Raw genomic sequence first — 42,642 nt, 5'->3', positions numbered from 1 at the left:
TCCCAAGAACTCAACCAAGCTTTGTGGTTAATGAATAATCGACCTAGGAAATGCTTAGATTACCAAACACCTTTGGAAGTATTTTTACACGAACTCTTATTAATTGAGTAAATAAAAAATTGTCGCATTAATTATTGCAATTCAACAATTAATTATAACTTTTTATATTTTAATATGCTTTAAAGTTCATATAGAAAGCAATACATCAGATGTATTAACACACTTATTTGTTTTTAATTTTCAAAATATTTTACAGCATCTTGAACAACACCCACGCTTACAACTGTTCTTGCTTGGCGAATCGCATTAAATACTGCTTCGTCGTTGGAAGAGCCGTGTGCTTTAATTACTGGAGATTTTACGCCAAGTAAAACTGCCCCACCTTGCTTCGTATCATCTAGATTGTTAAGTGATTCTTTTAATGAGTCTTTAATTAAACCTGCACCAATTTTTGTTTTTAACCCAGAGTTTTTTAGCGTATCAAGTAACAATCCAACAACACTTTTAACAGTTCCTTCCAGAGTTTTTAAGACTGCATTACCTGTAAAGCCATCCGTTATGACGATATCAACTTCTCCAGTTAAGATTGATTTTGCCTCAACATTCCCAATAAAGTTAATATTATCTAATTGCTTCATTAAATCGAAAGCCTCTTTAGTAATTGAATTCCCTTTACCTTCTTCTGTTCCATTGTTTAATAAACCAATACGTGGATTTTCTACATTTAATACATTTTTAGCGTAAAAGTTAGCTAATACTGTAAATTGTTCTAGATTAACAGGTTTCACTTCAGCATTTGCTCCAGCATCCATTAAAATCACTTGAGGTGATTCTTTTGAAACTGTTGGAATAATTGGCATTAATCCTGGACGGTCAATATTCTTAATTCGTCCAACAACTAGTAAACCAGCTGTTAATAAAGCCCCTGTATTACCGGCAGATAATAAAGCATCTGCTTTACCTTCCTTGACATCACGTGCAGCAACAACCATAGACGAATCTTTTTTCCGTCGAATGGCTCTCACGGGTTCATCTTCTCCAGTGACAATCTCAGTTGTGTGAATGACTTTAATACGGTCATCTTTGACTAAGTATTGTTCAATACTTTCACTATCACCATATAAATTAATTTGGATATCGTTGAATGTTTTTATTGCTAAATTAGCGCCATCAACAATGGCTTTTGGTGCATTGTCGCCACCCATAGCATCGATTGCAATTGTAATCATTTTATCCCTCCACTATCTTTTTATTTCTATCTATACTAAATTTTTATTTGCTGGTTTGTCAACCAATTAATGATTGCATTAATTTCCTGATCTTCTAACTCTAAAGGGTGATTCAAATACCATGTAACTTCATCCTTGGCTACTTTGTGGATATGTTGATCTTCGAATAGATTGGCATACTTAAATTGAGGAATCCCGCTTTGGGCTAAGCCTAAGATATCACCCATCCCGCGTATCTTCATATCTTCTTGACTTATAATGAAGCCATCCGATTCTTGTTCCATAATTTCAAGTCGCTTTTTACCTTGTTCAGTTGTCGGCTTACCGATTAAGTAACAATAACTTTGTAGGTTACTACGTCCGACACGCCCTCTTAATTGATGCAACTGAGCTAAGCCAAAGCGTTCAGCTGAATGGATAACTATAATTGTCGCATTAGGTACATCGACTCCGACCTCTACCATCGTTGTTGCAACTAGAATTTGAAGTTCATTTTGTTCATAAGCATTCATCACTTGCTGTTGGTCATCTTTACTCAATTGACCATGTAAAGCTCCTACATTCCACTCTGGAAACTGTACGGATAATTTTTCTTTAATCGCATTTACATTTTCAATTTGTTCTAAATGTTCAGATTGATCAATGATGGGAAGAACATAGTATATTTGATGTCCTTCTTTTAATTCTTCCGCCATTTTATTATAAAGGAAATCAAGATTATCTTCATCGATTAATTTTGTTTCAATTGGTATTCTCCCTTTAGGTAATTGATCAATGGTTGATACTGTCATATCCCCATAGATTGTTTGGGCTAATGAACGTGGAATTGGAGTTGCTGTCATTTGTAAGATGTTTAAAGTTTCTTCTACTTCAACTTTCTCCATCAAAGCATGGCGTTGATCTACTCCAAACCGGTGTTGCTCATCAATAATTGCTATCCCTAATTGCTTATATGTCACAGCGGGTTGAATTAAGGCATGTGTTCCAATGACAATTCGAATTCTTCCACTTTCAAGTCCATCTAAGATGTCTTTCTTCTCTTTAGCTTTCATTGCACTGACTAAAATCTCGCTATGGTAACCCATGTCTTCAAAAATTCGATTAAAATTCACAACGTGTTGTTTAGCTAGGATTTCAGTTGGTACCATTAAGACAGCTTGATAACCAGCTAAAACAGCAGCCATCATGCCTAGAAATGCAACAAGTGTCTTACCACTCCCCACATCCCCTTGAAGCATGCGTCGCATAGGATAAGGCGCTAATAGGTCATAGCAAATCTCATTGACAGCCTTTTTTTGTGCTTCTGTTAATTGATAGGGTAATTGCGTAACGATTTCCTTTAAGTCATGATTATCATACAAGACTCGAATCCCCGTCTCTTTTTGAGATTGTTGCATGGTAGCTTGAAGTCGCCATTGGTATAAGAAAAACTCTTGAAAAATAATTTTTCGCTCAGCTTCTTTAAACTCTCGGGCATCTTTAGGAAAATGCATTTGATATAAAGCTTTATTTAACGGCAGCAATCGGTACTTATGATTAATATTATCAGGAATGACTTCAACTATTGAAGACGAGCTCGCTTCAAAGGCTGACTTTATCGCTTTAATGATTTGAGTCTGTTTTAAGCCTTTTGTCGTTGAATAGACTGGATTAAAATCACCATTATCTTCATTTAATTTAATAATCTTCATACCTAAGAGATTTTGTCGGTCACTTTGCCATTTTCCAAAGATTGCTTTCTCTTGACCGACTTCAACACTCTTTGCTAAATAAGGTTGGTTGAAGAAAGAAACACTAATAATATTATGCTCATCAAGACTCATTCTGAATGTCAATCGACTCTTACGTCCTCCAAAGTAATTTACAACTGCTGGAGTCACTACCGTCCCTTTAAGTGTTACCTTCTCTCCATCAAGAATTGACTCAAGCGGTCGTGCTTGTAAATCTTCATATCGAAAAGGAAAATGAAACATTAAATCTCGAATAGTATTGACACCTATGGAAGCAAATTTGTCCGTCGCAACTGGACCAACGCCATTTAGTTTATTAATTGTTTCATTCCAATTTAATTGATCCATAATTGACTCCTTTTTGTCATGGTTGATATGCAAAAAGGGAAAAGGAACAATATGCCCCTTTCCCCTTTGAATAGATTTATTCTACTGACATAATATACTCGTAAACAGGTTGGTCACCTTGAATCACTTCAAAATCTACCTCAGAGTATGTTGCTTCTAATTGTTCAATGACTTGTTCAACTAAATCTTCTTTTCCGCCTTCTCCAATGAAGATAGTTACAATTTCGCTCTCGTCATTAATCATATTATCTAAAGTATTGTATAAAGCATTCTCTACAAGAGGTTCAGATAAGATAATTTTCCCATCAACGATTCCCATAAATTCATCTTTCAGAATTTCAACGCCGTCTAGGTTTGTATCACGAATAGCATAAGTAATTTGACCAGTTGAAACCATTTCAATGTTTCCACTCATGGCAGCATGATTATCTTCAATCGTTCCTTCTGGATTAAATGCAAAAATGGCACTAATCGCTTCTGGAACAGTTCTTGTTGGTACAACCACTGCAGGTTTTTCAATCACTTCTGCTGCTTGTTCTGCAGCCATGATGATGTTTTTATTATTCGGTAATAGAATAAAACGTTCTGCTGGTATCGACTCCATCGCTTTAACAAAATCTTCTGTTGATGGGTTCATTGTCTGACCACCTGAAAGAACAACATCAATACCGATTGATTTCAGCATTTCAGTCATACCTTCACCTGCTGCAACAGCAATCACTGCATAATCTTTAGGAGCTACTGCAGTTGTCTGTTGTTGAGATAGAGCTTGATTGGCAGTTTCTAGATCACGCACTTGTTCACGCATATTATCTACTTTAATTTTGATTAACTCACCATACTCTTGACCTAATTGCATAATTTCGCCTGGGTCTTCAGTATGGATATGTACCTTCGCTATTTCATCGTCAGATACAACTAATAATGAGTCACCTTTTTCATTTAAGATATTACGGAACTCATCATAATCAAATTCTTTTTCAACGGTTGGACCATTACCGATACGAACCATGATTTCTGTACAATAGCCGAATGTAATATCATCCATTGACATTGGGTGTTCATTTGTTTCTTCGAATACCGCATGAGAATGCGCTTCTGACTTTTTAGAATGATCTTCAGAGATAATGACTTCACCAGTTAAACTTGATAGGAATCCCTCATAAAGGCAAAGTAAACCTTTTCCTCCACTATCCACTACGCCGACCTGTTTCAGAACTGGTAACATGTCAGTCGTTTTCTCAAGTGCAACACCTGCGCCTTTAACGATTGCTCGCATAATTTCAACGATGTCTGTTGTGTTTTTAGCTGCTTGTTCACCAGCTAAAGCCGATTCACGTGCAACTGTTAAGATTGTTCCTTCAACTGGCTTCATAACTGCTTTATATGCAGATTCTACTCCGCCAGCAAATGCTTTAACAAAGTATTCAGCATCAACATTCTCTTGATCTTCAATCGCTTTAGAAAAACCTCTAAAGATTTGTGATAGGATAACGCCTGAATTTCCTCGAGCTCCCATTAATAACCCTTTAGCTAAGGCTGTACTTGCTTCTCCAACGTGTCCTGAAGTATTTTCTTTTAATTTTTCAACACCAGAGATAAATGACATATTCATATTCGTTCCTGTATCTCCATCTGGAACTGGGAATACATTTAGTGAATTGATTAAATCAACGTTCTCTGTTAAACGATCTGCTCCAGCAATAATCATTGATTGAAATTCTGGTGCCGTTAACATAGTAAGTTCCAACTTTCGTCCTCCTTATAACTCATTGACTTTAGAATTTAGTCAACTTTTACTCCTTGAACGTGAACATTTACAAAATCTAGTGTGAATCCTAGTAAACGTTCGACATTATATTTTACTGTTTCTTGAATATTTTGACAGATGACAGATATTTTTGTTCCATAAGATACAAGAATATATACATCCACTGCCACTTTATTACCGTTTTGGGAAAGAACTACACCTTTGGCAAAATTCTCTCTACGTAAAATTTCTATTATATTATCACGAAAGAAACTTTTACTTACCATCCCTACGACACCGTAGTTATCAGTAACCGCTGCACCTACAACTGTTGCGATAACTTCATTACTTAATGTGATTTGTCCATTTGGGGTTGGAATATTTATTGCCATACAATCTCCTCCTATTGTTTATATCTTAGTTATTTTATCATAAACATCGTTATTATTCACTTAAATTGATATTACCAAACTACAACGGTTTGACAAAGGGAATTGTATTATATAAAAAATTCGTTCAAGTTTATGTTCGATTACAAATAAAAAAGCTAACTTGCTCAAAGCAAATTAGCTTATTTAAATAATATAACGAGATTAAACACGTTCAACTTTACCTGATTTTAATGCACGTGCAGAAACCCAAACTTTCTTAGGCTCGCCGTCTACCATAATGCGAACTTTTTGTAAGTTAGCACCAAAAGTACGTTTGTTTGCGTTCAATGCATGAGAACGAGTGTTACCAGATCTAGCTTTACGTCCTGTAAAGTAACATTCTTTAGCCATTAGTATTTCCTCCATTTCTTGCAGGAGCTTTGTCTCTGCTTTTTCATACCGTAATAATTTATCATATTTTTCATTCTTGTGCAAGAATTTTTTCAATATTTTCCATTTATAAAGCGGTTTTGTTTCTAAGAAGTAATATTAGTCTATCCAAGGTTATAAGTCAAGGTAGTTTTTGGATTGCACCCTATTTTTATGCTGTATGAATTAATAACCTTTTTTCTTATTGTACTCATTCTTAGCCAGTGTTCCGTAAGATAAATAACTATCAAGATTTTCTTTAAAAATCGGATAAATCGTATCTCTAAAATGTTCAACATTGCCAGAGATATGTGGCGTAATGACTAAGTTTTGTGTTTGCCATAATTTTGATGATTCTGGAAGTGGTTCCGGCGATGTGACGTCTAAATAAGCTCCCGCTAAAGTCCCTGCTTCCAATTCTTCAATCAGATGTTCATCTTTCACTGATTCACCTCGCCCGATATTCAAGAAGTAAGCAGTATCTTTCATATTAGCAAAGATTTCTTTATCAAAGAATAATTCACTTTCATCTGTTAAAGGCAATGCATTAATAACAAAGTCCATATCTGAAAGGATGTCTTGGCTACTTTCCATCGTGTATGAATGGTCAAAGGTTTGGATTGAACGGCCATTCGAATTCACGCCATATGTTGCCATTTCAAAAAACTTAGCTGTTCGAGCAATCTCTTGCCCAATTGAGCCTGTTCCATAAACTAATACCTTCTTGTCATTTAAAGAGAACATATTTGAAGCAATGCTTTTATCCCATTTACTTTCCAATTGATTTGTCATCGCTGGAATTATTCCTCTAGCAACTCCTAAAATATAACCAAATATATTCTCAGTAATTGGAACAGCATGGACACCACTCATGTTTGAAAGAAAAATATCTTTATCTTTTCTGAGACTTTCTGGAATTGCGTCAACACCTGCGGTATCTTTTTGAATCCATTTAAGTTGTTTTAAATCTGCTATGTTTTCACTTAATTCAGATCCCCAACCATAGACAATCTCAATATTTTTAATGTCTTCGGGTCTAATTTCATCTTTAACTCTTACATCATAGTCTTTAGCTGTTGCTTTGATTTCTTCTAATTGCCAATCTTTTGTAATGGCATAAACTGCAATGATTGGTTTTGACATATTATTCCTCCTACTTTCTTTCATTCACTCTAAGAACTAGAACGAGTCCTTGCTTGAATGATAGTTTCACCGGATGGTATTTATCGATAAACTCATTACTTATGAGTGCACGTGGATAGCCTATATCAGTAGTTCCAAGATTATACACAGCATTTTGGATACTTAATTGCTCTACAGCTGTTAAAGTGATGATGGATAAGTAATCTGGTAACATCTTTTCAGCGCTAATCTCATATTCTCCAGGGAAGAAAAATTGAAAGACATGATTCTTTTCAATAAACTTTATTCTTCCAACACTTTTTTTAAATCTTGGTTGATAAACCATCCAAATATTCGCTAGCATGTGATCCAAGCGGCCTTTCTTCTCTCCGATACCGCCTAGAATTAAACATTCTAACTCTGGAAACTCCTCTTGGACGATTTCTAAAGCTAATTCCATATCTGTATCATCTTTTTGAGCTGGATGTTTGATAATATGTGTCGCATTCTCTTTAATTAATTGGAATTCTTCTTCTGTCACTGAATCAAAATCACCGACAGCATAATCCAAGTAATAGCCAGCTTTAATAAGTTTTAAACTTCCACCATCCACACCAATATAATAAGTTTTGTGATTTTGGACATATTTAGGTATTTCTGAGACTGCTGGTTTTACAGCACCGCCACAGACCACTACATATTCTTTTTCTTTACTTTGCATCTTAACACCTTAGTTTCTTAATGAATCGATTGCTTCCTTGCGGTTATTGTGACTAAATATGTAAGAACCTGCCACTAATACATCTGCTCCTGCTTCTAAGCATTTCTTACTTGTTTCCTCATTAATACCGCCATCCACTTCAATCTCATAATTGTAGTTATTTTCTTCACGGAGTGCTTTTAGTTGCTTGATTTTATTCAAGCTTGATGGAATAAATGTTTGTCCACCAAAACCTGGATTCACTGTCATAGCTAAAACTAGATCGACATCTGCCAATACTGCTTCGATTGCTCCAACCGGCGTACCTGGATTAATTACGACACCCGCTTTCGTGCCAGTTTGTTTGATTTGTTGGATTACACGGTGAATATGTTTTGTTGCTTCAACATGAACAGAAATAATATCTGCGCCTGATTCAGCAACAAGTTCAATATAGCGTTCAGGTTCTTCAATCATTAAATGACAATCAAATGTTTTATCTGTTAGAGGTCGAATAAACTTCATAACCATCGGACCAAAAGACAAGTTTGGTACAAAATTTCCATCCATCATATCGATATGAATATAATCAGCGCCATTTGATACGATATCTACCAAATCGTCGCCTAATTTACTAAAATCTGCACTTAAAATTGATGGTGCAACTTTCATAAATAATCCCCCTACTATTTTTTCTTTTTATAAACAGGTTTTCTTTGCTCAATGCGTTCCATAATTTGTTCATAATTATTATAACGACTTTGAGCTATGACACCCGTTTCAACTTCGCTTTTAACATTACAACCCGGTTCATTTAAATGCAAGCATGACCGGAACTTACACAATTCTCCCGCTCTAGCAATCTCTGGGAAATAAAATCTTAAATCAGCTTTTTCGATATCCGGAAAGTCAATCGCGCTAAAGCCTGGTGTGTCAGCTAAAAATCCATCGTTAAATGGATATAAAGTAACTTCTCTAGTTGTATGTTTCCCTCGGTTTAAAGCTTCACTAATAATCCCTGTTTCAATATTCGCTTCAGGTAATAATAAGTTTAATAGAGTTGACTTTCCAACTCCTGATTGTCCCATTATGACGTATAAGCCTGTATCTATCAACTGTTTAATCTTATCAATATCTGATTCATTATTATTTAAAGTCACAACTGTATAGCCAGCTGGTGCGTAAACTCGATTAATCTCTTCAACTTTTCGGTCAGCTGCTTCTTGACCAACGGCTTCGACTAATAAATCAAACTTTGATAATAAGATAATTGGTTCGATATGATTCGATTCGATAGAGACTAAAAAGTAATCTAATAAATTATATGAGAAATCTGGTTCAACTAATGACGTCACAATCATTGAATAATCTACATTCGAAATACTAGGTCGAACTAACTCATTTTCTCTTGGTAATATTTCAATGAGACGACTCTCTGACTGACTATCTTTTTCATCAACTTCAATGACTACTTCGTCACCTACTAATGGTTTTTCATTTGTGTGTCGGAATAATCCTTTAGGTTTTGTGGCAAAACTTTGATTCTCTGTCCACACGTAATAAAATCCACTAATTGATTGATAAATGACACCTTTTTTCTTTTGCATAAAACCCTCCTTTTAAAAAAAGGTTAAATCCTCCAATACGAAAGATTTAACCTTGAAACAGTTACTGTGGTATTACATTATTACTTTCTTCATACACTTCACCATCTCGCAATATACGATATTGCCCCGTACCATTTGACGATATATATAAAGTTAATTCAATTAATTGTGACTCTGTAATTTCAAATTCTTCAGCGACTTCAGTAATATTATTATACTCATCACCGATAAAAACTTGAATTGTATTTGGTAATGGATTTTCTTGTTCTTCATCATTATCTTCATAAGTTGGTAAGTACTCAATATATACAGGAGTTAAAGCAGAATTGATTTCTTCTTCTTCAGGTCCCATTGAAACAACCACTGAAATCGTATCTCCAGGGTATAATGACGTTCCACTTTCTTGAGACTGACTAATAACTTGTCCTTCTGGGATAAACTCGCTGTACTCATAACCTACATCTACGAGTAATCCATAACCATCCGCAAATGAATGGACCATATCAAGTGATAAATTATAGAAATCTTGCATCGTACTAGATTCTGAATAACTACCCACCGTCATTGTGATGGGTGTTTCACCAGGTACAACACGTGTTCCGGGCTCTAAACTTTGTGCCATAATCGTTCCTGTCTGTGACGCATCATTAGTAAATAGGTCTTGACGTTCAACGATGAAGCCCGCTTCAATTAGCATTTGACGAATTGGTTCATAGCTTTGTCCCACATAATCGCCGATTTGAACTTGTTCTTCCCCACTACTCACGACTAGGTTTACTGATGAGTCTCTTTCAATCCGCTCGCCCATCTCTGGATCCGTTTCGATAACGTTACCTTGAACGACTGTGTCGTGCCAATTATTAATCACATTACCAACTGAAATATTCTCTTCTTCAAGTAATGCAATCGCTTCTGCTTGAGATAAGTTCTCAATATCAGGGACGGTTACATATCTAATCGTTTGATTATATAAAGCATACGCACCGAAAGCCAATAAGATTACTAATAATACAACAGATACTTGTATTAATAGCTTACTAAGTCGTTTCGGTCTTGAAATCGGAGGTAATTCATCATATTGAGGGATTTCCTCTTCTTCTTGAAGATCCTCTTTAACTTCTACACTTGATAACGTTTGACTTGCCGTACTAATTGGTTTAATCGGCGTCATAATTACCGTATCTTCTATATCAGTTTCTGGATCGAAGCGTTTTTCGTTCATTCGATTCACACTTAGACTCGTACTTAGATCATTTAACATTTCTTGAACAGAACTGTAGCGGTGCTCTAATGATTTTGCTGTTGCTCGCATGACCACATTTTCTAAACTTTGTGGGACATAATCTAAATGTTCTTTCACACGAGGAAATTCTTCTTGGAAATGCTTTAAAGCAACCGAAACAGCTGATTCACCATCGTAGGGAACTTCTCCAGTAATTAATTCGTAAAGAACCACACCTAAAGCATAGATATCTGATTTAACCGTTGCACTTCCACCACGCGCTTGTTCTGGAGATAAATAATGTACAGAACCAAGCAATGTATTAGTTTGCGTTAAAGATGTATCCGATAGGACGACTGCGATACCAAAATCAGTAATCTTCACTTCATTGTTCTCAGTAATTAGTATATTTTGTGGCTTAATATCACGGTGAATAATGTTGTGTCTATGTGCGACATCAATGGCTGATAGTATTTGGGACATAATATTAACGGCTAATTCTAAAGACACAGGTGATTTGTCACGGATAAATGTCTTTAAATCATTCCCCTTAACATATTCCATCACTATATATTGCTGACCATCTTCTTCATCAACATCATAAACTTCCACCACATTATGATGCAAGAGTTGACTCGCCGCCATGGCTTCACGTTGGAAACGGCGGATTGCATCTTGATTATCTTGGAAGTCAAAGCGTAATACTTTAACCGCAACATCACGATCTAATATCAAATCTCTGGCTAAATAAACATTTGCCATACCACCTGAGCCAACAAGCTGGTTAATAATGTAGCGTCCAGATAGTTTAGAGTTAATATCTATCATATCGTTTCACCATCCTCTAAGATTAAAGAATGGATGTTTCCAACAACAATAATCGTAATATTGTCTCGTCCGCCAGCTTCATTTGCTGCATCAACTAAAGATACGGCTAAATGATCAAAATCCTCCGTTTGTTGGAAGAAATCAACAATTTCTTCATGACTCACCATATTTGTCAGTCCATCAGAACAAAGCATTAAATGTTCGACTTCATTAATTGGTAACTCCAACAATTCATAGCCGACATCGGGTGTCACGCCAATTGATTGTGTAACAACGTTTCGTTGAGGATGTAAATTTCCTTCTTCTTCAGTAATCTCACCTGATTTAATTAATTCATTAACTAAAGAATGGTCTTCTGTTTTTTGAAATAAATGACCTTCGTTGAATACATAAGCGCGGCTATCCCCAACATGCGCAATTAAGACAAATTCCTTTGTAATTAATGAAACGACTAACGTCGTTCCCATTCCTGCAAGATGTCTCTCTTTTAATGATTCTTCATATAGATAAGTATTTACATCTTCAATAGCTTTTCCAATCCATTGCGATGCTTCTTCTTTTGTTAACTCCTTCGTTAACTGCTTAAATTGCTTTCCTAAATATTTTGTTGTAAGTTCACTCGCGACTTCACCAGCTTGGTGACCGCCGACCCCATCGCATAAGACAAATAGATATTGATTAAAGTCTGATTTAAAATAATCAGCATAATCCTGATTTGACTTACGCTGTTTCCCTACACTTGAATGGAGCGAAATTTGCATTGTTTCACCTCAGTTTTTTTATTGTACTATTTAATACCTTCTGTATCTTTTTTAACTAAACGTGAGATAAAAAAGCCGTCCGTATGGTATTGTTGTGGCCAAACTCGAATATTACCTTCATCGGTAATTAAATCTGATTTAACATTATCTTTCTCAACAGAAATTGGACTTTGTACAAAATTATCGTGAACGTTTAAAAATGACTGAACGATCTCTTCATTCTCTTCATAAGATATTGTACATGTACTATATATTATTTTTCCGCCTGGTTTTAATAATGTTGAAGCATGATTAATTAATTCAGTTTGTATTTGTGCTAATTCTTGTATATCTTCATATGATTTCTCATACTTAATCTCAGGTTTACGTCTCATTAAACCTAAGCCAGAACAAGGTGCATCTAAATAAATTTTATCATATAATTGACCGTTTGTTGGCTGATGTTTTGACGCATCTTCAACATTTAATGTCACTCTTTGTGAAAGTCCTAAACGTTCCATATGTTCATTGACTCGCTTAATTTTTGGCTGTGACAAATCTAAGGCTGTCAGATGTCCTGTTTCTAATAGTGTCGCGATATGAGTCGCTTTTCCACCTGGTGCAGAACAGGCATCCAAAATTTCTTCATCGCCATTAATATGACCTAAAGGTGCTACTAACATTGATGATTCATCTTGAATTGTTAACCAACCTTCTTTAAAAGCAGTTGAATGAATTAGATTACCGTTAACTGAACGAATACCAACGGGTGATATCTCACTTTCTACAGTATCATAACCTTCGCTATAAAGGGACTCCATAACTTCTTTTCTAGACTTCTTACTTGTATTAACACGTGCAGAGATAAATGGAACTTCTTGTAAACTTTCTAATAAGTTCTCAACTTCTTCATGCGTTTGATGTTTTAAAAAATAATCTACAATCCAAGGACTAATACTGTATTTCACACTTAGACGTTTAGTGAAATCTTCAATCGCATCAATATCCAATCGATCCGTTCGAATAAAACGCCGCAAGATTGCATTTACAAAATTTCCTACGCCCCCATGACCATTCACTTTAGCTACTTGAACGGCTTCATTAACTACCGCATGACTCGGAATTCGATCTAAAAATACTAACTGATATACAGAAAGTCTTAGTAATGTGGAAACCCAGTCATCAAGTTGCTTACCTGATACAAAAGGTGCCAAGTAGTAATCGATCGTTAATTTGTTTTGGATAACTCCGTATACAATTTGGACAACTAATCGATTATCCCTTTCATCTAAAGGTGTATTTTGTAAAAATTCGTCTATCACTACATTTGAAAATTCATTTTGATTTTCAATTTTATCGAGTAGAACGAGTGAGTGCCAACGTAAATTTTTATTTAATTGTTTTTTACTTCGTTGCTTAATTTTCAAAACTCGTTCCTCCTAACGTTATTTATTTTCGAACACGCTATCTATTATATCCTCTGGCTTATTCCCATTCAACCATTGTTCAATTGAAAGTCGTTTTTTTCCACTTTCTTGCCATTCACTAATCCCGTAAAATGTATTATCTCCACATTGAACAATTAGTTTGTTGTCTTCAATTGCAAGAACTTCACCAATTTCGCCGGGTTCACCATTATAATCTACAGGTTCGCCTGCCCAAATTTTAACACGATTATTATCCAACATTGTATACGTCGATGGGAATGGTCTAAATGCACGGATATGATTATCTACTTCTTGAGCCGTTAAATCCCAAGAAATTCGTTCTTGTTCTTTAGAAATTGTTGGAGAGAAGACAACCTCTTCTTCTACTTGTGGTGTTGCTCGGATTTCTCCAGCAAAAACAGCAGGTAAAGTATCTAATAATAATTCTTTGCCAACTACAGCAAGTGTGCCAAATAATTTACCTACATCATCTGTTGCTTTAATTTCAATAGCGCGTTGAGATAGGATATCTCCCGCGTCCATCTTTTTAGTCATATAAATAATTGAAATTCCGGTTTTTTTGTCACCATTCCATAGCGCATAATGAATCGGTGCTCCCCCTCGGTATTTAGGCAGTAGCGAAGCATGGACATTAATTGCACCATATTTTGGTGCTTCAATTAGATCAATGGGTACAAACTGCCCGTACGCTGCTGTTACAATAAGGTCTGCATTTAATGCTTTTAATTCTTCAGCTTCTTGAGACCCTCTGATTTTTTCCGGTTGATAGACTGGGATATCATGTTTTAATGCGAGTTCCTTCACTGGTGTCGGCTTTAATACCTTTTTACGACCTACAGGTCGATCAGGTTGTGTGACTACGCCTACAACCTCCATAGTCGCATCATTTATTAACCCTTCCAAAACTTCAACAGAGAAATCTGGTGTCCCCATAAAAATTATTTTATGCATATACATATCCTTTCTAACTAAAATATTGTGGTTCATGATCAATATTTACATACACACCTTGTGTTGCTTTTTGTTGTGTATTATTCAAAATATCATCTAATTGTCTTTGAATAGTTGTTTTGTCTTTGTATTTTAAAAGTAAATTAAAATAGTAATAATTATTAATTTTCGAAATATTATTCCGATTTGGTCCTATAATATATAACTGTTCTTTTCTTTCGAGTTCAGGATTATATAATTGAGCTTTTAAATCATAAGCCAACTGACTCGCCCTTCCTTGATGCTTACTAGACACTGTCAGTAAGGTAGTAAAGTAATAAGGCGGATAATTAGTCAGATGTCGTCGTTTCATCTCAAAGCGGAAAAAACTTTCATAATCGTGCGTTTTCGCAAATTGGATCACGTAGTGTTCAGGATTATACGTTTGAATCACAACTTCACCGGCTAAGTGCCCACGTCCGGTTCTTCCACTCACTTGAGTTAATAGTTGGAAAGTCCGTTCACTTGCCCTAAAATCAGGTAAATTTAACGCTGTATCAGCATTGATGACTCCTACTAAGGTTACATTCTCAAAATCTAAGCCTTTAGCGATCATTTGCGTTCCTAATAGAATATCCGATTGCCCGCTTGAAAACTCATCTAGTAATTTTTGATGTTGCCCTTTACGGCGAGTTGTATCGTTATCCATTCGCGTAACCTTCGCTTCTGGAAAGATTTCTTCTAAAGTTTCAGCTACCTTTTGTGTTCCTATACCATGAGTACGAATGTGCGGTGATTGACAGCTCGGACATTGCGTTGGTAGGGGCTCATGGTAATCACAATAATGACACTTCATTTGATTATCAAACTTATGATAGGTTAAAGAGATGTCACATCTAGGACATTGCATAATGAAACCACATTCGCGACATAGTAAGTAAGAGGCATAACCACGACGGTTTTGTAATAATACAACTTGTTCTTTCTTATCGAGTCGATCTTGAATCTTCTCAATAAGCTCTGGAGACAATTCATTCGCCGTTTCCCTCAACTCAACTTGGGTCATATCAATAATATCCACAGGTGGCATCGGCATTTGATTGACCCGATTCTCCAGGTGGATTAAGTGATAGTTACCTACTTGAGCTCGTGCACGACTTTCTAAAGACGGTGTCGCACTTCCAAGTATTAAAGGGGCATCATGATACTCACTCCGCCATCTCGCAACATCTCTCGCATGATAACGTGGATTATCAGATTGCTTATAAGTCGTTTCATGTTCTTCATCGATAATGATAATTCCGATATTTTCTAAAGGAGCAAAGATCGATGATCTAGCCCCTACAACGATTTTTGCTTCGCCTTTAATAATCCGTTGCCATTCATCATATTTTTCAGTGATAGATAAACCAGAATGCAATACTGCAATGCCAGTTTGGAAGCGACTTACTACACGTTCCACCATTTGTGGTGTTAAAGAGATTTCTGGTACGAGTAATAAAGCAGATTTGCCTTGTTGTAAGGCTCTGTCCATCAATTGCAAGTAAATCTCTGTCTTCCCACTCCCGGTTACTCCTTCAATTAAATACGTATCCGCTTGTTTATTATCAACGCTTTGACTAATTAAATCATACGCGTTCTGCTGTTCAGCTAGTAACGTTTTTGATGAACTCGCTTGAAATGAAACATCTTTCAATGGATCACGATAAACCACTTCTTTAAATGTCGTAATCCATTCTTTATCGATGGCTGAATTTATAGTCGCATTGGATAGTTCTAATTCTGTCATTAAAGTGTTTTTTTCAATGCTTTCGATAGCTTGATTATTAATGAAGTATTCTAGTATCGCTCGTTGCTTAAAGCTTCTTAGGCTTGTCTTTTCTAAAACATTCATTAGTTGGTCTTTATTTAAGTTTGTTTTAATCATTGTTTTAGTTTTTTGCGTCGTTTGGTTAATAACTTGGTATTCTATAGAAATGATATTTTCTTTTTTTAATTGACTGATTGCATTGGGAGATATTCTTTCTTCCAATACTTTACGGTCAATGCTTGTTTCATTTTGATACCAAGAACCAACTTTTTCGCTAAATTGAATAGGATCATGAATTTGAACGATGGCATCATACTTTGCCTTTAATAAACTCGGCAACATGGCTTGAAGTACTGATATACGAAAGCACTGAAGATACTCAGCTAAATAATCACTCAATTCAATTAATTCTTCATTTAAGAAAACATCATAATCCATAATACTATGAATGGGCTTAAGTTTTCCGTTGAATTCAGTCTCGTCCGTAATATCCACAACAAAGCCTGTTCGTTTCATATTGCCAAAAGGTACTTGAACTCGGCTACCTAGTTTAATCGCAGATTCCCAATCTTTTGGCACTGCATAATCAAAAGAGCGATTTACTTGCTTCGCTGGTATATCAATGACAACTTTCACTATCATTCTTTCCCCTCCTTCTAAATAATTTGTAACATATGACAAAAAACTACTATGAAAGTAGTATAAATTCTTTCATAGTAGCTTCGATTTTATTTTTCTTTGATTTGTAAGTCGCCAGAAACAACTTCTTCTAACGCTCTTCCCACGGGTTTGATTGCTTCGTATGAATCTAACATTTCATGCTTATATAATTGCATTTCATGAGCGCGTTTACTCGCAAGAATAATTAAGCTATATTTTGATGGAATTTTTTCAACTAATTTGTCAACTGATGGATATAACATCATGATGGATTACTCCCCTTTTTGAAAATAATTATGTATTTGTAATTTAATTTGATCAACGACTCTTGAAACTTTTAAATGTTCACTTTGTATTATACCATTTACTTTGTTTACTGCACAATCAACTTCATCATTTACGACAACATAGTCGTAATGTTTCATCATTTCAATTTCTTCGCGTGCTTTTTGCATGCGTTCATAAATGATTTCTTGATTATCAGTCCCACGTCCAGCAATTCTAGACTCTAATTCGTTGAGATTAGGTGGTGCTAAGAATATGAAAATTCCATCAGGCATTCTTTCTCTAACTTTCATTGCGCCTTGAACTTCAATTTCTAAAAACACATCGTAGCCTTTAGACAGATTGTCTTCAATCGCTCTAATTGGTGTACCATAATAATTTCCAACATATTCTGCGTGTTCAAGCAAAGCATCTTCCTCTATTAGCTGTTCGAACTCCTCACGTGAGGTAAAGTAATAATCGACACCATCTACTTCACCTGTTCTCATTTGGCGAGTCGTAGCTGAAACTGAATATACATAGTTATAAATATTATTCTTAAAAATTGCAGCTCTAACAGTACCCTTTCCAACTCCAGATGGACCTGATAATACAATTAATAACCCTCTTGTGTCACTCATATTTACCTCCAAAATAAAACTCTATATGTCTATAACTACTATCATAACATATCTTAATTCTTCTTGAAATAAAATCAAGAAATTTCATGCGTTTCTTTATTGCTCTAACAATGCTTTTAACTGTTCTTGTATGTTTGTCAGTGTATTACTATCTAAAACTTCGTAAGTAACATCATCAATCATTTCAGAATAACCTTCTAACTGTACTGTTTCAACATTCGTAATTATTTGACGATAATCCAAGGCAATGGTCTGAATATCCTTGAATGACAGATTTGTTAGTACATTACCATTTAGACTACTAAGTAGCTTTGGAATGCTCGTAAGTGAATTGATTTGACTAATTTGTGGAACAATCGCACTGACGACTTGTCTTGCTTTATCTTGACTATTTGCTGATTCAATCGCTTCATCAATATCACCAGTGTAAGCTAAGGCCATTTCACCATCCATATTATACGTTTCACCTGCAACGAAGCTATACCCATTTTGATCAAATGTTTCAGTAGCCGTCACGGATACTTCCCCAATCGCATCTATAATATCAGCCAGTCCATTCAAATTCACTGTTAACGTATAATCAATCGGAATCTCTAATAAATCTTGCACAGTATTAACTGTTGTTGATAGACCACCTGTTTGATACGCCTCTCGAATCATTCCTTCAGATTTTTGACCTGCAATCTCAGTCAGTGTATTACTAGGTATATTTGTCATAACCACACTTTCTTCTTCAGGACTTACTGTGGCAACAACCATAATATCAGATTGACCTTCTTCTAAATTATCATTGGCTGATGGTTCAACCCCTAATATTAGCATTGAAAATGGCTCTTTATTTTGAATACGACTCACCACAGGATCTGGTTCATCTTCATCACGTAAATTCACTTGTTCTTCAGGTCTACTTTGTTGAATCACATCTACTGTGTTCACAACGTTATTATAAAAATAAGCCCCCACAGCACCTGCTCCTATAAGCAGAACGATGATGATAATAAAGAAAATCAAACATCCTTTTCTTCTTTTCTTAGGTCTTTCTCGATGGATATTTCGACGAGACATATTATTTTCACTCATAGACTAACCTCTCATTACTCAATTTTGTTTATCTATTGTATTACTTTATATATTTTATTTCAAATTCTTTTGTTTTTAGGATAGTGTTGACAAAGGGAACGTTTGTTCGTATAATATAAATACAAACATCTGTTCGGATAAAGGAGTGACATTCATGGAATTACCTATCAAACCCAATTCTAACCTTGCAAATACTGTTCAGCGCTTCTTCAAACCCTTTTTAAATACTCAAATTAAACAAGATAAACGCTTTATATTGCCTCTATATGAAGTAGAGAAGTTATTACATCAACATTATGTGACGCTTGACCCTGTCGAAATCACATTTGAATATTACAATTCTCAACAAAAGATTGAACAAAAGACAGTTTTAGCTACTGTCGTATCAACTGTTCAACACAATCGTCGCATTGCAATTAGTGAAGTTAATTCAAAGCGATCTTACATATTATCTTTAGAACAAATTCTAACTGCGTCTGCCAACGCTGCTTAGAACTCATAGACCACCAACTGTTTGCACAATCCCCGCAAACAATTGGTGGTCTTGTTCTTTTATATATTTTTTCAAATAAAAAAGTGTTGGCAATTAACATAACCAACACTTCATTTAATTTATTAATCATTTAATAATGATGATGTTTCTTTACGAGATAAATATTTTGTTCGTTTAGGAATAATTAGTTTTGGATTACTACGAGCCATAATTAAGATTACTAAGCCAATAATTAACCAAATCACAACTAAACTTAACCAAAATTCCCAACCATTAATTTGTAGTAAACTAATCTCATTTAATGCTAAAGGTGTTAACCAGAATTTGATAAACATATAACTCGTTGTCGAAAGTAAGGCACCGGTGAATATGTTTAAGTAAGTAGAAGAGTATCGACGGTTATTAAGGGTTTTTTGTGTATATTTTGCGAATAATCCAGCAAAACCAACAGATAATAACGGTAAGACCTCTTCAAAGAGGACTGATAACCCATCCGTAAAACCTTGTCGTGTAAAGCCAACAATCAAGCCTGTCAGTAAAGCAGAAATTATAGCAAGTGGTGAACCATAACGAAGCGCTAACCATATTAAGGGAAGCATCGCTAACCCTGAATAATCACCTGGTATGAATGAACTAATATATTGTGCAGCAACGGCTAAAATTAAGCCTAAAACAATAGCATATAAACTATCCAATAGCATACTTCTTGTACGTTGATTCATTCTATAGCTCCCCCTATTTTTCTTCTTTATTAGGTTGATAATTTGAAGCTTCCATAATAATTGGTAAGACAACCGGACGACGTTGAGTCTCTTTATATAAGTATTTACCGATTTTTTCACGAAGATCCCCTTTTAGTTCACTCCAGTCAAAATTATCACCATTTAAATGTTCTTCTAATATATCTAAGGTCATATCTGAACAAGCTTCAATTAAATCAATACTTGTTTTCATATATACGAAACCTCTAGAAGTAATTTGTGGTCCGACTAAAACGCGCCCTAAACGACGCGAAATTGTAGCTACAACTACAAAGATTCCATCTTCACTTAAGATACGGCGATCACGTAGAACGACATTACCGATATCTCCGACCCCAATACCATCAATAAGGACATTTCCAGCAGGTACTTGGGTAGTCATCGTCATCTTCCCTTTATTGTACTCGATAACATCTCCGATGTACGGTAAGAAAATTTGCTTATCTTCATAGCCTACTTCGTTAGCTAAACGCGCATGCGCGGCTAACATTCTTGATTCACCATTAACAGGGATAACATATTTAGGTTTGATAAAGTTCATCATTAATTTTAAATCTGACTGATTCGCGTGACCAGATGTTTTAAAGTTATCTGTTACAGACTTAACTGTTCCGCCAGCTTTGTAAATCATATCCTTTGTTTTGGCAATGACTGTTTCCATCGCAATTGAAGGTGTTGTAGCTAAATAAACCAAATCACCATCTTTAATATTGATTAATGAATGACGATTTGTCGCCATTAATTGAACATTCTTAATTGGTTCGCCAACGTCACCTGTTTCTAACACGATGACTTCGTTATCAGGCGTGTTATTTAGATCTTTCACTTGTCCGATGATGTCTTTACTTGGAATTTTAATCTGATTTAATTGAATCGCAATATCGACAATTTTGTATAATTGGTCATCTGCTAAGAAAATTGTTCTACCTGAATTTTTAGCAGCATAAAATAATTGCTGAATACGAGAGATATTACTTCCAATTGAAGCAACGATGACACGTCCGTCTTCATTACGGAATACTTCGGTCATATCTGCAGTAATCTTCTTATCACTGACTGATTGAACGGCATTCTCTGCATCCGCAGAATCACTTAGTAAAGCTAAAACACCTGCTTCTCCAATATCCGTTAAACGACCATAATTTGTACTGTATTGTTCAGACGCGCTTGGATCAAATTTAAAGTCTCCTGTATAAACGATTGAACCTTCATCCGTTGAGACAACAATACCAAGAGAACCTGGAATTGTATGTGTGGTTCTGAAGAAACTTACAGTTGCATCTTCAAATTCAATCTCAACATCTTCATCAATCTTGAAGAAGTTCTCAATATGTTGATGCAATCCTTGTGATTTAGCTGAAATCGTTGCTAATTCAATTGTTAATTCAGTTCCGAATACTGGTGCATCAATCTTTTCTAATAGATATGGCAATGCACCCATCGCATCATCATGACCATGTGTCAGGAATATCCCAACGATTTGATCTTTCTTTTCAACTAAGTATGTAAAATCTGGGATGACTGCATCGATACCAAGTAATTCTTCTTCTGGAAAGACTAGTCCGCAATCCAAAACAAAGATTGACTCATTCACTTCTACCACGTAAAGATTTTTACCTTCTTCACGCACCCCACCTAACGGGATTATTTTTATTTTACTCATTTGACACCTCTTTATTTAGTTAGTTTCATTTTGATAATATACTTATCACATTATAGCACAGTTAGGAATAAAATAAAAAATTGCTTCTCCAATATTTCAAATTGATTCGTTATCATAAATCAATACCGCAGTTATTTAGAAAAACCAAAAAGACAAGTTCCCTTTTGTGAAACTTGCCTCTTAATAGTATGTGTTATTCTTTGTCGATTAAAGCTTTACGAGATAGGTTAATCCGTCCTTTATCGTCAATTTCTTGAACGCGAACTTTAACTTTATCATTCAATGCTATAACATCTTCAACTTTCCCTACACGGTGATGCTCTAATTCAGATATATGAACTAAACCATCTTTACCTGGTAAAATCTCAACAAAAGCACCGAATTTCTCAATTCGTTTAACGGTACCTTCGTAAATTTCTCCCGCTTTAACTTCATGTGTTAATTGTTCGATAATTTCTTTAGCACGGTTAATCATTGCTTGATCAGTAGAGGCAATACTTACATTACCTTCATCATCAATATCAATTTTAACGCCTGTTTCATCAATAATCTTATTGATTGTATCTCCACCACGACCGATAACAACTTTAATCTTATCTGGTTTGATTTGAATCATTTCAATCTTAGGAGCGTAAGGGCTTAACTCTGTTCTTGGTTCAGAAATTGTCGAAGTTAATTCTTCTAGAATTGCTAATCGAGCTTGACGTGCTTGAACTAACGCTTCATTTAAAATTTGCTCTGTAATTCCTTCGATTTTAATATCCATTTGTAAAGCAGTGATTCCTTTTTCAGTTCCCGCTACTTTGAAGTCCATATCTCCTAGAGCATCTTCTAGACCTTGGATATCAGTTAGAATTGTATAGTTGTCGCCATCCATAACTAATCCCATTGCGATACCTGCGACTGGTGCTTTAATAGGTACACCTGCGTCCATTAATGCTAATGTTCCAGCACAAATACTTGCTTGTGAAGATGAACCGTTAGATTCTAATACTTCTGATACTAAACGAATCGTATATGGGAATACATCTTCATCTGGAATAATTTGTGCAAGCGCACGTTCACCTAAGGCACCGTGTCCTACTTCACGACGTCCCGCGCTACCCATACGTCCAGTTTCACCTACTGAATATGGTGGGAAGTTATAGTGGTGAATAAAGCGTTTAGACTCTTCAATACCTAAGCCATCAATAATTTGATGCTCTCCTAGAGGTGCTAATGTCGCTACTGTTAATGCTTGAGTTTGTCCACGTGTGAATAAACCAGATCCGTGAGTACGTGGTAATAAGCCTACACGAGAAGCTAATGGACGAATTTGGTCCACTTTACGGCCATCAGGACGGATACGATCCGCTGTAATTAAATGACGCACAACTTCTTTTTCTAGGGCTTGTAATGCAGCGTTAACAGCTGAAAGAACTTCACCTTTTTCTGGGTTTTCAGCATGTAATTCTTCATAATAAGTTACAGCACCTTGCATAACTAAAGCAATCGCATCTTCACGCGCTTTTTTCTCTTCTGTTTTAATTGCTTCAATCATTGCTTCACGATAACGTCCAGAAATTTCTTCCATGATTTCTTCATCATTTTGTACAATCGTTAATTCGAATTTCTCTTTACCGATTTGTTCAATAATATTCGCTTGGAATTCGTTAATTTCTTTAATTGCACGGTGACCAAATAATAATGCTTCAAGCATCTCATCTTCTGGTACTTCTTCCGCACTTGACTCAACCATGTTAATTGCTTGGCTAGTACCTGCAACTGTTAAGTGGATATCAGAGTGGGCGCTTTGTTCAGTCGTTGGGTTAATTACTAATTCTCCCTCTACACGACCAACATTAACACCTGCAATAGGTCCGTTAAACGGAATATCTGATACACCTAGGGCTAATGATGAACCTAACATTGCTGACATTTCTGGTGAGCAATCTTGGTCTACAGATAATACAGTATTGACGATTTGAATTTCGTTTCGTACCCCATCTGGGAACATTGGACGAATTGGGCGGTCAATTAGACGTGCAGTTAATGTCGCATTCTCTGACGGGCGACCTTCACGTTTAATAAATCCACCGGGGATTTTACCTACTGAATATTTTTTCTCTTCGTAGTTCACAGTTAACGGGAAGAAGTTTCCGTCTACAGGTCTACTTGAAGCTACTGCTGTAGATAATACAACGGTATCTCCGTATCTTACTAGGACTGCTCCATTCGCTTGTCGAGCAAATTCGCCAATTTCAACTGACAGTGGGCGTCCACCAATAGTTGTTTCAAAAACATGTTTTTCGAACATGGTATCTCTCCTTTGATTAATAAATTGTGTGTTTTGGAGAACTACTAAACAAATATCAACTCATGACGCGTCTCGTCACAAACTCATACTTGTATAGTAGATCTACCAATATTGATAATTACCAAAACACACACTAATTAGTTTAGCATATTCTCTATATAATTGCGCTCATAAAGGGCAATATATTATGAATATCTACAAAAAAACTTCCATTTCATTACTGAAACGGAAGTTAATATCATATTAACGACGTAATCCTAAACGTTGGATTAATTCGCGGTAACGTGCTACGTCTTTGTTACGTAAGTACGCTAATAAGTTACGACGGTGACCAATTTTTTTCATTAGTCCACGGTATGAATGGAAATCTTTTTTATGTTCGCGGATATGCTCGTTTAATGAGTTAATATCAGCGGTTAACACAGCGATTTGTACTTCTGGAGAACCAGTGTCCCCTTCGTGAGTAGCAAATTCTTTCATGATTTCTGTTTTACGTTCTTTTGTTAAAGCCATCTCATTTCACCTCTTTCTTTTTTATCCCTGATGCCAAGAAAAGCGTTGGTGATTCGCTGAACTGAGCATAGGTACTATATAGTATTCCATGCACTTTTACAATGCTAGATTACCACTTGGTATAATTTACACTATATGGTAAGTGAATGCAAGAATTTTTATTCAATTTCTTCAATTGTTTCCTCTGGTAAATGTTGAAACATCGTTTGAGTGACAATTACAGCAAAGTGTTCCATTCCTTCTGGTGTGTGATGGACTTCATCTTCTGTATACCAGTCAGGATTACCTTGTTGATAGCTATACCAATCAACTTCAAAGGCATTTGTATATTTTTTAGCCGTATCTTTAATTGTGTCATTCACGTTTTGAATGTGCATTACTCGTGAGTTTGTGTTTACAAAGAATACATTCCGCTCTTCTCCCGCAATGGACATCAATTCATCCATTCCTTCTTGATCCAATCCTGCGTTTGTTCCAAGGACCACGACTAAATTCTCTTGAACTTCGCCATCACGTACCATGTCACGTAAGATGTCATTTGCATCCCACAATTGTAAGCTTCCTTGACCATAGATATTTCCATTCCAGAAAATTTCGTCTACTTTCGGTGTAAAGTGTAAAGCGATAGAATCTCCAAAGAAAGTCACTGGCACTTCAGTGGCAAATAATAATTCTTGTGGCGTCAACTCATCGAATACAATTGGATTTAAATCTTCAAATTCATCAAACACTTCTTGGTTCTCAGCAATGAGTTCTTGAAGTTCCGCTGACAATGTTTCTTGTTCAAAATAAATATTTTGTAATGTTTCTACAGGATCTTCAACTTCCAACTCGTTAACGAAGACCGTCTCAAATGTATCATCCACTTGGTCTAAATCTTCATTAACTTGGATAATTGGCAGACTTAATGGATACGTGGTGTTCAATAAGTTAGGTTTCGTCTGAAAAGCTTGATATTCTAATTCGAATAAAGACACACGTTTATTATCTGCTGAATAGATAAGTCCTCGAACAAATAAAACTATTAAGGCGACGTAAGCAATAAAGATGAATAACTTAGGCTGGAGGAATTTTCTCTGATCAATCATATGACCGATATCTTCCGCATCTTCTTTAAAGTTGAGTGAAGAACCAAACCAAATTCTCACGCCCCCGCTTTCAATAACACGGTAAAAAATTTCCCCAACAATTGCTAATGTAATCAGAGATAAGACATTGACTACGGTAATGTTTTCTCCTAATTCACGGTAAAATGCTAAGTAAAAGACAATAATTGGGTAATACCATAGGTAGTATGAATATGACCTTTTACCAATAAGATGCAGTGGTTTTAAACTTAGCCAACTTGTCACTGTCGGTGCCCCTACAGTAATTGAAAATACGAGTAACATACTCAACACATTAAATACTGACATCCACAGTAGATACGTCGCTTCGTTTTGATCCGATTGAGTGAACACAATCCAAATCATTCCCCCTGCAGACAATATTGCTATTAAATTGTATACAAACAGTTTAATTCTAGATTTATAAAATAAATTTAAAATGGTCGGTGTGATGTAAGCTGCAGCTACACCAATTGCAAATGATGCAAAGCGGGTTTCAATACCGTAATAAACACGCGTTGGATCCTCGCCTGGTGTATATAAGAATAAGATGGCTACATGACTTAGCAAAACAATAAAAAGCCAAATAATTCCTTTAGAAGGAATCGATAGTTTTAATCTTTGTAATAGTAAGATGATACCGGTTGCGATTAGAACTGATTGTAAGTGAATCGCATTATACCAAAGATGAGTAAAAGGCGATGCATCTGACATTTGTACAAAATAAGATTGATCCGTCACTATTTGATAAATATTATTTACAAAAAACAACCCAGAAAATATATCACTCTGAATATGTCTTAATTCAGTTGGATATAATATATATAAGCCGACAACGATAAATAATAAGAGCCACAAGAGTGGTATAAAGAGCCTCTCTATCGTATGTAGTAGATACTTTCCGATCGCTTTCCATTGAATTGATGCTTTAACCGGCTGAACTTTCTCAATATTTCTTGCAAAAAAGAACCCTCCAATAACAAGAAATGTATTCACCATGAAAAAACCGCCTGGTATTATGGAAGGGAATAAATGATAAGCAACGACGGCCATAATCGCTAAACCTTTTAAGCCATCAAAACTTTGCACTCTCTTCTGTTGTCGCATTATATTACCTCCTGATTAAGAATGACCTCCATAAATTATTATATAGGAAGCATTATTATTATAAAAGGCCAAATCTACTTTTATCTTAATTAATTCAAATTTTCTCTAATGAGTAAATTATTTTAAAAAAGTCTCAAAACATAAAAAGAACAAAACACTTCAGACTATCATGTAGTCAAAAGTATTTTGTCCTAAATTTAATTATTTTCTTTTAAAGAAAGTCGCTTTAAGTTCCATAACTATATCTCTTAAATCAGCTGCCGCTTCAAAGTTTAAATCTTTAGCGTATTGACGCATCTCCATCTCAAGTCGCTCAAGCTCTTCTTCACGTTGAAGACGAGACAATTGTTTGAATTGAGCTAAGATATTCTCTTCTTGTTCTTCACCTTCAACTTCATGCGTAATTCGAATAAGATCACGAACTTCTTTCTTAATCGTTTTGGGTGTAATGCCATGTTCTTTATTATAAGAGATTTGAATCTCACGACGACGCTCAGTTTCTTCAATAGCTTTTGTCATTGAGTCCGTCATTTTATCTGCATACATAATAACATGCCCATTCTCGTTACGAGCCGCACGCCCAATCGTTTGGATTAATGCACGCTCACCTCGTAAGAACCCTTCCTTATCCGCATCTAAGATGGCGACTAATGACACTTCTGGTACGTCAATCCCCTCTCTTAGTAAGTTAATACCAATAAGGACATCAAAGATCCCTAACCTTAAATCACGAATAATCTCCGTTCTTTCTAAAGTTTTAATATCACTATGTAAGTATTTGACTTTAATATCGACTTCTTTAAGATAGTCCGTTAAGTCTTCAGACATTTTTTTCGTCAAGGTCGTAATAAACACACGTTCATCACGCTCAGTTCGTTTCGTAATTTCTTGAATTAAATCATCAATCTGACCCTTAATTGGTCGGACTTCAACAACTGGATCTAATAAACCAGTTGGACGTATAATTTGCTCAACATATTCGTCATCAGTATGTTCTAATTCATATGGACCTGGTGTAGCTGAAATATAGATGATTTGGTTGACATGCTTTTCAAACTCTTCTAACCTAAGTGGTCTATTGTCTAAAGCACTTGGTAATCTGAAGCCATAATCAATTAATTGTTGCTTCCGAGCTCTGTCCCCATTATACATCCCTCGAATTTGTGGCATCGTCATATGTGACTCATCCACTACAATCAAGAAATCATCTGGGAAGAAGTCAATTAACGTATAAGGTTGCTCTCCAGGCGCACGCCCGTCCATATGTCTTGAATAGTTCTCAATCCCATTACAATACCCCATCTCAAGGAGCATTTCTAAATCATAGGTCGTCCGTTGCTCTAAACGTTGTGCTTCTAAGAGTTTATTCTCAGAACGCAATTCTTCTAATCTCTCTTCTAACTCCGCTTTAATCGTAGTAACAGCTTGTAATGTTTGATCTTGGTCAGCCACGAAGTGAGTTGCGGGATAGATAGGATAATGATCGACGTCATTTTTAATCTCGCCTGTCATTACATCTACTTCGCGAATTCTATCAATTTCGTCACCGAAAAATTCAATTCGAATCACTTCACTATCACGCGAAGCTAAGAACACTTCAACCACATCTCCACGGACTCTAAAAGTTCCCCGCTGAAAGTCAATGTCATTTCTAACAAACTGCATGTCAATTAGCTGACGCAATACTTCTTCGCGCGATACTTCTTGCCCTTTTCTAATTGATAAAACTTGATTACGATACATCTCTGGATCCACTAACCCGTAAATACAAGAAACTGATGCGACAACAATAACATCTCGCCGCTCCAATAATGCGGATGAAGCGGAATGTCGTAGCTTATCAATTTCATCATTGACCATTGCTTCTTTTTCAATATATGAATCCGATGATGGAACATAAGCCTCAGGTTGATAGTAATCATAGTAAGACACAAAGTATTCGATTGAATTCTCTGGGAAAAACTCTAATAATTCACTATACAGTTGACCTGCTAAAGTTTTATTATGAGCTAAAACTAAAGTAGGTTTATTTACTTCTTTAATTACATTGGCAATCGTAAACGTCTTTCCTGTACCAGTTGCACCTAATAGCACTTGTTCTTTTTCACCATTATTTAATCCATTAACTAACTCTTTAATTGCTTGAGGTTGATCACCGTTTGGCTCATACTGAGATATTAATTTAAATTTATCCATTTACTGCCTCCTCATTAACCGAACATTTATTCGCTTAAACCATAATACTCTATAATGATATAAAATTCTACTTCTTTGTTTCAATATGTTTATATAAGTGTTTAAGCAATCTTCTCTTATAATTTCAGTTTAAAACAAACAAAAAAAGATTGCATCACTCTTCTATTTTATTGTATAATAATTTTTGTTGACTAAGTTAGCAAATGCTTATATACTAGACAAATGAAATCAGTAAGAAAGAGGTGACACCAATGGCAAACTCTAAATCAGCTATTAAACGTGCTCGTCAATCAAGTGTAAAAGAACAACGTAATACTGCACAAGTTTCGAAAATGCGTTCATTAATCAAAGATTTTCGTAATGCAGTAGAAACTGGTGAAGGTGACGTGAATGAATTATTCGCTAAAGCTTCTAAACAAATTGACCGTACTGCAGGTAAAGGATTAATCCACGCAAACAAAGCAGCACGTAACAAATCTACATTAGCAAACTTAATGAATAAATAATTAAGATACTTTATCTTGATTACAAAAAAACGAAAATGAACTTTAAAAAGTTCATTTTCGTTTTTTTTTTATAAAGAAGTTAACTTTGATAATAAGATATAAAAGTGAGTCTCTTTATCCCCGACACCTGTCTTCATTCTAAAATCTACTTCTGCCATCTCAACATAAAAATTAAGTAATTCTGATAATTGCAAGGATCTTCCTGATGTTAGTGCAAGCTTCACTCGATATGGATGAATGCCTAACTGTTTCGCAATGTCGGCTTGATTCATTCCTTGTCTACCCAAAATCATTGACTGGACAATCACTCTAAATTGAGAAACCATTAATGCGTGTAAAGCAATTGGTTCATGACGCATTAATAATAAGTCTTGGTAAATTTGAATGGCTTGTATAATATTTTTATTCGCTACGGCATTGGTTAATTGGAATACGTCTGATTCAAGCGTACGTGGAACAAGTGATTGGACAGAATCGAGTGTGATTCTACCTTCAGTTTGTCCAAATATTTCCAGTTTATTCACTTCTGTCATTGCATTAGTTAGTTGATAGTTTACCCTAATTAACAATTCCTCAACAGCCTCACGTGTAAATGAAATATCTAAATTATTAATATAAGATTGAACATACCGCCCTACTTGACCTTCATCGAGCTCTGATATATCGACCATTTTCGTTTGTTTATTAAAACTTTTAGTCAGTTTCTTTCGCTTATCTAAGGATGGATTTTCAACATTAAAGATTAAAATAGTTGCTTGGTTCGGATTTTCTAAATAACCCAGTAATCGTTTTTGTTCAGAATCACTTAATTTATTCTTACTTTGTGAATTTAAAAACGTTGCATTCGACACAACGAGCACTCGATAATCAGAGAAAAAAGAAAACATCTCTGCTTCATCCAAAACGTCATTCATCGTCACTTCTTGTAAGTCAATTCGTGAGATATCTAAAACATCGATCCCGCCTAATTGTTGAAATAAGCCTTCCATAAACTGGTTTTTGAGGTAATTCTCAGATCCGACAACCGTATAGATTGGATCAATTTGTTTCTTATTGATTTGTTGCATGACTTGTTGGAACTCCATCTTTTCCCTCCTTCATATAAAATAAAACGAACATCACCAAAGTTTAATACATCAAGGTAATATCCGTTTTATTATCATAATCTTTTACTTTTGAATTTTTACTACCCAGTTATTTGCCGTATCTGAAGAATTAAGTAAAGATGGTGTATCTTCTGCTTTCTCATTACGTTCAATAAGTTTTCCTTGAATAGGTGATGGTATTTCAATCGCAGCTTTAGAAGCTTCAACATTAATAATTGTATCATCAACATCAATGTTTCCTAATGAAGCGATATTTGCATATGAAATATCTCCTGCTTCATCTTGCAATTCAGGCGTTAAACCAATCGTTACAATATTCTCTTCTTCAGTCATCCATAAATTCTTATTTAATAATTCCAATATTAATCACCCTTCTAAATTTAATAACTAAAATCATCTTCCATACCAAACATATAGCTTCGGTGATGATATTTCATTGATAGAACTAAACCAATCCCAATCATGTTTCCTAGTAAAGCCGAACCACCTTGAGAAACAAATGGCAGTGGAACCCCCGTGATTGGTAATAAACCAATCGCCATTCCGATATTCTCTAGAACGTGGAATAAAATCATTGATATAACACCTGCAGCAATATATGAATAAAACTCATTACGTGTTTTAAAGCAGATTTGTACGATTTGATAAATTAAAATGAAATAAACAAAGAGTAAAACTGAGCTTCCTAAGAATCCGAAGTTTTCAGCGATAGTCGTAAAGATAAAGTCAGATTCACGAACCGGTACGGTAACTTGTGAAACCCCAAAGCCTTTACCACTCAATTGACCCGATCCAACAGCTTTAATACTTTGAGCTAACTGATACCCACTCCCTTGTGTGTTTTCAAAGGGTCGTAACCAGTCTAAGATACGGTTAATTTGATATTCTTGAACAAGATTATTATCTATTAGAAATTCCGGGAATTTCTCAACGACAATAATAATTCCTCCCGCAACAACAATAACGGTTGTTGCAATTGGTGCAAGAATTTTCCAGCTGATTCCTGACATGAGAATAATTCCAGCAGTAATCGACATGATAACTAAGTTTGTTCCTAAGTCGTTTTGTAACTGAATTAAAATCATCGGTGGTGCAGCGAACATCAATATTTTTCCTAATTGCATAAAGTCTGATTTTATCGTACGGTTAGGGTATTTATTATTATGCTCAGTGACAACACGTGCCATAAATACTATATAAGCAGGTTTGAAAAGCTCTGAAGGTTGAACCGATAGCGAACCGATTCTTAACCAACTTGTCGCCCCTGTATCGGCTAATTCTCTATCATAGAAGAACAGTACTAATAATAATAGTAGTAAACCGAATCCGTATAAATAATTGGAAAGCTTCCAATATTGTTCACTATCTAATTGCATCGCCGCAATAACAGCAATCGTACCTACCCCATACCATAAGGCGTGGAATAAAGTTGGAACGAGGTCTCCCCCTTCAATGAGTGTTGTTGTTGAGTATACACTTAACAATCCGATGATTGCTAAGACCATAACATTTAAGATAATGCCGTAATCGATGCGGTTCTCATTATCTCGACGTATTTGTCTAATAGATGTCATTCATTTCACCTTTCTTTATTACTTGTTTGTAAAATTCTTATATATCTTATTGGTCAATTCAAACTGATTTGAATTTGCTTGTCTAAAGTTATCACTATATGAGACAAATGATTGGTACTTACTAGTTTCTTCAACCAATTGCCAATAACTTTTCTCTTTAAAATCATGATAAAAGACATTGATGTAAGCTCCTATGGAAATAACCATCGCATTTAAATATAACCAAATGATCGCAACCATGAATACTCCAATCGTGCCCCCACCAACATTACCTCCAGCAAATCTCATATAAACATTGAATAACTGAGATACTAAGATAAAGCCTAGTAAGGCAAATACTGTACCAGGTATTGCATATTTGATCGGCCATTTAACATTTGGCATAAATTGGTAAATTCCAATTAATAGAATAAAAATACCTAGCAAACCTAAAATCCAGCCCTGATTCACAAAAAAATCCAATAAGAAAAATTGAATACCAAATACTTCCTGAATATAGTCAATAATTGTCTCGCCGAATACAAGTGCAAATGTAAACGTAACCAACGCAATGACGATGAGTAAAGTAAATACATATGCAAATAATCGTGCGATAAAAAAGTTTTTTCTAGGTACAGTTTTATATATTGTATTTAGAACACGTTGCATGGTATTAAATACATTCGAAGCTGGCCATAATGAAATGATTAAACTTAGCGAGAACAAACCTGAACTTGTACCTGTTAAGTAAGTCTCCAATAAGGGAATAATCGCTACCTCGACTTCATCTGGTAATGCTAATTGAATTGTGTCAATAATTTGTGCTTCTGAAAAAGGAAGTATAGCAATAATATTTGATAATGCAAGCATTAACGGCACTAACGCCCAAATAACATAAAATGATAATTCAGCAGCATAACTTCCAAAAGCCAACTGTTGATTATTAATTTGGAACGTCTTCATTAGCTTATTAAATACCGAAGGTTGATCCATCTCTATCAGACCTTTCAATTCATTTTTATAACTACATAAGATTATCACATATTATATCATTTTGCACTTTAAGAATCTGTAATAATCTAGACTTTTTATATTTTCCTTTAATTTCTTAGACACACGTGTTTTCTATAGTATAATGGATTCAGAACAATTAGGAGGTAAGGCATGAGTAAAGGAGTAACATTTTATTTTGTACGCCACGGTGAAACATATTTCAATTTCTATGGTCGAATGCAAGGATGGTCTAATGCATTATTAACCGAAGAAGGAATTAAAAATGTTCATCGCAGTGGTAGAGGTCTAGCCGATATTGAATTTGATGCTGTATATACGAGTGATTTAAAACGAACAATTGATACAGCTTCAATTATTTTAGAAGAAAATCATAATAATGAGCACTTAGAAATCGAACAAATGCCAGAATTTCGTGAAGTTCACTTTGGGTCTTTTGAAGGCCTTTCTGCTGCTGAAGTTTGGCCAGAAGTTGAGCAAAGGGTAAACATCAAACACGGGTTGCCTGAAGGAACTGAGAATCAAATTCAAGATATTATGAATATGTTCAAAGAAGCAGATCCATATCACTTTGCAGAAAACTATACTGAATTTTGGAATCGTGTTGAATCTGGTTTACTAAAATTATTAAACCGCCACGCTGGAACGGACCAAAACATTTTAGTTGTGTGTCACGGTATGACAATTCGTAATTTATTGCATGGTTTAGTTGCTGATTTCGATGAAACTGAACCATTACAAAATGCATCCGTATCTATTGTTAAATATCAAAATGGACATTTCGAGATGCTAGCATATAATCAGGTTGACCACTTTAAAGATGTTGCTGATGAAGCAGCAAATGACTAGTCAAACTATTGTAAACAATTAAAAGCGCAGGACTTGGGAGTTGATTCCCTTGTCCTGCGTTATTTTTATGCCATACTTCCTTGCATTTGATACATTTGCGTATATGTGCCTCCCAGATCAAGTAACTCTCTGTGAGTGCCCCTCTCTTGGATATGTCCGTTGTCCATGACGATGATTTGATCTGCATCTTTAATGGTTGAAAGTCGGTGCGCTACAATAAAGGTCGTACGTCCTTCTTTTACAACTTTCATCGCATGTTGAATAATTTCCTCAGTTTCAGTGTCAATATGTGAAGTTGCTTCGTCAAGTATCAATATTTTTGGATTATTGGCTAAGGTACGAGCAAAGGATATCAATTGTCTCTCCCCTGAAGAAAAAGCTTGTCCTTTTTCCACAACTTCCGAATGAATTCCTTTTTCTAATTTATCAATTAATGGTTGTGCTCCAACTTTGATAAGTGCATCGAGGACCATTTCATCGGTTATCTCTGGATTATTCATACTGATATTTGTCGCAATCGTACCAGAAAATAAATACGGTTCTTGCAAGACAATCCCCATTTTTTCTCGAATGCTTTCTCGATTATATTCTTCAATATTTTGACCATCTATGATTACTTGGCCTTCTTGTGGATCGTAAAAGCGAAATAGTAAGTTAATAATCGAACTTTTACCGGACCCTGTGTGTCCGACTAAACCGATGGTCTCACCTGCATTAACATGGAAATTTAATTGATGCAATACATTATTGCCTTCTTTATATGCAAAGGTCACATCATTAAACTCAACATTTCCTTGAGTAACTATTAATTGTTTGTTGGAATCTTTCTCTACCGGAGTATCTATTAACTCGAACACTCGTATTCCTGCGGATAAAGCTTGTTGCAATATTGTAATCAAACGAACAATCATAGTAATAGGATCAAATAATCGTTCAACATAATTGATAACAATATATAAGGTTCCAATCGATATTGATAATATGCCATTTGTGAACTGCGTTCCTATATACAACATCACAAGTAAGGTCACAATACTCTTAAAGAGTCCGGACAAATTCCAAGCAAAAAACGCTTCGTACTTTAAGGATTCTTTTCTAGTATTTAGCCAAGTTTGATTGACTTGCTCAAACTCTTCAGCCATATGCTCTTGTTGATTGAACACTTGAACAATCGACACACCTTGAACAATTTCAGCGATTTTACTATTCAGTTCACTGACCGATTCTCTCCATAAAGTATTGATTGGTTGAATTTTTTTAGAGAAAGCCATTTGCCAAACGACGATTATTGGTATGAGTAGTAATAACCAACTTGCTATCGTCGGGCTGACAGCAAACATACCAATATATACACCTAGAATGGTCATTGTATTAATGAGTATTTGAGTCGTAAAATTTGCAAAAAAGTTCTCTCTTAAAACCTCTGTGTCATTGACGATTCGAGCAGATATCTTTCCAGCTGGAATATCATCAAAATAACTAACCGGTAACTTTTGCATATGCTCGTGAGCTTCATCTCGAATTACTTTACTTAGCCGATTCGATCCATTCGCTAAAAGCAAATATCCCACATAACCAAGAATCGCTGAGATAAATGTAATAATAAGATAAAAGCCAAATTGTTCCGTAATAAAGGTAATATTAACAGTCTCTTCGTTCGCAACGGATAGGGACACATAATCAATCATTTTACTTGCAATAATTGGTGTATATATTGAAAGTCCTGTAGAGAAAATCAACAGAATGAACCCTGATAACAAGAGTTTCCATTCATAACGTAAGTAACCAAGTAGTCTAGTGAATGTTTTCATTCTCAGCGCCCCCTTCTGATTGTTGTTTGTTGAATTGTTCATAATACCAACCTTCGTTCGCTAATAATTCTTTCGGTGAGCCGTATTCAACGATGCGTCCATCGTCTACAACTATAATCATGTCCGCTTGATTTACCGCAGAAAGCCTATGTGTGACAATAATGTTTGTCTTATCCCCACGGATACTTTGAACATTTGTAATGATGGCTCTTTCAGTCTTTGCATCAACCGCTGAAAGTGAATCATCTAATATTAATAACTCTGGTTCTTTAATTAGCGCTCTGGCAATCGATACCCTTTGTTTTTGTCCTCCAGATATCGACACACCTTTTTCTCCAATTAACGTTTTAAGCCCTTCTGACATACGCTCTAAATCTTTTGTAAAGGCCGCATTTTCAATCGCTTGGGCCAATTGATCTTCCTCATTAGCTTCACTATTTCCAAACATTATATTATATTTTACAGTTTGAGAAAAAAGTATGTGTTCCTGTGGCACATAGCCAATCATCGCTTCTAAACTTTCCCGTTGATATTCATGAATATCTCGACCATTGAGTTTGATTATTCCAGATCCGCTAATTGGATACTGTCTTAATAATTGTCGAATAATCGTCGTTTTCCCGCTCCCGGTCTTACCGACAATTCCCAACGTTTCTCCTCGTTGAAGCGTAAAATTGAGATTTTTAATTGTCTCTTTAACATCCTCTTTATATTTAAAGGAATAATCTTGAAACTCAATGCTTTCAATCGAATCAAGCGTCAGATGACCGTCTGCTTCCATGAGATCATTCGCTTTGATTAAATCATTGAGCTTCTCAAATGAAACTTTACCTTGTTGGTAAATAACAACTATTTCTGTCATTCCCCAAATCGTTCCATTTAACATAGCTAAATATAATTGGAAAGAAACTAATTTACCCACTGATAATTGACCTAAATTCACTAAATAACTACAATACATGAGTCCGATGGCGATACTTAACCCACCAAAGGCTTTAGCAATTTGACCAAATAAGCCGTTCACCATCGCCAAATGATTCGCCTTATCGACAACTTTCTGTGTTTTTTCTTGAAATCTCTTTTGTTCCAAATCTTTCCGTCCATACGCTCGCATCACACGAACGCCATCAACCACTTCTAACACTTCATTACTCAATTCAGCTACAGAATCTCTAATAGCATCATAACGCTTATCCACTTCTTTACTAAGGAAATAAATAATAACACCAAAGATCAGTAGAGGAATCAAACTAACTAAAGTGACTTGCCAAGAAATCGTAAAAATCATAACTGCAAGGAAACTTAGTAATAACGCTCCGTCTCCCAATACAATCATTAAACCATAACCTAGTAACATTCCTATCGTATCGATATCTGACGTCATTCGTGTCATCAAATCGCCGGAACGAAAAGCTTCATAAAAAGAAGCACGAAAGCCAAGTAAACTTTTAAAACCAGTTTGTCTTAATTCTTTCTGGAATTGATATGACTCTCCGAATAAAACTCTAAACCAAGTCACATCCCCCGCATAAATTAATATCATTAATATAAATAAAAAGAATAAATATCGCACTAAGACAGCTTGAGTTAATTGATTTGTTACAATATCATCGATAAAGAGTTGAATAATATAATTTGGGAAAATATATAATATACTGGTAAGAACTGCTGTCATACCACCAAATATATATTTTCCAGGGTGTTTCTTAATGTAATACCACATTGACTGAAGCATAGTTTCCCAACTTTCCTATTAAAATTTGCACAAAAAAAAGATATTTTATCACCACAATTAAGGGCTCATAAAATATCAGCTGTAGAATTACATACTTAGACATCCTTGATCTAATTGTCTAGATGAAAACTCTAATATTATGAACGATTAAAGGTGATGTCATTTTAAATAAATTCGAACTTACTTGAACTGCTTGTTTCATCTGACATCCTCCTTTCATGTTTTCTAAAAATAAGATTACACGATTTTTAACTAAAAGTAAAGCAGTTTCTAATCTGGATTTAATATTTTTTTGGATATGTATGTGCTTGTGTCCTTGAGATAGTCTCCAGGATATGATATCACGAATAATGTCCCTGACATTGTCTCTAGGATATGTAAAATCAAAATATAAAACAAAAAACTCAGCAATGATGGCAAATCTAGCCACAATCACTGAGTCGTTAGTTTTTAATTTCTCAAAATCCATAAAATACTTAAAATATATCATTCATTGAATAAATACCAGGGTCGGCTTGATTAATTAAAAATTCTGCCCCTGCCATAGCCCCTCTGGCGAATAACTCTTTTGATCCAGCACGATGAGTAATTTCAAGCATTTCTTGATTATTTGCAAAAATAATCGTGTGTTCACCTACAATATCGCCACCACGAATCGCATGTAAGCCAACTTCTTGGTGTTCTCTTGCTTCGCCAATACCTTCACGTCCATATACTTTTGTTGCACTTTCTGACATACCTTCTTCAACTGAATCTAGTAACATCTTAGCTGTACCACTTGGTGCATCTTTTTTGTAACGATGGTGTTTTTCAATAATTTCAATATCATAACCTAAGGGATACAATACTTTACTTAGATGCTTACTCACTTCCTGCATCACATTGACACCAATACTAGTATTATGAGTATCTAAGATAGCAACGGATTTACTCGCCTCTTGAATTGCTTTTGCTTGTTCTTCATTTTGCCCTGTAGTTGCAAGCATAAGTGGCAGTTTTTGCGCCACTGCAAACGCCAGTAATTCTTCCGTTAATTGAGGTGTTGAAAAATCAATCATCACTTCTGGTTTAAGATCAAGCCCTTCAACCACTTGTGTTAAATCATCAAAATTTGTCGCGATTGGAAAAGGTTGTTCTGTTTCTTCAGTTGATTGTAATCCTGCGATCACTTGATGACCTAACTCTTTCGAGATCTCAGTAACAACTTTTCCCATCGCGCCATCGGATCCAATTAGTATAATATTCACTTTATCAATCCTCTATTCTTTATATTGTGTATTTTTCAATTAACCCTAAGTACGTGTCTAATAATTCAGCACTTTCCTCACTTGGTGGTACCATAGGTAAACGATATGATAAAGCACAGCGGTTCATTTTGTGAACTAAGTATTTCACTGGGATTGGGTTCACTTCATCAAATAAATTACGATTAATATCTTCAAGTTTATAATTTAATTGTTGAGCTTCTTCCGTTTGTCCATCTAAAGCGAGACGACATAAATCATGAACTTCTTTTGGGAGAATATTTGCAGTTACAGAGATAGCACCCTTACCACCTAAAGCGATAATATCGTAATTTAAATCGTCGTTCCCTGAGTATACAGCGAAATCATCTGGCACAATATCAAGCACTGCACGAGTGTAATCTAAATTACCTACCGCATCTTTTAATGCCACAATATTTGGATGTTCAGCTAAAATACTCACCTGTTCTGGTGTTAATGATGTACCCGTTCTAGAAGGAACATCATAAAGAATAATTGGAATGTTAACTGAATCAGCAATCGCTCGGAAGTGAGCTAACATACCATTATAAGAAGCTTTATTGTAATATGGGGTGACGATAAGTAATGCATCTGCTCCCACATGCTCAGCTTGTTGACTTAATTTGATTGCGTGACGTGTATCGTTAATACCTGTTCCTGCAATGATTGGAAGTTTACCTTCGACATGTTTCACGGCAAATTTAATCAATTCGATTTGCTCTTCATCAGATAAAGTAGAACTCTCACCGGTTGTTCCAGTAATGACTAATGCGTCTGTGCTATTCTCTAATTGAAAGTCTAATAGGCTTTCAAACGCGCGCCAATCAATTTCCTTTGTGTTCTCGATAAATGGGGTAATCAATGCAACTGCTGAACCTTCATAAACACTCATTATAAATATCCTCCTATAAAATATTATTTGCTATGATATCTTCAAAAGACTGCCGTTTGACTGTTAAGTAACTTTTTTCTCCATCAATATGCACCATGGCTGGAATTGGGATATGATTATAATTGCTTGCCATAGAATAATTATATGAACCCGTACCATTTACTAATAATAAATCGCCTGTTTCAACTTGAGGAAGATCAATATTATTAATCACAACATCCCCACTCTCACACGCTTTACCAGCTATGGTGTACGTTTCTTTGACCGGTTCATTAATTTTATTTGGTAGGGCTGCTTCATATTCAGCCTGATATAAAGCTGGACGGATATTATCTGTCATCCCACCATCGATAAAGGCATATTTCTTACCACCTACTGTCTTCTTAATATCACCAATCGTGTACAAAGTACTACCAGAATTGTTAACTAATGATCTACCAGGTTCAATTGTAACCTTCTCTAATTGTATCCCATATTCAGTAGACTTTTCATGAACATGCTCGATAAAATTTGGCAGAAATTCGGCAATGTCAAAAGGTTTATCCTCTTCAGTGTAGTAAACACCAAAACCGCCACCGAAATTTATTTCACGAATCGAAATATTTAAGTTCGTTTGAATGCGTTGAGCAAAGTGTAACATTTCATCCGCTGCTTTAATAAATGATTCTGAATCAAATATTTGACTACCAATGTGACAATGTAAACCTGCTAATTCAATATTATCATAGTTATGGATGCTTTCTATAATGTCCTCAATCTTCTCATCGAAGACACTCTCTCCAAATTTTGAATCTAAGTTAGCTGTTTTAATGTATTCATGAGTATGCGCCTCAACTCCAGGATTTAAGCGTAATAGTGCGCGTTGCTTTTTCCCTTTTTGCTCTAAAATATTATTGAGTCTATCAGCTTCCATTCGGTTATCAATGACAATTGTTCCCACTTCTTGATCGACCGCAAAAGCTAATTCCTCATCTAATTTGTTATTTCCGTGAAAGTACATCTTCGATGGCTGAACGCCACCTTTCTTCCCAGTAAAAATCTCCCCAGCACTAACAACATCTTGTCCTATTCCATACTCTGAAATCAATTTTGCAATCGCAAGTGTCAAAACAGACTTGGATGCAAATAATAACTCTGTCTCAAAGTAAGGATTCTCTAAAGCATTTTTGAAATTATAAACGCGTTCTCTAAAACTCTCTTCATCGAATATATAAAGCGGCGTTCCATATTGCTGAGCTAAATCTGAATATTTATGTTGTGAATGAACCAGCTCGTTATTCACCTTCGTTTGATACGTTTCTAATTGCATTCTTCCACTCCTTAAATAAAAGTAAACAAAAAGCGACTACGAACAAAAGGTTCGTGGTCGCTTTCACTAATCAATCCAACTTGATTTGAGTTGACGTATCCTTTTGCCCGGTAATTGATTGCACCTTATTATCACTTTGGCTCTTTGATAATAACAGTGACCAACCTCTTAAAGTCAGCCCCCAACGAAAGTCGTTTCGGCGATATCCCCTTTCCACATGTGTGTGTACTTTTGTCAACCGCGCCTCGCACAATACCTCTTTAACTTAAATATACTATATCAATGGTAAATTACAATGTCAATAGGATTAAGTTAGGATTAAAATTTTACTGACGATTATTAAATTCCATCACTTTTAACTTGACATTTTATGTGATAATGCTTAAGTTAAATAGGTATAAATTGAACATTAACATACAATATTGAAAGGAGCCAATTATGAGTAAAAAATATCATGTTGCCGTTGTAGGTGCATCGGGCGTAGTTGGTCGTAAAGTTATACAAGTATTAGAAGAACGTCAATTCCCAGTAAGTGAATTAAGTTTATTTGCTTCAAGTCGATCTGCAGGTCAAAAAATCCCCTTCAATGGTGAAGAGATTACCATCCAAGAACTGACAGAGGATGCTTTAACAGCGCCAATTCAAATCGCAATCTTTTCTGCAGGTGGAGAAACATCAAAACACTTTGCACCGATTGCTTCAAGTAATGGCATTACTGTCATCGATAATAGTTCAGCGTGGAGAATGGATAAAAATATTCCATTAGTTGTCCCTGAGGTGAATGCTGGGGTCTTATCTAAAGATGATAAACTCATCGCAAACCCTAACTGTTCAACCATCCAATCCGTTGTACCATTGAAACCACTACAAGTAAATTACGGTATCAAACGTGTAGTTTATAGTACATATCAAGCAGTATCAGGGGCCGGACGTAAAGGAATTGAAGATTTAGAGCAAGGTACAACAAGTACTTTCCCTTACGAAATTAATAAAACAGTGATTCCACAAATCGATGTCTTCTTAGATAATGGTAATACAAAAGAAGAACAAAAGATGATTGATGAAACACGTAAAATCTTAGGTGTTGAGAATTTACCTGTCTCTGCAACAGCTGTACGTGTTCCAATCAAAACATCTCATGGTGTATCTATCAATATTGAATTAGAAAAAGAATTTGATATTAAGAAAATTCGTGAAGAAATTGGAAACATCGACGGAGTCATTCTTGCCGATAATCCTGAAGCCTTAGATTACCCATTGCAATCAGTCGCTGAAGATACTGATAACGTATATGTTGGTCGTATTCGGAGAGACGAATCCGTAGAAAATGGTATAAACTTATTTGTTGTAGCGGATAACCTTCGTAAAGGTGCTGCTACAAACTCAGTACAAATTGCTGAGTCATTAATTGCTCGTGGTATCATCTAATTAAAGCGGTTCATGAATTTTTGATGTTGGTGGACCGAGGAGCCAGGTGACGCAGTCACCTTGGCTCTTTTTTTATTCCTATGTTTAAGTGTCTCTCTATGCAACGATAGTTTGTGTTGTGTTCTCATCTTTA

37 protein-coding genes and 1 riboswitch are annotated in these 42,642 nt (G+C 35.5%); of the genes, 4 read left to right on the top strand and 33 right to left on the bottom strand.

Annotated features, from left to right (window positions below; genetic code table 11):
• Positions 1 to 233: 233 nt before the first annotated feature.
• From plsX to ACEN3Z_RS05960, 17 genes are all read right to left on the bottom strand, one after another.
• Positions 234 to 1,229: a phosphate acyltransferase PlsX gene (plsX, locus tag ACEN3Z_RS06040; protein ID WP_407090094.1), complete on the bottom strand. Its 996-nt coding sequence runs from the start codon at positions 1,227 to 1,229 to the stop codon at positions 234 to 236.
• A 35-nt stretch (positions 1,230 to 1,264) separates the two neighbouring features.
• Entirely contained in the window at positions 1,265 to 3,340 is a 2,076-nt protein-coding gene (recG, locus tag ACEN3Z_RS06035) for an ATP-dependent DNA helicase RecG (RefSeq protein WP_407090092.1), read from the bottom strand.
• Positions 3,341 to 3,383: 43 nt separating this feature from the next.
• Positions 3,384 to 5,057, bottom strand: a complete 1,674-nt coding sequence (locus ACEN3Z_RS06030) for a DAK2 domain-containing protein (RefSeq protein ID WP_407090091.1) — start codon at positions 5,055 to 5,057, stop codon at positions 3,384 to 3,386.
• Positions 5,058 to 5,092: 35 nt separating this feature from the next.
• Entirely contained in the window at positions 5,093 to 5,449 is a 357-nt protein-coding gene (locus tag ACEN3Z_RS06025) for an Asp23/Gls24 family envelope stress response protein (RefSeq protein WP_138405156.1), read from the bottom strand.
• Positions 5,450 to 5,650: 201 nt separating this feature from the next.
• Positions 5,651 to 5,839 carry a 50S ribosomal protein L28 gene (gene rpmB / locus ACEN3Z_RS06020; protein WP_138405155.1) on the bottom strand — a complete coding sequence of 63 codons (189 nt, stop codon included), beginning with the start codon at positions 5,837 to 5,839 and terminating at the stop codon, positions 5,651 to 5,653.
• Between the two features lie 204 nt (positions 5,840 to 6,043).
• The gene (locus tag ACEN3Z_RS06015) at positions 6,044 to 7,000 is read right to left on the bottom strand and encodes an NAD(P)-dependent oxidoreductase (protein WP_407090090.1); all 957 of its coding nucleotides are present in this window, start codon (positions 6,998 to 7,000) and stop codon (positions 6,044 to 6,046) included.
• A 10-nt stretch (positions 7,001 to 7,010) separates the two neighbouring features.
• Positions 7,011 to 7,700 carry a thiamine diphosphokinase gene (locus tag ACEN3Z_RS06010; protein WP_407090089.1) on the bottom strand — a complete coding sequence of 230 codons (690 nt, stop codon included), beginning with the start codon at positions 7,698 to 7,700 and terminating at the stop codon, positions 7,011 to 7,013.
• Positions 7,701 to 7,709: 9 nt separating this feature from the next.
• Positions 7,710 to 8,351, bottom strand: coding sequence for a ribulose-phosphate 3-epimerase (rpe, locus tag ACEN3Z_RS06005; RefSeq protein ID WP_407090088.1), 642 nt, complete (start codon positions 8,349 to 8,351; stop codon positions 7,710 to 7,712).
• 14 nt (positions 8,352 to 8,365) lie between these two features.
• The gene (gene rsgA / locus ACEN3Z_RS06000; protein WP_407090086.1) at positions 8,366 to 9,286 is read right to left on the bottom strand and encodes a ribosome small subunit-dependent GTPase A; all 921 of its coding nucleotides are present in this window, start codon (positions 9,284 to 9,286) and stop codon (positions 8,366 to 8,368) included.
• 61 nt (positions 9,287 to 9,347) lie between these two features.
• Entirely contained in the window at positions 9,348 to 11,336 is a 1,989-nt protein-coding gene (pknB, locus tag ACEN3Z_RS05995; protein WP_407090084.1) for a Stk1 family PASTA domain-containing Ser/Thr kinase, read from the bottom strand.
• Positions 11,333 to 12,097 (bottom strand): Stp1/IreP family PP2C-type Ser/Thr phosphatase, encoded by a 765-nt coding sequence (locus tag ACEN3Z_RS05990; RefSeq protein WP_407090083.1) that lies wholly within the window; start codon positions 12,095 to 12,097, stop codon positions 11,333 to 11,335. Before ACEN3Z_RS05990 ends, pknB begins: the two co-directional genes overlap by 4 nt.
• 26 nt (positions 12,098 to 12,123) lie before the next feature.
• Positions 12,124 to 13,503 carry a 16S rRNA (cytosine(967)-C(5))-methyltransferase RsmB gene (gene rsmB, locus ACEN3Z_RS05985; protein WP_407090082.1) on the bottom strand — a complete coding sequence of 460 codons (1,380 nt, stop codon included), beginning with the start codon at positions 13,501 to 13,503 and terminating at the stop codon, positions 12,124 to 12,126.
• An 18-nt stretch (positions 13,504 to 13,521) separates the two neighbouring features.
• A complete protein-coding gene (gene fmt / locus ACEN3Z_RS05980; RefSeq protein ID WP_407090081.1) occupies positions 13,522 to 14,475 on the bottom strand; it encodes a methionyl-tRNA formyltransferase in 954 nt (317 codons plus the stop codon).
• Positions 14,476 to 14,488: 13 nt separating this feature from the next.
• Complete coding sequence (priA, locus tag ACEN3Z_RS05975) at positions 14,489 to 16,906, bottom strand: primosomal protein N' (RefSeq protein ID WP_407090080.1); 2,418 nt, start codon at positions 16,904 to 16,906, stop codon at positions 14,489 to 14,491.
• A gap of 86 nt (positions 16,907 to 16,992) precedes the next feature.
• Positions 16,993 to 17,190, bottom strand: coding sequence for a DNA-directed RNA polymerase subunit omega (gene rpoZ / locus ACEN3Z_RS05970; RefSeq protein ID WP_218930821.1), 198 nt, complete (start codon positions 17,188 to 17,190; stop codon positions 16,993 to 16,995).
• 6 nt (positions 17,191 to 17,196) lie between these two features.
• Complete coding sequence (gene gmk, locus ACEN3Z_RS05965) at positions 17,197 to 17,829, bottom strand: guanylate kinase (RefSeq protein WP_407090079.1); 633 nt, start codon at positions 17,827 to 17,829, stop codon at positions 17,197 to 17,199.
• Between the two features lie 96 nt (positions 17,830 to 17,925).
• Positions 17,926 to 18,909 (bottom strand): LCP family protein, encoded by a 984-nt coding sequence (locus tag ACEN3Z_RS05960; protein ID WP_407090077.1) that lies wholly within the window; start codon positions 18,907 to 18,909, stop codon positions 17,926 to 17,928.
• Between the two features lie 154 nt (positions 18,910 to 19,063).
• Here ACEN3Z_RS05960 and ACEN3Z_RS05955 point away from each other — a divergent pair, with 154 nt between their 5' ends.
• Positions 19,064 to 19,402 (top strand): hypothetical protein, encoded by a 339-nt coding sequence (locus tag ACEN3Z_RS05955; RefSeq protein ID WP_407090076.1) that lies wholly within the window; start codon positions 19,064 to 19,066, stop codon positions 19,400 to 19,402.
• Between the two features lie 122 nt (positions 19,403 to 19,524).
• Here the strand turns inward: ACEN3Z_RS05955 and ACEN3Z_RS05950 are convergent, their stop codons facing one another.
• The 6 genes from ACEN3Z_RS05950 to uvrB form a co-directional block, all read right to left on the bottom strand.
• A complete protein-coding gene (locus ACEN3Z_RS05950) occupies positions 19,525 to 20,124 on the bottom strand; it encodes an energy-coupled thiamine transporter ThiT (protein WP_407090074.1) in 600 nt (199 codons plus the stop codon).
• 13 nt (positions 20,125 to 20,137) lie between these two features.
• Entirely contained in the window at positions 20,138 to 21,826 is a 1,689-nt protein-coding gene (locus ACEN3Z_RS05945; RefSeq protein WP_407090073.1) for a ribonuclease J, read from the bottom strand.
• Positions 21,827 to 22,019: 193 nt separating this feature from the next.
• Positions 22,020 to 24,122, bottom strand: a complete 2,103-nt coding sequence (gene pnp / locus ACEN3Z_RS05940; RefSeq protein ID WP_407090071.1) for a polyribonucleotide nucleotidyltransferase — start codon at positions 24,120 to 24,122, stop codon at positions 22,020 to 22,022.
• A gap of 243 nt (positions 24,123 to 24,365) precedes the next feature.
• Positions 24,366 to 24,635 carry a 30S ribosomal protein S15 gene (rpsO, locus tag ACEN3Z_RS05935; protein ID WP_407090070.1) on the bottom strand — a complete coding sequence of 90 codons (270 nt, stop codon included), beginning with the start codon at positions 24,633 to 24,635 and terminating at the stop codon, positions 24,366 to 24,368.
• Positions 24,636 to 24,793: 158 nt separating this feature from the next.
• A complete protein-coding gene (locus ACEN3Z_RS05930; protein WP_407090069.1) occupies positions 24,794 to 26,848 on the bottom strand; it encodes an acyltransferase family protein in 2,055 nt (684 codons plus the stop codon).
• A 201-nt stretch (positions 26,849 to 27,049) separates the two neighbouring features.
• The gene (gene uvrB / locus ACEN3Z_RS05925) at positions 27,050 to 29,044 is read right to left on the bottom strand and encodes an excinuclease ABC subunit UvrB (protein WP_407090068.1); all 1,995 of its coding nucleotides are present in this window, start codon (positions 29,042 to 29,044) and stop codon (positions 27,050 to 27,052) included.
• A 251-nt stretch (positions 29,045 to 29,295) separates the two neighbouring features.
• On the opposite strand from uvrB, the gene rpsT reads away from it, so the two are divergent.
• A complete protein-coding gene (rpsT, locus tag ACEN3Z_RS05920; RefSeq protein WP_138405307.1) occupies positions 29,296 to 29,550 on the top strand; it encodes a 30S ribosomal protein S20 in 255 nt (84 codons plus the stop codon).
• Between the two features lie 68 nt (positions 29,551 to 29,618).
• Here rpsT and holA read toward each other — a convergent pair whose 3' ends face one another.
• From holA to ACEN3Z_RS05900, 4 genes are all read right to left on the bottom strand, one after another.
• Positions 29,619 to 30,635, bottom strand: coding sequence for a DNA polymerase III subunit delta (gene holA / locus ACEN3Z_RS05915; RefSeq protein ID WP_407090067.1), 1,017 nt, complete (start codon positions 30,633 to 30,635; stop codon positions 29,619 to 29,621).
• 84 nt (positions 30,636 to 30,719) lie between these two features.
• Entirely contained in the window at positions 30,720 to 31,016 is a 297-nt protein-coding gene (locus tag ACEN3Z_RS05910; protein ID WP_407090065.1) for a glycine cleavage system protein H, read from the bottom strand.
• Between the two features lie 20 nt (positions 31,017 to 31,036).
• The gene (locus tag ACEN3Z_RS05905; protein WP_407090064.1) at positions 31,037 to 32,230 is read right to left on the bottom strand and encodes an FtsW/RodA/SpoVE family cell cycle protein; all 1,194 of its coding nucleotides are present in this window, start codon (positions 32,228 to 32,230) and stop codon (positions 31,037 to 31,039) included.
• 18 nt (positions 32,231 to 32,248) lie between these two features.
• Entirely contained in the window at positions 32,249 to 33,202 is a 954-nt protein-coding gene (locus ACEN3Z_RS05900; protein ID WP_407090062.1) for a YihY/virulence factor BrkB family protein, read from the bottom strand.
• Between the two features lie 171 nt (positions 33,203 to 33,373).
• Here ACEN3Z_RS05900 and ACEN3Z_RS05895 point away from each other — a divergent pair, with 171 nt between their 5' ends.
• Positions 33,374 to 34,069, top strand: a complete 696-nt coding sequence (locus ACEN3Z_RS05895) for a histidine phosphatase family protein (RefSeq protein WP_407090061.1) — start codon at positions 33,374 to 33,376, stop codon at positions 34,067 to 34,069.
• A 65-nt stretch (positions 34,070 to 34,134) separates the two neighbouring features.
• Here ACEN3Z_RS05895 and ACEN3Z_RS05890 read toward each other — a convergent pair whose 3' ends face one another.
• From ACEN3Z_RS05890 to lysA, 6 genes are all read right to left on the bottom strand, one after another.
• Entirely contained in the window at positions 34,135 to 35,880 is a 1,746-nt protein-coding gene (locus ACEN3Z_RS05890) for an ABC transporter ATP-binding protein (protein ID WP_407090060.1), read from the bottom strand.
• Positions 35,864 to 37,615 (bottom strand): ABC transporter ATP-binding protein, encoded by a 1,752-nt coding sequence (locus ACEN3Z_RS05885; RefSeq protein WP_407090058.1) that lies wholly within the window; start codon positions 37,613 to 37,615, stop codon positions 35,864 to 35,866. The genes ACEN3Z_RS05890 and ACEN3Z_RS05885 overlap by 17 nt, the downstream gene beginning before the upstream one ends.
• 118 nt (positions 37,616 to 37,733) lie before the next feature.
• The gene (locus ACEN3Z_RS05880; RefSeq protein ID WP_407090057.1) at positions 37,734 to 38,084 is read right to left on the bottom strand and encodes a hypothetical protein; all 351 of its coding nucleotides are present in this window, start codon (positions 38,082 to 38,084) and stop codon (positions 37,734 to 37,736) included.
• A 7-nt stretch (positions 38,085 to 38,091) separates the two neighbouring features.
• A complete protein-coding gene (dapB, locus tag ACEN3Z_RS05875; RefSeq protein ID WP_407090056.1) occupies positions 38,092 to 38,862 on the bottom strand; it encodes a 4-hydroxy-tetrahydrodipicolinate reductase in 771 nt (256 codons plus the stop codon).
• Between the two features lie 19 nt (positions 38,863 to 38,881).
• Positions 38,882 to 39,772 (bottom strand): 4-hydroxy-tetrahydrodipicolinate synthase, encoded by an 891-nt coding sequence (dapA, locus tag ACEN3Z_RS05870; protein ID WP_407090055.1) that lies wholly within the window; start codon positions 39,770 to 39,772, stop codon positions 38,882 to 38,884.
• 13 nt (positions 39,773 to 39,785) lie between these two features.
• Positions 39,786 to 41,081: a diaminopimelate decarboxylase gene (lysA, locus tag ACEN3Z_RS05865; RefSeq protein ID WP_407090053.1), complete on the bottom strand. Its 1,296-nt coding sequence runs from the start codon at positions 41,079 to 41,081 to the stop codon at positions 39,786 to 39,788.
• A gap of 110 nt (positions 41,082 to 41,191) precedes the next feature.
• A riboswitch (Lysine riboswitch) is annotated at positions 41,192 to 41,338 on the bottom strand.
• 181 nt (positions 41,339 to 41,519) lie between these two features.
• Between lysA and ACEN3Z_RS05860 the strand changes: the two genes are divergently transcribed.
• Positions 41,520 to 42,509, top strand: a complete 990-nt coding sequence (locus tag ACEN3Z_RS05860; protein ID WP_407090052.1) for an aspartate-semialdehyde dehydrogenase — start codon at positions 41,520 to 41,522, stop codon at positions 42,507 to 42,509.
• The last annotated feature ends 133 nt before the right edge of the window (positions 42,510 to 42,642 follow it).

Source organism: Ruoffia sp. FAM 26254, from assembly GCF_045528545.1.
Classification (GTDB): Bacteria; Bacillota; Bacilli; order Lactobacillales; family Aerococcaceae; genus Ruoffia; species Ruoffia halotolerans.
This window is presented reverse-complemented; position numbering and strand designations above follow the sequence as displayed.

Coding starts and splice junctions, on each gene's coding strand:
- ACEN3Z_RS05990 (WP_407090083.1), bottom strand. CDS start 12,097: ATGCAAATTTCGCTCCATTCAAGTGTAGGGAAACAGCGTAAGTCAAAT.
- ACEN3Z_RS05880 (WP_407090057.1), bottom strand. CDS start 38,084: ATGGATTTTGAGAAATTAAAAACTAACGACTCAGTGATTGTGGCTAGA.
- ACEN3Z_RS05885 (WP_407090058.1), bottom strand. CDS start 37,615: ATGCTTCAGTCAATGTGGTATTACATTAAGAAACACCCTGGAAAATAT.
- lysA (WP_407090053.1), bottom strand. CDS start 41,081: ATGCAATTAGAAACGTATCAAACGAAGGTGAATAACGAGCTGGTTCAT.
- dapA (WP_407090055.1), bottom strand. CDS start 39,772: ATGAGTGTTTATGAAGGTTCAGCAGTTGCATTGATTACCCCATTTATC.
- ACEN3Z_RS06025 (WP_138405156.1), bottom strand. CDS start 5,449: ATGGCAATAAATATTCCAACCCCAAATGGACAAATCACATTAAGTAAT.
- ACEN3Z_RS05895 (WP_407090061.1), top strand. CDS start 33,374: ATGAGTAAAGGAGTAACATTTTATTTTGTACGCCACGGTGAAACATAT.
- rpsO (WP_407090070.1), bottom strand. CDS start 24,635: ATGGCTTTAACAAAAGAACGTAAAACAGAAATCATGAAAGAATTTGCT.
- rpsT (WP_138405307.1), top strand. CDS start 29,296: ATGGCAAACTCTAAATCAGCTATTAAACGTGCTCGTCAATCAAGTGTA.
- ACEN3Z_RS05955 (WP_407090076.1), top strand. CDS start 19,064: ATGGAATTACCTATCAAACCCAATTCTAACCTTGCAAATACTGTTCAG.
- ACEN3Z_RS05860 (WP_407090052.1), top strand. CDS start 41,520: ATGAGTAAAAAATATCATGTTGCCGTTGTAGGTGCATCGGGCGTAGTT.
- holA (WP_407090067.1), bottom strand. CDS start 30,635: ATGGAGTTCCAACAAGTCATGCAACAAATCAATAAGAAACAAATTGAT.
- ACEN3Z_RS05960 (WP_407090077.1), bottom strand. CDS start 18,909: ATGAGTGAAAATAATATGTCTCGTCGAAATATCCATCGAGAAAGACCT.
- gmk (WP_407090079.1), bottom strand. CDS start 17,829: ATGAGTGACACAAGAGGGTTATTAATTGTATTATCAGGTCCATCTGGA.
- ACEN3Z_RS05905 (WP_407090064.1), bottom strand. CDS start 32,230: ATGACATCTATTAGACAAATACGTCGAGATAATGAGAACCGCATCGAT.
- uvrB (WP_407090068.1), bottom strand. CDS start 29,044: ATGGATAAATTTAAATTAATATCTCAGTATGAGCCAAACGGTGATCAA.
- ACEN3Z_RS05945 (WP_407090073.1), bottom strand. CDS start 21,826: ATGAGTAAAATAAAAATAATCCCGTTAGGTGGGGTGCGTGAAGAAGGT.
- ACEN3Z_RS05890 (WP_407090060.1), bottom strand. CDS start 35,880: ATGAAAACATTCACTAGACTACTTGGTTACTTACGTTATGAATGGAAA.
- ACEN3Z_RS05950 (WP_407090074.1), bottom strand. CDS start 20,124: ATGAATCAACGTACAAGAAGTATGCTATTGGATAGTTTATATGCTATT.
- pknB (WP_407090084.1), bottom strand. CDS start 11,336: ATGATAGATATTAACTCTAAACTATCTGGACGCTACATTATTAACCAG.
- ACEN3Z_RS05900 (WP_407090062.1), bottom strand. CDS start 33,202: ATGGATCAACCTTCGGTATTTAATAAGCTAATGAAGACGTTCCAAATT.
- rpmB (WP_138405155.1), bottom strand. CDS start 5,839: ATGGCTAAAGAATGTTACTTTACAGGACGTAAAGCTAGATCTGGTAAC.
- rsgA (WP_407090086.1), bottom strand. CDS start 9,286: ATGCAAAAGAAAAAAGGTGTCATTTATCAATCAATTAGTGGATTTTAT.
- rpe (WP_407090088.1), bottom strand. CDS start 8,351: ATGAAAGTTGCACCATCAATTTTAAGTGCAGATTTTAGTAAATTAGGC.
- fmt (WP_407090081.1), bottom strand. CDS start 14,475: ATGCATAAAATAATTTTTATGGGGACACCAGATTTCTCTGTTGAAGTT.
- ACEN3Z_RS06015 (WP_407090090.1), bottom strand. CDS start 7,000: ATGTCAAAACCAATCATTGCAGTTTATGCCATTACAAAAGATTGGCAA.
- plsX (WP_407090094.1), bottom strand. CDS start 1,229: ATGATTACAATTGCAATCGATGCTATGGGTGGCGACAATGCACCAAAA.
- ACEN3Z_RS06010 (WP_407090089.1), bottom strand. CDS start 7,700: ATGCAAAGTAAAGAAAAAGAATATGTAGTGGTCTGTGGCGGTGCTGTA.
- rpoZ (WP_218930821.1), bottom strand. CDS start 17,190: ATGATGTTATATCCATCAGTTGACAAATTAGTTGAAAAAATTCCATCA.
- priA (WP_407090080.1), bottom strand. CDS start 16,906: ATGATAGTGAAAGTTGTCATTGATATACCAGCGAAGCAAGTAAATCGC.
- ACEN3Z_RS05930 (WP_407090069.1), bottom strand. CDS start 26,848: ATGCGACAACAGAAGAGAGTGCAAAGTTTTGATGGCTTAAAAGGTTTA.
- pnp (WP_407090071.1), bottom strand. CDS start 24,122: ATGTTCGAAAAACATGTTTTTGAAACAACTATTGGTGGACGCCCACTG.